This is a genomic window from Gracilibacillus orientalis (assembly GCF_900114645.1).
Lineage (GTDB): Bacteria > Bacillota > Bacilli > Bacillales > Amphibacillaceae > Gracilibacillus > Gracilibacillus orientalis.
The window spans coordinates 230,687-288,357 of record NZ_FOTR01000003.1 but is presented as its reverse complement, the minus strand read 5'-3'; the positions used below and the strand labels follow the sequence as shown (position 1 = coordinate 288,357).

The window sequence follows — 57,671 nt, the reverse complement described above, 5'->3', positions numbered from 1 at the left end:
GTTCTATATGGAAACAATAATATTCTTTGTAATTATTATAGTAGCCTCCATCCTTCAAACAAGTACAGGGTTTGGTTTTTCAATTTTGGCTACCCCCTTTCTTCTTTTGATATTTGAACCTAGGGAAGCAATACAAATAAATCTGTTTTTATCACTAATCATTTCTGGTGCCTTAATAACTAAGATTTTAAAGGATATTGATTTCAAGATCTTACGGAGAGTTTTGCTTGGGAGTGTCATCGGTCTGCCGGTAGGAATCTTTACATTTTTACTAATAGATATAACCAAACTCAAATTAGGGGTTAGCATTATCATCTTGATATTAACTATAATGCTTATACTAAGGTTTCGAGTGAAACAAAATAAAAAACGAGATTTGCTTGTAGGTGGATTATCGGGTTCTCTAACAACAAGTATCGGAATGCCCGGACCGCCATTATTGTTATACTTTTCTGGAATAGGTACTCAAAAGGAAAAGTTACGCGGTACTACACTGGCATTTTATTTATTTATCTATTTAATAAGTTTAATCATCCAAGTCATTTTTGCAGGAACAAGTAAAACGGTCTGGATTTCCAGCGGAGTGGCGTTACCACTAGTACTAATAGGTCTGTACTTGGGACAAATACTTTTTAAATGGATTAATCAAAATGTTTTCCGTATATTTACATATATCATCTTGTTGTTTACAGGAATATACTTACTTATGGAGAGTTTAGGTCAATTGTAATCAAGAAGAAATCGTTAAAAAACGCCATTTTGAAAAAGATTGATCAAAATGGCGTTTTTCATCATGCCAAATTCAATATTTACTTAGAAAACTTTTTAAATGCCAACACTGTATTATGTCCTCCAAATCCAAAACCATTGGAAAGAGCATAGTTTACATTTTTCTTAACAGCATAGTTTGGAACATAATCTAAATCACACTCTTCATCTGAGTATTCATAATTGATCGTGGGAGGTACCACATTATCTTCTATACTTTTTAGGGTGAGTATAGCTTCAACCCCACCAGCTGCGCCAAAAAGATGTCCAGTCATTGATTTAGTAGAACTTACCTTTATATCGTAAGCATGATTACCAAAAACACTTTTAATTGCTTTGGTTTCTGATTTATCTCCTTCAGGGGTACTTGTCCCATGTGCATTTATATAATCTACATCATGTAATTCGATATTCCCCATATCTAAGGCCAAACTCATAGCCTTTGCTGCTCCATTGTAGTCAGGTGAAGTAATATGATATGCATCAGTTGTAGAACCATAACCAACTATTTCTCCTAAAATAGTTGCTCCTCTTTCTATTGCATGTTCATACTCTTCAAGAAATAAAACACCGGCTCCTTCTGACATAACAAAGCCATCCCTCTTGCTATCAAATGGGCGACTTGCCTCTTGGGGTGAATTATTACTAGTTGACATTGCCCTCATCCTAGAGAATCCAGCAAAAGCTAAAGGATTGATCGGAGCCTCTGATCCACCTGCCAATATACCATCAGAATACCCATGTCTAATATTTAAAAATGCTTCTCCAATGGCTTGATTACCTGTTGCACAAGCCGATACTGGTGAAAAACTAGGACCCTTAAAACCAGTTTTCATAGAAATAATGCCAGAAGCCATATTACTAATCATCATAGGGATCATAAATGGAGAAACTCTCTTTGGTCCTTTTTCTATTAATGCCTCATGATTATCTAAGATGGTATCTATTCCTCCGATACCTGACCCAATATAAACCCCAAAGCGATCTTTGTTCACTTCTTGCAAATCTAGGTTGGATTCCTCTAAAGCTTGTTGTGCAGAAGCAATAGCATATTGGACAAATAAGTCATACTTTTTTCTTTCTTTTTTATCAAGGTATTTTTCTGGCTCAAAGTCCGTAATATAACCTGCAATTTGGGTGTTAATGTTTTTATAGTCATCGGATTCAATCTTTTTAATTCCTGATCTGCCTTCTTTAATATTTTCCCAAAAAGTTTGAACCGTATTACCTAACGGTGAGACGGCTCCATATCCTGTTACTACAACTCTTCGTGTCATAAACCATCATCTCCTCGGTTATTATTTTAAAAAATCCGTGAATTGTTCCCATAATTTAGTGAAAAATTCATCTCCTAATATACGTTTGTATTGTAATCCTCCTTTAGTGCTTGCGATGAGAAGAATGGCTAATTCCTCAAGATTGTCGTGATAGCCTTCTAGGTACCCTTCTTTTTTTGCTTCAAAAAGTAATTCAGTTAAAAAGTCTATTTCCATTTGACTTAGTTTCTGAATTTTCTTCTGCATTGATGCAGGTAAATAATTATAGTCTGCCTGCAATGCAGATATAGGACACATATCATTTTTGTTTATATATAATATTCTATTTGAAATAAACGCTAAAGGCTTGTCCAAAGGTTTTATGCTTGCCTGTTTCACTTCAGAAAAAGCCTTTTCAAGACCTTCTTCAATGCTGTTGCAAACAGCAATACCTAAATCTCCTTTCTTTTCAAAATGATAATGAATACTTGCCTTCGTAACACCTAGTTCTTTTGCTAAATCATCATAACTAAAAGATAAGAATCCTTTGTCTTTAATGTTCTTTAGAGTCAATTCAATGATCTGTGACTTTTTATTAATCATACATATGATCTTACTTACTAGTAAGTAAGTTGTCAACTGAGGGTGCATTTATTACTTCAGCGCTCGAACATCAAAGAGATTTGGTTTGCTATATATTCAGAACTAAAATGAATGCCATCTTTAATCCACCACATAATAATGCCCATTAAGGAAGCTGTTCGGATATCAATGGAAACATAGTTTTTGGGTAATTCATTTTGTTTGTCATTTCTTCTCGTTTCTATGAGATTTTTAAAAAGGTTAAATAAGTTAGTTTCAAAGCTTTTGTATTCAAATAAAACACCAAAATATTTTCGGTTTTCATATATATAATCTAAAAATACCGTTAATTGTTCTCGTTCAAGTATGATTTCCCCTTTCATAAGAGGCCTTAACTTTATAGACAATTCGTCAAAGATTTCATCAGTTATTTGTTTTAATAAATCGTAAATATCTTGATAATGCAGATAAAAGGTAGCTCTGTTTAATTCCGCACGATCAGCGATTTTTTGAACAGTTAACTGTGATATAGAGGGTTTTTCTATTAAAAGAGAAAGAACTGCGTTTTTAAACATTTTTTTTGAGCGAATAGCACGTGGATCTTCTTGTTTTTGAATAGACATTTCAAACTCCTTTATCGTTTATATATAGTTTTATCAACATATAGCATGTAAATGTTAAGTAATTGACGTTTTTAAAGAAATTGTATATAGGCAAGGTATTTTCGGTTTGTTAATATATATTTTATCGATACTATGTCGAAGAGGCAATCATAAAGGGGTTTCTAAATGGAAAATGAGAGAAAAGAAGTGAAGAAAGGCATATTATTATTTGTAATGATATCAGGTTGTTTTTTATCAGTATTAAATCAAACGTTATTAAATGTTGCTTTAAGTAATTTAATGGATATATTTAATGTAACAGCTACAACCGTTCAATGGCTATCGACAGGCTTTCTGCTTGTGAACGGCGTATTAATTCCAACAACAGCCTTTCTAATGAAACGTTTTACGACCAGACAATTATTTATTAGTTCGATGCTATTTTTATTATTGGGTACCGTTATTTGTGCAACAGCTCCCTTCTTTGCGGTTCTATTAATCGGACGAATGATTCAAGCCGTGGGAGCAGGGATTATCATTCCTCTTATGATGAGTGTGATTCTGTTTATTTTTCCTGCTGAAAAAAGAGGTAGCGCAATGGGCTTAATTGGGTTTGCGATAATATTTGCACCAGCCATTGCACCTACCTTAGCCGGTTTTATTATAGAGTATGTATCATGGCGTTGGTTATTTATTGGTTTAGCACCTTTTGTATTGATAGTTATTTTATTTGCATCGAAATACTTAGTGAATGTATCTGAAACAGCTAAATCCAAACTAGACTTCTTAAGTATTTTATTATCAACCATTGGTTTTGGGTTTATATTATACGGCTTCAGTAACGCAGGTAATAAAGGTTGGGGTAACTCTATTGTTGTTTTTTCATTAATCATTGGATTGTTGTTTACGGTTTTCTTCTGTATTCGCCAAATAAAATCAAACGATCCAGTATTAAATATATCAGTATTTAAGTACAAGGTATTTACTTTAACTTCATTACTCAATGTGTTAGTAACCATGATCATGTATGCAGATTTGATCTTACTACCTATTTACCTCCAAACGGGTAGAGGTTTTACAGCATTTGAAGCAGGTCTTTTATTATTACCAGGGGCTGTCATCAATGCCGTCTTGTCTCCAGTCACTGGGAAATTATATGACAAAGTTGGTGCAAAGCCGTTATTTATTATTGGTCTTTTATTTATGATTCCTTCGATGTGGGCTGTAACGGATTTAACAGCTTCGACTTCTTTCATGTATTTAATGACACGTACCATCGTTTTACGTATTGGTTTAAGTTTCATTACGATGCCACTCAATACATCTGCATTGAACGCATTACCTAAAAATTTAGGGTCACATGGCTCTGCCGTTGTTAATACTGTACGTCAACTTGCAGGAGCAATCGGAACGGCGGTAGTGGTTACCATTTACACAGCACAAGTAACAAGTCATGCGTCAAAAATCACAAATGAAAAACCAACGGCTTCTCCGGAACAAATTGGAAGTCTTTCTTCTATACTAGGCTCAGGTGATGCCTACTTCTTTATGATGATATTAGCAATTGCTGCACTAATTTTGACGTTATTTATGCCAACGAAAAGTGCTATAAAAGAAGAAACGGATGCATTTGAATCGGCGTAGAATTAGATAATATAGGAAAAGGTAATAGTTATCAATGATTAAACAAGCCTTACATCTGCATGGATGAGGCTTGTTTTGTCGTTATGATCGTATTTGTTGGATGACTTTGAAAATTTTATATAATGGAAACCCTTTTAAATGAAAGTAGTGTAAAAACGGATATTATCCCTAATAATATCGGGGTGCGTTACTTACAACGAAAATAACTATAAGACAATAAAGACAGAGTAAAAGCTTTATAAAGCATATAATAGGTATTCACTTGCTTTAAAGCCAGTGCGAATCCCTTATAGAGCATATACGTTAAGTTAGTGTATGTAAATTTCACAATCATGAATAAGAAGTTCAAAAACCCATTTGGATAAAATTACAGCCCCATTTCGCCAATCAGGGAAATGGGGCTGTCTTAGATTTTTAAATGGATTTAACCGCGTCTTCTACATCTGTATTTCCTGTTATAACCTGAAATCTCTTACCAATCGTAGAATCATTGTTCAAACTAGCAACAATCACTCTTGCAATGTCTTCTCGTGGAACTTGGCCTCTTTCCACTTTTTCAGCTAGTTCTACTTGGTTTTTGCCCGGATCATTGGTTAGTCCACCAGGGTGAATAATTGTATAATCTAAATCAGTTGATGTGAGCCATTCATCCGCATAATGCTTCGCTATTACATATGGTGCAAAACCTTCTGGAGCAGATTGAATTGCTTCACGACTTGTTTCGAATGAACTGATCATAACATATCGTTTCACATTGGCTTGTTTTGCTGCCTCAATTGTTTTAACAGCGCCGTCCAGATCGATCATAATGGTTTTGTCTTTGCCTGTATGTGGTCCAGAACCTGCAGTGAATACAACCGCATCTACTCCTTCTGCAGCCTTAGCGATTGCATCAACGTCATCTTCAAGATCTACCACAGCAACTTCTGCCCCTAAATCTTCAAAATAAGCGGCTTGTTCTTGTTTTCGAATCATTGCTTTTGCATCTAGATTATCTTCATCTTGGATGAATTTGACAAGATGTTTTCCTATCTGGCCATTAGCACCTGCAATTAATACTTTCATTTGTTTCACCCTTTCCAATTTGTTATATATTTCATCTTAAAGGTTAAACGAGGAAAAGTTAAATGATTGATTTGCGATCCGACAGACACCTACTGCTTATGATAATAGTATTAATTGAATTACTTCTTTTTAGTATTAGTTGTTTCAATAGAATTAACCCGATCTATTTTCCTTTGGATCCTTGCGACATTATTCTTACTTTTTTTCCACCCCTAAATAGTTTATAATTGTTAGATGATAGAAGATATTAAATAATTATAAAAGACTATATATGATTGGGAAAGAAGGTTTGTTCCTGGATAATGCCTTACTTTTTGTTATACCAAGCAGGAGAGCCTACTTTTTTTTGCAGATAAGGGACAGGAAAGGAAGGTTTTAATGAGCAACATACAGAAAAAATCAGATGTTATTTTAATTGGTGCTGGAGTGATGAGTGCAACTTTGGGATCACTACTGAAAGAGTTAGCACCAGAATGGGATATTACCGTGTTTGAGAAGCTCGATAAAGCAGGTGAAGAAAGCTCTAACGAGTGGAATAATGCGGGAACCGGTCATGCCGCACTATGCGAGCTTAACTATACAACGGAAAAAGCTGATGGTTCAATCGATACTACTAAAGCTGTGAAAGTTAATGAACAGTTTCAGGTATCAAGACAGTTTTGGTCCTATTTAGTTAACAGCAAGCTGATTGGGAATCCACAAGACTTTATCATGCCAATCCCACATATGAGTTTAGTCCAAGGGGAAGAGAATGTAACCTTTTTGAAAAAACGTTTTGAAGCGTTATCAAATATTCCTCTGTTTCAAGATATGGAATATTCCGATGAACTTGAGAAACTGAAGGAATGGATTCCACTTATTATGGAGGAACGTACACCAGACGAACCGATAGCGGCAACTAAAATCGATTCTGGAACGGATGTGAACTTTGGTGCGTTAACACGCAAATTGTTCGACCATTTAGAGGAGACAGACGTAGAAGTAAATTACAAGCATAGTGTGGAGGATATTAAACAAAAGAGTGATGGTTCATGGGAAGTAAAAGTGCATGATATGGATAATGGCAAAATAGAATATCATACTGCAAAGTTTATCTTTATTGGCGGTGGGGGAGGAAGCTTGCCTTTACTACAGAAAACCGGTATTCCGGAGTCCAAAAATATTGGTGGTTTCCCAGTAAGCGGCTTATTTATGGTATGTAACAATCCTGAAATCATAGAGCAGCATCATGGAAAAGTATACGGTAAAGCTAAAGTTGGTGCTCCACCAATGTCTGTTCCGCATCTTGATACAAGATTTATTGATAACAGAAAATCATTATTATTTGGACCATATGCAGGTTTCTCTCCAAAATTCTTAAAAACAGGTTCCAATTTTGATTTACTTGGTTCGGTCAAACCGAATAATGTTTTAACCATGCTATCGGCAGGGGCAAAAGAAATGGGATTGACGAAATATCTGATTCAGCAAGTGTTGTCATCGAAGGAACAACGTATGGAAGAATTACGTGAATTTATTCCGAATGCAAAAAGTGAAGATTGGGATATAGTCGTAGCTGGTCAACGTGTACAAGTTATTAAAGACACGGAAACTGGTGGTAAAGGAACACTTCAATTTGGTACAGAAGTTGTTAGTGCTGACGATGGCTCGATAGCTGCATTACTAGGTGCTTCTCCAGGTGCTTCTACTGCAGTACCAGTTATGCTGGAAATATTGGAGAAATGTTTCCCAAAACATATAAAAGAATGGGAACCTAAAATCAAAGAAATGGTTCCATCTTATGGTGTGTTGCTAGCGGAAAATCCTGAAATGTTCCGGGAAATTCATACTGCAACAGAGGAGACACTTGGACTAGACGTAAATGGCGCAGTCACTTGTGCGGAATCAAAAAGCAGTTAACTAAAACAGTTTAACTAATAGAGGAATGCCGGTTTATAATAAACCGGCATTCTTTTTTGTTTAATTATTATTGAGCAACTAATGTAACTACCGATTTTGCTGGAACATGAAACGTTTTATGTCCGGGGAATAAGTTTTTTTCTTCCAGGTCATTGTTTTCAGAAGTTACATATGGTTTAAATTGTATGGTTTTCTTGTTTCCAGGTAGATCATCTACATTAATATTTACTGGTTTTGTTTCATCACTATGATTGACAAGTACAATAGCGAGCTGGTCATCGTCTTCTTGATAATAAGCAGAGCCCATAAGACCGTTCTTATCGTTGGCACCCTGAAGATCAACTCTGTAGGCTCCCGGTCTAACGAAACGGCTGTAGTTACCTAAAGCCCATAGTAACTTAGATTCAATGATTGTTTGTTCATCACCCTGTTCGGAGTAATCTGTATAGATCAATCCGTCCTTGTAATCATAAGGTGACATCGCTAACCACCATTGCCATGCGGAAGCTTGTGTTTCCACCATGTCATTATGAATGAGTCGGGCAACATCTAGTGCAGTCTCCATGGAGAGGTCTCTGCCATGCCCGTGATCTCCCAAAATACAGTATTCGGACATCCATATTTTTGCGTCCTTATCATATCGATCTATGTTTTCCCGTACAGATTCTCTTAATGGAATTAGACGGTCTTCACCAGAATAATGATCAGACCAATAGGCGTGTGTACTAACCTTATTACCGACCATTTCTTTTATATCACTATCTCCTAAAAATTCCTTGATATATTCTCGATATTTACCCGGATAAGCACCACTAGCATTGCCACCGCTATATCTGCTATCACTTCCTGTAAATTCAGCATATATATCATCATCAAGAAGTGATGTATATTCTACCGCTTCTGGTGCGTCAATTTCGGTTTCAAGTCCTCGGTTTTCCAGCTCATTATGTAAAGCTGTGATAACCTCTTTCATATCGTCTATATTGTAACGATTTCCTTCTTGTCCTGCATAGTTCCAATCCCATGTAGGCTCATTGATCGGACTAATATAGTTAAAAGGCAACTGCTCTTGTTCGAAATGCTCTAATACATCAGCTAAAAATATTGCAAAATCATCCATATGTTCTTCTTCTAGATTTGTGCTACCAACAGAGGGGTCTGGTTGTCCATGTCCATTCTTCGTCATCCAAACGGGTGGACTATTTACAAATGCAATAAATTCCTCAACTCCGCGTTCTTTTGCTGCTTGAAGAAACCACTGCTGACCAGCTTGTTTAGACCAATCATAATCCTCCTTTTCTCCTGTTTTAAAACTTTCTGCTCTTCTAAAACGATCTGTAATGATTTCCTTGTCTGTCATTTCACTACCTGCACCGATATTAAAGCGCCACATGGATAAACCAATTCCTTTATCCTGTGAGAATAACAAATCAGCAACAAGGTTTTTATTTTCTTCCGACCATTCACTGCCAACTGGATCCATGGACCAAGCACCAGAAGCTCCGAATCCATCAATTTCCTGAAACTTACTTTCTACGTCGATATTAATTTCTTGGGCAGTGCTATTCTGGGGAACTGCTAAGTTATTTTCCTTTGCATAACTAACCGGTGATCCAAGCAATAGAACACTAAGCGATAATGCTAAGGTTAGTTTTAATTTCTTATTCATTGGTATTGTATTCTCCTTTCTTCAATCTGAATTTTTTCTTGAATACGGAGTAGTTTTAATTAATTACCACCACTTTCAAGTGAATAGCCAATCTGTTCTTATCTATGCATAATTAGTTCGGGAAAGAGGGTAACATGAAGGTTATGAATTCGTTTTCATAAATGTTACCAAAATAAGAATGTAATATCAACTATCAATGAAATTGATAGAGAAGAGCACAGAGTTGATAGTAAATCTCAAGTGTAAATAAAAATCACGTTTGATTTACAATGACAGAGACGTAAAAAAGAGACTGACGAAGTGCTATCAGTCTCTTTATTTACGTTACAGCAAGCTAGACTTTTTTCTTTTAATAAGTAGGAGGAAGACAGCACCAATAAGTAGTATCATTAATCCTGCTAGTAAATAATTGAATGTACTTGTTGCTGTATCAGGCAATTTATTTTCTTCATCAACATGATTTACTGGATCTGCCTTGGATTCTTCCACTTTTTCTGTCTCAAATACCGCAAATGTGCTGAAATGGCCAGTTTCGGCTGTAACAACCCCATTTTGGTATTCTCCACCGATGAGTTCCCATGTCTCCGCATCCGGATTCCAGTAGAACAATTTTACATTGTTAGAATCTTTTACTTTATCTTTATCGACTTTAAATGAAAGGGCAACTTTCGAATCAAACTGACGGATTTCTTTGTCACCTTGCATAATGATAAAGTCATAGACAGCACTTAAAGCCCCATCCATATCTTTCATTTTTTGAATTTCAATATCTACCGCTTGATTCCCATTTGAAAATACGGATGCAGGCAATTGAATGCTAACATCTTTCATATTAATCGTGATTGTAGCGTTTTGCTGCTTCAACTGTTTCACTTGATCGCTAGTAAATGAAACGGTGATGGAAGAGTCATGATTTCTTAGATTAATGACTAATTCGTCTTCTTTTTCTAATTTATCGATGTCATCATCTTTCATAGTTGCTTGTTTATTTTTCACTACTGGTTTTGTTACGACTTGTTTTGGTTTTTCAGGTGTTGGTTCTTTGGAATCTGGATCTTCAGGTTGAGGTTCTTCCGGTTCAGGTGTTGAGTCTGCTGAACCTTCAAGTGTTAAAATACCAAATACGGATGTATCCTGATAGCCAGCGCCAGTTGTGTCGTTCCATGTTGCAGCACTTTCACGGGCACCATCTTTTGCATCATTAATTTGTACGTCAAAGCCAATTTCTGTGCCATCTTCTGGAGTAATGGTTTTAAATGGAATCTTCACTTCTACAGTGTAACCATTATCTGAAACATGAGTGGCTGAATCGAATCCATCAGCAATGCTTTCAGGGTTGAAGGACGTTTCATTATTAAAATTCACTCTGTATTGTCCATCATCGTCTTGATAGGAAGCTGTTTTTCCATTATTTTCATCGACAAAGACTTCAATGGAATCCTGTTCCCATGCATTTTCGTTGGTATCGTCAAGATTAGAGTCACTTACCTGAATCAAGACATAAAGGTTTTCGTCATCCCACAGAGCCTTGGCTGTTCCGTCTGCTCCTTGCCAAGCCATCTGATAACGGTTAATCGGTAATGCTGGCACATCGCTCCAAACATTATCTATTGCTCCATCGATTTCCGGAGTCCCGAACGAAGCTGTAGAATGATTTGCTTCTGTCTCCTCAAGTTCGTGTTCTTCTATAAATGTATCAGGGTCGATTACAGCATTGTAAGCCGGTTTCGCTTGCAAGTCTTTATTAAACAATAATGGGCTTTGCTCTGCTCGCCAGCTCGTCGCATCATTCAGACCCCAGAATGTTACACGAGAGATATGGTCAGCATGTTCTTTATAAAGCTGGAACAATTGGGCATATAAATAACCTTGCGCATTTGCTTGCTGCTCCGTAAGTTCATTATCGCTACCAGCTGTAATATCAAGCTCTGTTACACCAACTTCCACACCAAGAGAGATAAACTTCTCCATGGATCGTCTTACATTTTCAGGATTGGTGTTTAAATTATAGTGTCCTTGCATGCCGATACCGTCAACTAACAGTTCACCATCATTATCTGTTGCGTAGTTCTCATTAATTTCTTTTACCATTTGATACATGGCTTCTGCTTTGTTCTGATTATCATCATTGTAATCATTATAATAAAGGCTAATATCCCAGCCGTTTTCATCTATTACCTCTTTTGCTGCACGGAAGGACTGTTCTACGTAATCAGGTCCGATAGCTTGGTACCAGCCTGATTGACGTAAGGATGCTTTCCAATCAGCTGGATTTGGCGGGTTATCAATCATCGCTTCATTGACCACATCCCAGGAAATCACATTTGGCCCGAAATGCTCTATTGTTGTTTTAACATGGTTTCGCAAGTTTTCAAGCGCTTCTTCCCGACTTAAAGGATTACCATTTTCATCAGAATGTAGCCATTCATCTGACTGTTGGTGCCAAACTAGTACGTGGCCATGTAATTGTAACCCTTGCTTTGAAGCTTGTTCGACAAGTGCATCTTCGGCAGTAAAATCAAATTCTCTGTCATCATTATATGCATAACCTGGTTTCATCGCATTCTCCGCTGTCACAAGGTTGTGATGCATGTTAAGAAGCTCCAGTCTGGTACCTTCAAATTCGGCATTGGAGACTGCATTTCCAATTAAAAAATAGTCTGCATACACATCTTTTATTGGAGTCAAATCTTTCTCGATTTCAACTTCTCCCGAATCGGTAGGCTCAAAAGTTACATCATCAATATAGAAAGAAGCCGTACTATTATTTGAACTTTCTACATAAATGGCTAAATATTCGCCACCCACACTACTGTAACGATACGTTCCTTCGAGTTGTACCCAGCCATCTTCCGTACTAATCGTTTTTCCTTGCAGGTTATTGTAATTAGCACTGTCACCTTCACCGACCTGTGTTGATAGCTGAAGCTGTGAACTTTCCGATGAGATCAGCTTAACCCGTGCAGAAATTTTATATTCTTGCCCTTGGTCGACATATTGCTCGACACGCAATGATGGTCCATGCCAATTCTCTGATCTTTCCGCCACTTTTAAAGCATGAGAACCATTTTCTGTATGATTTTCTTCATCGGTTACAGTAAGTGTTTCCGAATCACCTCTAGGTTCAAACCCACCTGTTGTTTGGTCTTCAAATGTAATGGTAGTGAAATCTTCAGCAGGTTGTCTTGGCTCCTCTTGTTCTTCTTCATCATCGTCTTCTGAAGCCCTCTCTTCGATAATGAGAATACCCCCGATATAGAATGGAATAGTTTGCCCGTCATCATTAGATTGGATTCGTAAAGCATTGTCTTCACTTGTATTAACGGTATATTCTCCAGATAAAGTAAAAGATTGCCCCTCCACTAATTCAGCAGCTGCATACAGTCCGTTATAGCTGTCAACATTTTGAAGCAATGCTTGAGACCCTTCTGGAATCGTTACATTGTCATCTACATAACCTGTAATGGTAATTGTATAGGTTTTTCCATCTTCCATGCCGACGTTGCTGAATGGAAGGTTAACCCCATCCCAGTTATTGCTTCTCTCGCTTACATGGATCGCATTTCCATCTTCATTACCTTCAAATACGATTTCAGAAACAGGATCCAATTGTGCGTTCCCTGCTTGTGTTACAACACCTAATCCATCTTCAAAGGTTTCATGATAAACAGTATTCGCCTCTGATTCGTCTTCTGTTTCTGTTTCAGGATCGGGTACTGGACCGCCGATCCATCCTGCAATATCTTCTAGCGTCGTGTCCATTACTACATAATGACGACTCATAGCATATTCGTCTTCGTCAGGTGTTCCAACCTTAAATGCGTATTGGATTCCATTTTCTTTGTTTACCTCTTTTGCCGCATCATTGTAGCTGCCATAAGGATAAGCCATGAGAATGGGGTTTTCACCTGTAATATCACTTAAATACGTATTAGCTTGAGTAATTTCTTCCTCAGCTTGTTCTTTTGTTATTTCACTTCTCTGACTGCCATCATTTCCCCAAGTTTCATCGCTGTGTGTGTTGGAGTGATTTTGCAGACTGACATTTGGATGGTCTGCTAAATTTTTCAGCTGTTCTTCTGACATACTGTAATCAGTACCAATCCAATCGGTGATCACAAATTGAACAGCATGCATGTCATACTTTTCTAAGACAGGGAGCGCATTGGTGATAAAATCAGGAGTAGCATCATCAAAGGTTAATAGAATAGGATTTTCAGGAGCTGTTTCCGTTCCTTCCATGATACTGACATATTGTTCTGCGGATAAAGTGTTATATCCATTGTCATGGAGATACTTCATGGTCTGTTCAAAGTTTTCAATACTGGTGTCTGTCCATTGATTGGAAGGATTTTCAACAACTCGATGATACAGAAGAACTGGCATATCTTCGTTCGTTGCTGCTTCTTTAGCCGGTGTAATCCAGCCTGATGGAATGACCAAAATCGCTATAAGAAATAATGAAATAATTCTTTTAAAATGCCTGTTCATATTTTGTATTCCTCCATAAATAAAATTAGCTCCAAATTATAAAACGCTTACAAATTTGTGATTAACCTCCTTTCCATCTATCATTTTAGCTTGTTACTAGTAAACCTTTAACCACAAAAGTTAAAGGTTTTACTTTAGAAATTAAATATCTTTTCTAGTTAGGTGTTTAACTAGTTAGTAGAATTCTCCCAATATATAATCGAAATATTGGAAAAAAATATATTTCTTATTGTTGTCCTGTGTAAAACCTTTGGTATACTAATATAAAAGTACCACATTTGAAGATAGTTTATATTACCCAAAAGTAACGTTAAGTATATACCCAATTGTTGAGAAAAAAGTATTAACGCGCGGATGAAAGTTTAAGAAAGGGGGAAAGGCGTTGGCTAGCGAAAAAATTTTAATAGTTGATGATGATGCGGATATGCGTACAATACTAGAATTATACTTAAAAGAAAATGGCTATCAAGTTTTGGCGGCAGAAGATGGAGTAGCTGCGTTAACAATGGTAGAGAAGGAATCACCAGATTTAATCATTTTAGATGTAATAATGCCTAGGTTGGACGGCTTCGAGCTTTGTCAGGAAATAAAAAAAATAATAGATATACCTATTATTTTCCTAAGTTCCAAACAAGATGATATGGATAAAATTTTGGGGCTGGGTGTTGGCGGAGATGATTTTATTGAAAAAACGACCAGTTCACCAGTATTAATAGCTAAAATAAAGGCACATTTACGCCGGTATAGGAAGCTGTCCCAACAAAACAAACAAAATGGAATCTCTGAAAAAAAATCTAGTATGATTGAATACCCCGGATTAGTAATTAATCTTGACAGTGCTGTTGTAAAATTAAATAATCAAACATTACATTTATCAGCAAAGGAGTTTCAAATCCTATGTTTGTTAGCGCAGAATCCTGAAAGAATTTTTAGTGTAGAGAAATTGTTTGAGTTAATCTGGGATGAAAATAGTTTAGGAGATTATCGGACAGTTATGGTACATATCAGCAATTTAAGAAAAAAATTAGACACAAATTCTAATCAACCTAAGTATATCGAAACGGTGCGCGGGATTGGTTATAAATTTAATAGAATCGAAGAACAAACGAATGAACAAAGTGATTTTACGAATCACCTTAATCGATAATCTTCTTTTCTTTTAAAAATTTTCTCACTTGTTGAACGGTGATTCCTTTTTGTTTTGCGATGGTCAATAAAATTAACCATTCCTTATCTAATTCCTGTTCTTTACTGTGATTTTGTTTCATGGAGTCTAACATACGTATTTCCCCCTTTTTGATCGTCATGAAAAGTATAAGAAAAGAGTTTAAAAAAGAGTTAAAATTTGGTTAAAATTAACTTAAAATTTTGAAAATTAGGATGATAGATGATGAAAAAATTGTCGAATTATCAACTAACTGAAACGATTATTGCTTCTAACTCATGGGTGTTATATAAAGCCGTTTCGAGCCTCAACCATGAACAAGCTTTGATAAAGACTCTTCATAATAAAGCACATCCTCAATCCAAAGCTGAATTAATTCATGAGTATTATACGTTATGTGACGCAGATCTTTATGGCGTTCTGAAGCCGGTTGCCTTGGAAAAAAGTAAGGAACAACCTTATTTAATGATGGAGTTTTTTGAAGGGCAACCATTAACAAACTGGTTAAGAAGTAATCAGGTATTTGATATCAGCACATTTTTAAAGATCGCCATTAAATTAACATCGATTCTTGCGTCGGTTCATCAAAAAAATATTATTCATAAATCGATTCAACCAGATCATATTTTATATGATCCCAATACGGATCATATAAAATTAACAGGCTTTCAGCAATCAACTATGCTCTCTAAAGAAATGCCACAAGCCGATATAACACCATATCAGATAGAAGAAGTTAGCTATGTATCACCAGAGCAAACGGGTAGAATGAATCGTCCCATTGATTACCGTACCGATTTATATTCATTAGGTATTCTGTTCTATCAAATAGTCACTGGTCGTGTTCCATTTACAATGAGGGACCCAGTTGAAGTTATTCATGCACATCTTGCACAAACAGCAAATCCCCCTCATGAAGTAAATCCATCGATTCCTAAAATAATATCCAATATCATTATGAAGTTACTTTCTAAAATGCCTGAACAAAGGTATCAAAGTACATACGGGTTAAAAAAAGATTTAGAAAAATGTTCTCATGCTTTTTATGCAAATAATGGCACAGAATTATTTTCATTAGGAGAACATGACGCAAGCCCTATGCTTGAAAAGCCAAATAAGCTTTATGGGAGAAACAATGAACTGGAGCAGCTTATTAGTAAGTTTGAGCATATCCAGCATGGTGCACCATCACTTGTGCTTCTTCCTGGCCCGTCAGGCATTGGTAAGACTGCCTTGGTCAATAAGCTCCATAAACCATTACTAAGTAAACAAGGGTATTTTATTACGGGTAAGTTTGTGCAATTTCAGAAGCATATTCCTTACGCACCTATTATTGGAGCCTTTCGATCGTTAATAAGGCAAATCTTAACGGAAGATACAGACAGTATTCAAACCTGGAAAGAGAAATTAAACCTGTCATTGGCAAATAATGCTTGGGTGATCGCTAACTTCATTCCTGAAATTGAATGGTTGATTGGCAAGCAGGTAGAAGGGTCAGAGTTACCTCCACAAGGAGTCCATAACCGTTTCATGTTAGCGGTTAGGAAATTTGTTGAAGTGTTTGCTACAGAGAATCATCCACTTGTATTGTTTATCGATGATTTACAGTGGGCAGATAATGCGACGCTTGATTTAATGCGACATCTCCTTACGAATCCAGACAGAAGAAATTTATTAATCATCGGTGCTTATCGTGATAATGAAGTATCGGTTGGTCATCCGTTTGAATTATTTTTAAACCAACTAAATCATACGGAAGTAGGCGTATCTACTATTCCTATATACCCCTTAGCAAAGAATCATATCGAACAATGGATTGAGGAAGTCCTTGCTCTTGAAGCGGTAGATGCTGAACCATTAGTAGAATTAATTTATCGTATTACCAGAGGGAATCCCTTTTTTATCATTCAATTATTACAATTATTGAATCAGGAAAAAATGATAAGTTTTGATTTAAGTACAGCGACGTGGCAAATCAACCTTACCACACTGAAACAGATTCCAATGACGGATTCCATGCTTGATTTTATTATGAAACAGATTAATAAGTTATCAACAGAAACGGTGAAACTTATACAACTAGCTGCTTGTATTGGCAGTCAGTTTAATCTTAAATTATTGGCAACTATTGCTGGAGAAAGCTATGTAACTACTGCTAATCGATTATGGGACGGGTTAGAAGAAGGGGTTATACTGCCGATGGATGCCCGCTATAAATGGGTCTATCCCAATGAGAATGAACAGCTTTTAAATGAAAACCCCCCAAGCTATCGGTTTTTACATGATAAAATTCAACAGGCATTTTATACGTCGATGTCTATAGAAGAACGAGAACAAAGTCATTTAACGATAGCAGAACAATTAATTAGTCATTATACAACGGATGAAATCGAGGAACAGATATTTTCGATCGTGAACCATTTGAATCTCTGTCAATCTCGACTAACTCCCGTTCAGCAAAAGGATTTAATCAAATGGAATCGCATGGCAGGGGAAAAGGCAAAGCGTGCTGCAGCATTCCAATCTGAATTGACATTTTATAAGAATGCCTTTCAATTATTGCCTCAGGATAAATGGCAAAGCGATTATGACGAGACGTATACTGTTATGGTGGGGTATGGAGAGTCATTATACCTTAACCAACATTTTGAAGAAGCAGAAGACATTTTTGAGGACACATTGACACATGCCAAAACCAAACAAGATATGCTGTATATTTACAATCTGAAAATAACGTTGTACACACATATTCACGAAGTAACGCAAGCAACAAATTCTGGACTCACTGGCTTACGATTATTTGGTATTGAAATGAAAGATAAGCCGAATAAAGCGATGGTGGCCAAGGAATATCTCTTAACGAAAATTGCTTTAGGAAACAAACGCGGTGATGAATTATTAAAACTTCCACCTGTAGCAGATGAAAATCAAAGACTAATTATGCGAACGCTGATTAATTCAAATGCTCCGACCTATCATGTCGATCAAAATTTAGCAACGATTCTGATGCTCAGAGCACTTCGTTTAATATTAAAATTTGGTGATATGGATGTATCTGCTCTCGTTTATAACAACTACGCATTGACACTTAGTGCTGGCTTTGGTGATTATCAAGCAAGCTATCAATTTGGAACACTGGCGATTCAACATGTAAAAAAGTCTGGAGATACTGCATTACAAGCACGCGTTTACTTTGTTTTTGGAGCTTTTGTCAATCATTGGAGCAAGCATATTCGTTATAGTTTAGAATATTTAGAGAAATCCCAGCAGATTTGTATCGAAACAGGCAATTTGCATTTAGCTGGTGCTACTGGTGCATTTATTGGATTGACGCAACATATCAAAGGAGATAACTTGGAACAGGTAAAAGAGGGTATCGATAGACAGTTAACATTTGCTAAAAAAAATGAATATGCCATTTCCGATGATTTCTTAAGCGAGTTGTTAGGGTGGATTGCTGCGCTTTCTTCACCTGATAAACAGCCTACTTGGGAATTTCCCGAGTTCACCGATGATAACTCCGCGGCTATTATGCATAAGACCGTTCGGTTACAGCTGGCGTATTTGTTTAATCATCGTTCCATAGCAATATCACTAATGCAGGAGTTGGAACCACTCGTGGATAACACACTAGTGTTAGTTGTTGCACCGGAATACTTCTTTTACCATTCGTTATGGTTAGTTAAGCTAATGGAAGAGGAAGAGGTAACAAGAAAAAGTGGCTATAGAAAGTTAAAGAATAATTTAAAAAAACTAAAAAAATGGGCTAAACACTCTCCGACTAACTATCTGCATAAGTATTTACTGATTCTTGCTGAGCAACAAAAGCTTACTGGACATGATAACGAGGCGGTCAGCAATTATCATCAAGCAATAGAAAATGCAGAAGAAAATGGTTTTCTTCAAGATTTTGCAATCGCCAATCATTGTGCTGCAACCTATTATTTATCAAAACAGCTTTCTAAAACAGCGAAATCCTATATGACAGAAGCATATAACGGTTATGTAAATTGGGGAGCAGTGCATATCGCAGAACATCTAAAGCAAACGCATCCAGAATTATTGTTGCAAATTAAACAAAGTGCTACAACTGGCTTTAATACGAAAGAAAGTTTAGATACCAAAGCAATTTTTGAGGCAGCTAGAGTCATCTCAAGTGAAGTAATACTAAATAAATTAATTAGCAGATTAATGGAGATATTCTTAACCTATGCCGGTGCAGAGCATGCATCCTTCCTGATACCTAATGAAAACAAGCTTGAATTGGTATCCTATAATCATATTGATGGCAATGTTGAAATATATGAGAAACTGCAACCATTAAAGAAACATTCGCGTCTATCAACAGCGATCGTTCATTATGTAGTGAATAGTAGGGAAGCGGTTGTGTTAGATCACGCAGCAGAACAAGGTCCATTTACCGAAAATCATTATATTCAAGATACACAAGCAAAATCGATCTTGTGTCTGCCGATTGTAAATCAGGATAGACTGGTTGCAATTTTGTATATGGAAAACAATAAGTCCACACACGTTTTTACCCATGAGCGATTAAATTTTTTAACATTAATTACATCTCAGGCAGCAGTATCGATTGCAAATGCCTATCTTTATGCTGATTTGGAAGAAAAGGTTAGTAAACGTACAGCATTATTAAATGAAACGAATCAACAATTAACAGAGGTCAATCAACAGTTGACCAATTCCAAAGAAAAAATGAAACATTTGCTCTCGAATGTATCACATGACCTCCAGTCGCCAGTTGCGGTAGTTCAGGGGTATGTCGGTGCATTATTAGATGGATTAGTGGATGACTCTGTAAAACAAAAGGAATATTTAACTATCATTAAAAAGAGAATGGGCGGTTTGAATAAGCTTATTAAAGATTTATTTGACTTATCCAAATTGGAATCAGGAAACATGCATTTTTCGATGGAAGCGATTCCTGTCGATCAGTTGTATGAGCACTTTTGTAATATGTTTACATTAGAGGTACAGCGGGCTGGTCTCCAATTTCATCAACGATTCGAGACAGATTCAATCAATGAATATCCGTTAGTAGAAGTAGACGTTATCCGTTTGGAACAGGTGATGACGAATTTAGTTTCTAATGCAATCAAACATACAGATAAAGGTACGATTGAATTAGCCTTAACTATTTCTGATTCAAATCAAGTTATCTTCTCTGTTCAAGATGAAGGAAGCGGTATTTCGAAATCAGATATCCCCTATGTATTTGACCGTCATTACACGAAGAGTAAAGTGAAAGGAAATGGACTAGGCCTTGCCATTAGCGAAGAAATTATTCTATGTCATAAGGGTCGCTTATGGGTGGAAAGTAAAGAGCAGAAAGGAACCATCTTTTATTTTTCTTTACCCCTTGTTGCTGATCATGTATATCAGTTACTTAAAAATTAGTAGAACACGTTTGGAAGAAAAGAGAATATATTAATTGAATAGTATGATAGCTTTCTTTTAGATCAATAGTTCACTATATTTGTTCTCTTGAAAAAAGCAATCTGACCACTTCTTGTTTATAAAGTCTTTGCCTTTTACTAAGATGTACATTTTAGATCATCAGTAGATTTCTAAGCAACTGTCAGATAAAAAAGGAAGTAGAGTGTGATAATTACCTCTATTTTCTTTTGTGTAAACATTTCAGTACACAAGTTTACGAAATGTAAACAGAAAGTGTACAAAACCGTTTACTTGTATACAAAAACGTATACAAGTTAATTTAAAAGTATGTGTACAATAAAGCAAACAATGCACACAGTTTTGTGTACATGTTACGAAATATTTCATTTAAGTTACAATTGTATTTTTTTTGGCGTCAGCTATTGATGAAGTCTATCATCTGCAATATCCTTTTTAGAAGAAGAGATTTTAATGACAAAGGATGATAAAAATGAGTCAATCAAGAATTGCAGCAGTTGATGTAGGAAATGATTCAGTGAAGGCGATATTTGGAGAGTTGGATCAGGAGTTCAACATACCGAATATTACTGCCAGAGATATTGAAGATCGCCCGGTCATCGGCATTGAGGAATTAGATCAAAAAGATCCTTTGGAAGGCATACATATTCGCGTGCACTCCCCTGCCCTGCAGGAAAACAATGCGATTTATCGTGTTGGTCACTTAGCATCGAAGTCAACCAATTCGACAGAGCTTGATCCAGGAAGCGGTAAGTCACAGGAAGACCAGACATTAATTATGCTTTTTGCATCGATTGCATTAGATGCGGCTAAAGCAAATAAAACTGGCTCTAACAACGTAATTGACGCGAATTACACATTAGGAACAGGGTTACCCCTTCGTGAAGTGAAAGAAGGAAAAGATGCAGGGTACCGTTCGAAACTTCTCGGATCGGTTCATCAGGTAGAGTTTTTAGTGACACCCAAATATCAAGGGATTAAAGTAAATATTAAATTTGACGAAGTTAAGGTATATCCCGAAGGTTTTGCCGCTTATATTAACTTAGTGATGGACCATGACCTGAAAATTATTAATAAGGATCTAATCGATAAACGGATTCTTATTCAAGATATCGGTGGTTTGTCTACTGATATTGCAGTGATTAAGAACCGTACTGTTGACGATGATAAAGCACAAGGCTTTAATCTTGGAGTGTCCGAGTCGCTTGAAAACATTCGTGAGGAAATCTTTAGTAACCATGGTGTTGAAGTGGACAGTCGTCGTGATGTCGTCGAAATTATTACACGAAATAATGACCGCAATCACATCATGGTAAAAGGGAGTCGGACAAGTGTTCATGACATTACTGATCGGATTTTGATGGAATTAGCGAAAAAACAATATCGTTTGTTAAGAAACGTCTGGCAAAAAAATTCACAAACGGAAATTTGTTATTTCGTTGGTGGAGGTTCCAATGTTTTAAAAGAGTATATCAAAACACTTAACAATAATTTAGATGGCTTCAATATTGAATTTTTTGAAGATGACAAGGAAAGCATTTGGATGATGGCCAACGCTTACTATAAACTGCTATCTGAATTTACCAAAAAGACTGAGAAATTGAAGGAAGAGAAAAAGACAGTGAAAAAGTCATAAGGTGATTATATGAAGAAATCAGCAAACCAAATCAATAGAGGCCAGACAATTTCTTTTCGGATTCCTTCAGACACGCCTGATTACCTTTTAAAGGAAATCCAGCGGCTGAAGGAAACCGAACGACGAAATTTTTCAAGCAGAATGGCTGAATTGGTGTTAAAGGGGATCAATGAAACAAGTTCTAAGGAAAGAGAAACTATTACGATTCCTCTTCCTGGCAGTTTAAACAAAGCGCAACGAAATTGGATTAAACATGAACATTCAGAAGCACTGTTAGGTAGTATCTTATATCAACTTTTAAATGACCCGGTTAGAGCGACTGGTTTATTAGCCTCACTTAATAGTAGTTCTACTGATATTGATGAAGCTCTGTATTTACAGGAAGAATTACCAGAAGAGCCTAAAGAAGCTGGCTTACAGGATGTAAATGAGATAGAAAAGGAACATGACCCATTGGATGATGATTTAGATTCAATTAATTGGGAGGAAGCTGTAAAAGAGAATCGAGAATCTGAGGATGAGGAAGTAGAGTCAGAAGAAGCAGATCTTGATGATATACTTGGAGATTTCTTAAGTAAAATGAACAAATAATTTTGCAAAATCGTCTAGCTCTTATAACACATTGTTATAAGAGCTTTATTTGTTAAGACAAGAAAATATAAAATCTGTGCGTATGTTTACGCAAGCGCCCAAAAACTAGGCAACTTCACGAATCGCCCTTATGCCTTTGGGCGAAAGTCTAAATTGTCCGCTAAAAAAATAAGTGCAAAATATCGGAGCGCAAAATCAAAATAGTACTTAAAAGACAATTAAGGACCAAAACCAGAAAGCAAACGATTAAATATGATACTTAAAGCGGGATTAAGTACCAAAATGAAACCCAATATCTTAATTTTGGAACTAAGAAAGGGATAAGTACCAAAATTTATAATGAACAAACTAAATTGAAATTATTGAGATTATCTTTATTATGAATATTGGATTGAAGTAGCCTGTACGCCTGAGTATACGGGCGCTCTGCGTTTTTTCATAATGTAAGAACCATTGGTAGCACAACATTAGGTATGAAAGGGTTGATTCTCTTCATTCTCTACGTTTCTAAACGGGCGCACTACGATTTTCTTAACGAAGATGCAACATAAAATATATTGTAATTGTTCTATCTTCTTGGTATATTTTTGTAAGCGATATCTTTAAAAGTGATGTAAGGAGGTAAAAATGAAATCAGATTCTTTACTACGTGTCTATTTCTGGACGCTGTCTTTCTTAAAGCCTTATAAATGGAAATTAATCTTACTCATATTGTGTGGATTAGTTATCACCGGATCTCAATTAGTTATCCCTAAACTGATTCAATATTTCATTGATACCATTCTTGAAAGCCAACAGACAAATCCGTTTCTTTGGTTGATCGGCTTAGTCGTTATGCTAGTTGTCCTAATTATTACTTTTTCAGCAATACGAAACATCGCCCAACGTTCTCTACAAGAAAAAGCCTCACGAGATATGCAATTTTCCATCTATTCACACCTAAGAAAACTAGGGTTTGCTTATTTTGAGAAGCATCCAGTGGGAGAAAGCCTAGCTCTCATGAATACAGAGGTTGCCTCCTTACAAAATCTATACAGACAACTGTTGCCATGGATGATTAATAATTTTATTTTTTCTATTATCTCTATCACCTTGATGGTTTCAATTAGTTGGAAATTAAGCTTAATCCTAATACCAAGTTTACTTCTATATTACATATTTGGTCCTTACCTTGAGAAAAAAGCATCTATGTACGGAAAAATAATGGCAGATGATCGTGTCCGTTTTAATCAAAAAGTTTACGAGAGTATTGCTTCCATTAATGACATACGTGCAAATGCAGCTGAGGATTGGGATCTGTCACATATAAAAAGCAGATATAAACAATTGAATAAAATGATGATCAAAACATATTGGTTTGCTTTTTGGAGAGGTACCAATCGTCGGATGTCCTACTATATAGGTGGAGTCGCCATTATTATTGTTGGTTCCCACCTTTCATTAACGGGGGCAATGTCTACAGGAGCTTTTGTGGCGTTTCTTCTCTATTACTTTCAAACCATGCACATCCTTACTTCGGTTGTGACTACGATTACAGAGCAAAGGGTTTTAATGGATCAGGCAGAAAAGCTATACAAATTTATAAACATTCCATCTGTAGTTCAAGAAGAAGAACATACAGCCACCATTGATAAGGTGCCGGGTAATATTGTATTTCAAGATGTGTCATTTCACTATTCAGATGGTCCGAGTGTGCTAAGTAATTTCAGCTTGTCCATTAACACTGGACAAAAAGTCGCTTTAGTCGGAGCAAGCGGTAACGGAAAATCTACGATATTAAAGCTAGTAGGCCGATTCTATGATCCAACAAAAGGAAGGATTCTATTAGATAGTCAACCAATTCACAAACTAAGCTTCCGAGATTTAAGAGAAAACCTCGGCTTTGTTTTCCAAGAAACGTATCTTTTTGGTGCTAGTGTTCGAGATAATATTTTATTTGGAAAGCCTGATGCTTCTGAAGCGGAGGTAGTAGAAGCAGCAAAGGCCGCTTTTGCTCATGATTTTATTCTCGAATTACCAAATGGTTACGATACATTACTTGGAGAACGTGGTGTGAAGTTATCTGGTGGTCAAAAGCAACGAATTTCTATTGCCAGAATGTTTATTAAAAACCCGCCTATTATATTACTAGATGAGGCAACAGCTTCTTTAGATACAATTAGTGAAAAAGAAGTGCAGGCAGCTCTTCAACGACTAATGCATGGTAGAACAACGATTACAGTAGCGCACCGTTTATCGACTATTCAACACTATGACCATATCGTATTAATCGAAAAAGGTAGAGTACTGGAAAGTGGCAACTATGATGAATTAATCGGGCAAAAAGGAGCTTTTTATCACTTATCACTTGGACAAAAGTTAGAGGGTGCTTAAATGAAAAATAATCTACGATGGTTAACAACCTATATACGACCTAACAAAGCATTACTGGTTATGGCAACTATCTTAATGATTGCCGAATCCTATGCAAGTCTAGCAACAATTGGATTGCAACAACTTTTAATTGATGACGTGCTGATAGCAAGTAATTATGATCAGTTATACGATGTGTTAGTGCTGATGATTTTAGCTTTTATTGCTTATTCCTTTTTGTTTACATTTGGACCACATACGATACATAAAACAAAAGCAGCACTCACAGAGCATATTGTGCAAGATTTTATGCGCTATATGTATAAAATTCCTACTGCATCCCTCCAAAAGGAACGTACAGGTTCGTATGTACACTATGTCGTAAATGATATTGATAAAGTAGGAGGGATGGTTGCAAATGATGTGCCTAGAGGATTACAGCAATTAGCAGCAGCTCTAGTGTTATTTGGTATAGTCGGTATGAATAGCCCTGTTATTCTATTATTTAGCCTCCTTTGCTGTGGTGTTTATGTCTGGTTAGGACGTTATTTTTCCCATAAATTAAAGATCGGTGCTAAACAGGTGCAGGAAACTCGATCAGACTTAATTGTTCATATCGAAGAAGGTATTTCATCAACGAGAGAAGTTATTGCTTATCATCGAATGCAGTGGGAAACTCGCATATATGAGAAGTTTTTCGAAAAATATTTTGATGCTGTAATGAAGGAAGGCAAACTCGTCAATCTGCAATTAATAAGCAGTGAACCGATTAGATGGGGAATCACGATATTTATATTGGGTTATGGAGGATATTTGGTGTTACAAGGACAAATGTCGATTGGTTTATTTGTTATTTTGTATCAGTTTAGTAATCAGCTTGTTTCAACATTCCAAAATTTGTTTAATATGGTAATGGAGTTTTCCGGTAAAATGGCAAGTCTTGACCGTGTACGCAGTGTGATGGACGGGCCAACATGGAAAAATGGAACAAAGAGAATTAACGAAAAGATAGAAACACTTCAATTACATAACGTACATTTTAGATATGACAGGGAGAGCAACGATATTCTCCGCAATTTGAGTATGGATATACCAATTGGTAATAAAGTAGCGATAGTAGGTGCTAGTGGCGGTGGCAAGTCTACGATTGCACAACTTCTTATTCGTTTTAATGATTCGTCAACAGGAGATATTATGGTCAATGGTAGCTCCCTTTCTGATATAGATCGTGCAGACTGGGCCAGCCGAGTAGCTATTGTTTTTCAAGAGCCTTATCTTTACCCTGATACAGTGAAGAGCAATATTTTAATGGGGATGGAAAATGTTAGCGATGAAGAAGTATTTCGAGTATGTCAAATTGCTTCTATTAATGACTATATTCTCTCACTTCCTGATGGATATGAGACAGTTATTGGTGAAAGAGGGATCACTTTATCTGGTGGACAAAGACAAAGGATTGCCATAGCTAGAGCTTTAATTAGAGATCCAGAAATGTTGATTCTGGACGAGGCAACATCTGCGCTTGACTTGATAACTGAAAAAGAAATCCAAGACAATCTCGATCAATATCGGAAAGGTAAATCAACGATTATCATTGCACATCGGTTATCCACGATTAAGAATGCCGGTTGTATTTTTGTATTAGATCATGGACAGTTAGTAGAGCGAGGAACACACGCAGAACTGCTGGAAAAAGGAAAAGTATACAAAGGGTTAGTGCAGTCAGAGGAACAGGAAAAGATAAAGGTTTCGGTATAAGGGTGCTGGATTATTTAATAAAAAGACTGGTAGCACCACAAATAACAGTACAATTAACTTATAAAAAACTGCTCTTCCAATTGTTAGATTGTGTCCAACAATTGGGGTGCAGTTCAATACTAAATCCAAGCGTTCTATTAAAATTTACATTAATACAATATGTAACCAACTAATTGTAATCATAATAAAAAGCTCTTCTTCGTTATTGAAGAAACGCCCTTGTTACTTTACGCATATTCTTTCACAAAGTTAGCAAACAAAGCTATCATTTGAATGCGTAGTAGTTTTGATCTATTGTTTTTCGTCTTTCTTACTCAACATTAGCTTAGTTATTGGAACAAAGGCTCTTGAAAATCATTTGCTTTTCAGTACTGTCTTATCCTATTCATTATTATCGTTCTCATCATAATATGTTTTCAATTCTTTATAAATATAGTTAGCTATGCTTTCAGGAAAATAATTAGTAAACTCATGATTGTACTTAGCTAAAAAATAATCATCATCCACAAGATTTAAAAGGTTTCTACTCGCTGGGAATAGGTTATTCATTTCGTTTAGAATTTTTTGTACTTTTTTGCTGCTGGTAGAATCATTATAATGAATAACACTTCTAATCGCTTGAATTAAATACCATACCTCTCTATCCATTTTCTCCTTGTATTCAGGATCATGAAGCAATTTTATTTCTTTCAAGATCTCCTTGTCATCTATAAAATGTTCTTCCAATATTTGAATTTGTGATTTTTCCCTCCTAAATAAATCAAGCATAATAAAAGCAAATTCATTTAATTCTTCCTCAGAAATACCTTCAATGTTGTACAGTCTCTCCATTCTCGTAATTACTTCTAACTTATCATTTAATTCCGCTTGCTTTTTTTCAATTAACTGTTTCTGTACCTGTAACAACTCTCGATTTTTAAACTTTTGATTAGTCAATTGTTCTTTTATTTCTTTTAATGATAAACCAAAATGTTTTAAAATCATTATTTGTTGAAAAAGTTCCCAGTCTAATCGTGTATATACTTTTCGACCACTTTTATTTAATTTTTTGGGGGTAAGTAACTCCATTTTATCGTAGTATCTCAGTGTTCTTACCGTTGAACCTACTAATTTTGCAAACTGACCAATTGTCATTTCCATGTTAACACCTCCTTCCTGAATTATAAACTGTTACGTAAGGTCACAATCAATACATTTGTTAAACGTTTTAATAATATAAATTAACGAATTTAAAACAGGCTATTTTTTAGTAGAAAATGTTTGCTTACGACATTACGTCACAAATTATGATTGGTTCTATAATAAGTTTGAGGGGATGGTTATCTATGGAACAACAATCATTATTTCGGAATCGTACTTTCATATTTCTGTTTATCGGTGGCTTTTTGGCGCTAATAGGGTTTAGTATGTTTTTTATGACAACAACTTGGTTTGTCATCTCTGATTTAAATTCTGCTAGTTCATTGGGCATTATTCTTATTGCCATTACTGTGCCACGTATTCTTATGATGGCATTTGGAGGGGTTATTGCTGATAAATTCAAGAAGACGACAATAATGTTCAGTACGAGTTCAATCCAAGGAGTTCTGCTAGTTATCATATTTTTATTGCACAATGCAAATCAATTAACATTTCTGTACCTGATTATTTTGGGGTCCATTTTTGGAACATTAGATGCATTTTCTGGACCAGCTGGAACATCATTAATCCCGAAAATAGTACAAAAAAACCAAATAAAACAAGCAAATGCTATTATTCAAGGGTTAGGTCAAATTGGCTTTGTTATTGGACCTATTATCTCTGGGAGTGTCATGGAAATCGGTGGCGTAACAGCAGGTTATTTAGTCTCAGCTATAATTGTTCTGTTATCCGCCTTTTTTTTGTTCCCACCTTTCTTAAAAGAAGGTCCAGTAGTCAATACAATAAAACAAACACCATTTAAAGATTTCGTAGAGGGACTTTCCTATGTAAAAGCAAGTAAATTTTTAATTACAGGTATCTTAATTTTAATAACGTTAAACTTTTTTGCCTTCGGAGCAATATCCATTGCAATCCCCATTTTAGTGGAAACTTATGGAGGGACACCCATTAATCTTAGTTACATTGAGGCTGCTTTAGGGGTTGGGATGCTAATAAGCACAGCAATTATCGGTATGATCAAAATGCGCCGTAGGGGATTAACATCGATTGCAGGATTAATTGCGACATTAATAGTAGCTGTAGCTTTTAGTCAAATTCCTAATTTGTATATTTTAACAGCGTTAGCGTTCTTAATTGGATTTACCATGATATTTGTATCCATCCCATTTTTCGCTTCAGCACAAGAAGATACTGATCCCCGCATTATAGGAAGGGTCATGAGTATAGTCTTTTTAGCCATGAACGGGTTTGATCCGCTTGCCTATGCAACTGTAACTCTACTCGTTTCTAGAGGATTTGATATTCAATTAGTCATTCTGTCCTTTTCTATTGTTGGATTAATAATTGCTCTTTTCATTTTATGGAGAGGTCATACATTTAGAAGTTACAAGTCTAACTATTAATTTACTTTCAGGAAAAGGCCACTTTAGATAGAAGTGGTCTTTTTTAGGTTTTATAGATAAAATAAATACACTTGTTGCATAGTAAAAGTCTACTACGAATTACAGACATACGGTATCTTATTCCACATTACTGCTTTGTTAATTTAAATGAATATATTTACAATGATGCAATTCGATTGTAGAGTGACAACAATCAGAATTAATTTTGGCCTTATAAATGTATAACCCCATCCTAAAAATAGGACAGGATTAACATGAAGTTACTGTTGCATTATCTGAATAAGGTTTCCACATGTATCGTCGAAGACAGCTATTGTGACTTCGCCCATTTTTGTCGGTTCCATAGTAAACCTCACGCCTTTATCCATTAATCGTTTGTATTCTGCGTGAATATCTGCAATCCCAAACATTGTAACTGGGATGCCTTCAGCAAATAACTTCTCTTGATACTCTTTAGCGACAGGATGGTTATTCGGTTCAAGTAAAAGCTCGGTACCTTTTTGCTCCTCGGGAGAAACTAGTGTTATCCACCAATTTTACGAGCCCTGCATCTTCCAATGTAGTAAGATGTTTAGCAATTGCCTGTCGCGAAATGGATAGGTCGTGCTTCATAATGAGACGTGCCGTAAGTTCATACAACGTCAGCTCATTGCGTTCGGATAGTTCGTCTAATATAAGGGCGTCGAGTCGCCAGCGCTTTGAATATAGCGTCTTTGTCCCAATTCATATAGCAAGTATAAGCAACCACAAAGTTGCTTGTTAAAGATCGTATTATGCAATCTTAATTCAATATTAAAATAAAAGCGTGGATACAAAACCATGTAAATACACAAAAGGGTCATTTATAAGAACAGAAAATAGGACCTGATCGATAAAAAAAACGTTGCATAAATATACATGAAAATGATATATTATACTTGCTCAAAAAAATAATAGAATCAACAAAGAAAATTGGAGAGAACATCATGAATTCAGAACAAAATAAATTTACAGCAAGTCAATATACAAAATTTTGGTTACCATCTCTGATTGGGGTGCTATTATTCCTTATCCCAATTTCAGTAGATGGTAGGGTGACAATTGGATTAGGTGTGTTAGCGGATGGTCTGCAAGCACTACTAGCAGAATATATTCCGTTAATCATGACAGTTATCATTTGTCTAGCAGCTATTGGTAGTTTAGTCGAAAAAATAATAGACTTACCTTTTATCAAAAATAGTCCCTTTATAGATAGTTTATTAAACATTCCACCATTATGGATCGTAATGCGTTTCTTAGGTGCTATCTTTGCGGTTCTTACGTTAACAGAGATCGGACCTGAATTTATTTGGTCGATGGCAACTGGTGGAACGGTATTATATGATCTAATTCCCGTTTTAATGGTGTGGTTTCTTTTTGCATGTCTCTTTATGCCACTGTTATTACAGTTTGGTTTAATGGATTTTATCGGTACCATCGTACGAAAAATCATGCAGCCTTTATTTAAGCTTCCAGGCCGTTCTTCGATTGATGCCTTAGCATCATGGATGGGAAGCGGAACAGTAGGTGTATTATTAACCACACAACAATATCAATCAGGTTATTATACGAAACGAGAAGCAGCAGTCGTAGCAACCAACTTCTCTATTGCATCGATTGCATTTAGCTTGGTAATTGCTAGATTTTTAAGTATTGATCATATGTTTGTCCAATTTTATATTACCGTAGTTGTTGCTGGGGTTGTTGCGGCCGTTATTGTACCGCGAATCCCGCCTTTATCCTTAAAGAAGGATACCTACTATGAAGCAGCAGGTAAACAAATAAATGAAGCTGTGCCAGAAGGTGTATCTAGTTTTAAATGGGGTGTGCAAAAAGCGGTAGAAAAAGCGGATCAAGTAAAAAGTTATCGTGGTGTTGTCAAAAGTGGCGTACTTAATGTGGTTGATATTTGGTTTGCTTTAATTCCATTAGTCATGGCACTTGGTACCATTTCACTTATTATTGCAGAGAAGACACCTATTTTTGATTATTTATCCTATCCGTTTATCCCATTCTTAGAATTATTGCAGATTCCTGAGGCGCAAGCTGCTGCCCCTGCAATGATTGTTGGTTTTGCGGACATGTTCTTGCCTGCTGTAATCGGTAGTGGTATTGAATCCGAATTAACCCGTTTTGTGATTGGGGTTATGTCGCTAGCACAATTAATTTACATGTCGGAAATTGGTATTCTGTTATTAAAATCAAAAATTCCAATTTCGCTTTTCCAATTATTTATTATCTTTTTACAAAGAACGATTGTAACGTTGCCTGTTGCAGCATTAATGGCACACCTTTTATTCTTTTAAATAATCGGTCATAATATAAATAAGAAGCATTGGTTGCTTACCAATGCTTCTTATTGTCTCAAGGAAAGGTGAATGATCAGCATGAGTATTGAAAATTTTTATTCGGAAAACATAAAGAATGCGTTAAAAAACGACCCACCAGGTGAATGGATGCCGAAGATACCAGAACAGTGTATTCGTCTTAGTTCAGGGTTTCCGGCACCTGACCTCGTACCAGTTGAGCAGGTAAAAGAGGCGGTTGTTCAATTACTGAACGAAGAACAGGATTTACCCCTGCATTATCTTGGTACGCCGAAAATGGATAAACTAAAGGGACAAATTCAGGCTAGGTTATCTGAAAGAGGAATGCACATCTCGGAAAAGGCGATGTTGGTTACAGCAGGTGCATGCCAGGCTATTAATTTGATTGCCCGTGTTTTTGTAGATGAACAAACAGTTGTGGCGGTAGAAGCGCCAACGTATATGGAAGCACTAGAAGTATTCCAGAATTACACGAATCAATTTATTAGTATCCCAATCGATGAACAGGGACTGCAGACAAAGGAATTAGAGAAAGTCTTAGCAAAAAGAGAAGAACAAGGTCTTCCGTTACCAAAAATATTATATACGATCCCAACTTTTCAAAATCCAACAGGAACAACGATGACGGAAGAACGCCGCAAGCATGTGTTGGAGCTTGCTTCCAGGTACGACTTCCTCATTTTAGAGGATGATGCATATGGTGAATTATATTTCGAAAAACAGCCAGTAACTTTAAAGGCAATGGATCATGAAAATCGTGTCTTGCATGTGGGTTCTTTATCTAAGGTGGTAGCCCCTGGTTTACGAATAGGATGGGTAGCTGCGACAGAAGAAATAATTACTTCACTATATTGGTTTAAAAAAGATTTAGATCACCCCTTTGCACAAGCGATTATGGCTACATATCTGGGAAATAATAATTTTGATAATAGACTTAACACATTGCGAATATCTTACCAAGAGAGGTGTTCTGTGTTACTTGCTGCTTTAGAAAAAAACATGCCAAAATCCGTCACTTGGTATGTTCCGGAGGGAGGCTACTTTGTTTGGATGAATGTGGCTGGGGCTGACACCTCGGCATTATTACAACAAGCTCTCGATCAAGGTGTGTCCTTTTTACCAGGGAAATATTTTTTCTTAAATGAACAAGATGGCAAAGAGTGGCTCCGTCTTTCCTTTAGTTATTCTGGCCTGAAGGAAATAAAGAAAGGCGTTGAGATGTTGGGTAAAGTTATTGCAGATTGATTTTAATAAATTGCCCGTTGTGGAGAATCAGTGATCCATAAAAAAATAATGAAAAAAGGTGATCGTATGAAAGAAGCTTATGTAAAAGAAACCCATGCAGTAAAAGTCGGTCATGTATTCCCGCCTGATACGAATAATCATGGTACACTTTTTGGCGGGAAATTAATGAGTTATATTGATGATATTGCATCGATTTCTGCAATGAGGCATTCGAGGAGCCCTGTTGTCACTGCTTCAACAGACTCTGTCGACTTTTTAGCGCCGGTTCGCACTGGTGAGTCTGTTTGTTTAGAATCTTTTGTTACGTGGACAGGTACGAGTTCCATGGAAGTGTTTATCAAAGTTTTGGCAGAAAACCTCCTAACAGGAGAACGCAAAATTGCCGCGACTGCTTTTTTAACTTTTGTTGCCGTAAATGAAGAAGGTAAACCAGTTCCCGTTCCAGGTATTATTCCTGAGACAGAGGAAGAGATTTATTTGCATGAGACAGCAAAAGAACGAGTGGAAGCAAGGAAAAAACGAAGGAACGCTAGCAATGAGTTAGCAACTGTTATTTATAAGGGCAAACCGCGGGGATAATTAGAACCCGACTGAACAAGCCAGAACCTTCCAAATTGGCTAACAATTCATTGTTAGCCATATATCTATTTTTGGTGTTTGGAGATTTGCAGACATGTAATCATGACTATTGGCAACAAATTGTTATAGACTATTCAGAATAAGACAGTGAAATGTTTCCATATCCATCAGTGAAGGGTGGCATGATGTAATCCGCCCTTCAAATCCGTATGGAGAATTACAATTAACCACGGGAACAGTGTGGGTGGCTCATGGTTGCTTCACCCAATACTGACTACCATCCTGTTTTCTATCCAAGAGACCATAGTCGATTAAATATCTTCGAATCAACACATAATCCTTATAATAATGCTCAAGCTTCTGATTCACTTCTTTTTCTGAATATTTATGATTATCGTTTAATTGCTGGGCGATTTCCCTTAGGATGACAAGTCTTTGTTTTTCCTTTGGTGGAAATTTAGCTAACCCGTTTTCCACTCCATCCGGAAAGAACTTTTCCACGATCTTTGCCCGCTCATCATCGGTAATGTTATAGCGGTCATCTACCATCGTTGCGGATTGGTGAACAGGGACAAAGGCAGGTGCATGCTTGTCTTTTTCTTTTAATAGCTCCATCATTGCTAAGAAATTTCTAGCTTGTCTTTCCTTTTCTTTTAAGGCAAAACGATGATGACGGATGGTAGAGGTGCTACCGATATCAAGATCCTTCTGAATTTCTTTGTCACTTTTTCCTTGATAGAAAAGGCGTAACAAACTTTTTTGGTGATCGGTGATGCCAGTAAGTTTACGATCCATGTCAATTAAATAGTCAAAAACAGATTGATGCGTCTTTCCAATGTGAATACGCATATATCTTTCCGCTTCATATAAATTATCTTGAAAGGAATATACCATTCCTTTTTCAATTTCTTTCCCGCAAAGAAGACATATAAAATAGTTTTCCTCTTCGACATAACCTTTCTTTAATTCTTCTATGGAAGCACTCCAGAACATATCTGATAATTCCATAATCAGAACACTCCTTTCGTTAGCAACTAACCAAAACAGATAATGTTTTAGTAACAACCAACATATTAATATAATGTTTGCTATTTGTCAAACGAACTAGCAAACGAAATTATGTGATGTTTGTTTATATTCAATCATAATAATTATTTGTTTGTTTATTTTGTCGAAAAGAATTGGTTTTAAATCAAGCTTCATAGGAAATACAATATACATGAGGGATGAAATGGAATTAATTATGAAACTATTGCTATTTGCTATTTTATACGTGGTGATTGAAACGGCTGTCAGACAGGGAATAAATACATCAGTTATAGGAAAGTATGTAAAACAAGATGTTACAAAAGCTTCTAAACAAGATTTAGATGATTAATTGTTAGATTTTATATCTGTAACGTATACCTAACATAATAAAGGAGGCTATCCTTATGCGTTCCAATATGCATATTATTATCCGTCTGGAAATCGAAAAGGCAAAGGCAAATATCGGTCAAATCGCAACACTTATTCATGAAAATGATGCAGACCTAATGGCAATTGACGTAAAAAAAGAAACACCTGAGGAAACGATCCGAGATATTACGATTAAAGTAAATGATGAGCCAGGGCAATTAAAGGTGATAAAGGCTCTGAATGATAGTGATGGAGTATATGTGAAGCATATTTCCGATCGAACGTTCCTTGTCCATTTAGGCGGGAAGATCGATATAAAACCAAAAATCGATTTAAAAAATAGAGAACAACTCTCTCATGTTTATACACCGGAAGTTGCGAGGGTCTGTAATGCGATCAATGCTAATCCTTTATTAGCCTATAACTTAACCATTAAAAGTAATTCTGTTGCGGTTGTTTCAGACGGTACTGCTGTACTAGGGTTAGGTCAAATTAGTCCAGAAGCAGCTATGCCTGTTATGGAAGGAAAAGCAATGTTGTTTAAACGATTTGCTGATATTAATGCCTATCCCATTTGCCTTGACACAACGGATACTGATGAGATTATTCGAACCATTAAAGCGATCAGTCCAGGGTTCGGCGGAATTAATTTAGAAGACATTGGATCACCGCAGTGCTTTGAAATTGAAGAGACACTGAGGCAGGAATTAGATATCCCGGTTTTTCATGATGATCAGCATGGAACAGCTATTGTTGTATTAGCAGGTATATTAAATGCTTTAAAACTTACGAAAAAAAGATTAAAGGAAAGTAAAATTGTCGTCTGTGGTATCGGTGCAGCGGGTATTGCCATAACTAAAATGCTGCTAGCTGCAGGTGCTGAAAATATAATTGGGGTAGATAAAGAAGGTAGTATCACTCGTGATCATCAGTATGACAATAAAATGTGGGAGTGGTATGCGAATCACACTAATCCAGAGAAAGTGAATGCCTCACTTTCTGAAGCGATGAACAATGCGGACATTTTTATTGGTGTTTCCAGAGGGGATATATTGCAGGAAGAGAATTTGAAGAATATGGCGAAAGATCCAATTGTTTTTGCTTTAGCCAATCCAATCCCGGAGATTTCACCAGACATAGCTCGTGACCATGTCAGAGTAATGGCAACAGGAAGGTCCGATTATCCAAATCAAGTCAATAATCTTCTTTGTTTCCCTGGTATTTTTAGAGGAGCATTGGATGCGAGGGCTTCTTCAATAAATGAGCAGATGAAAGTAGCTGCAGCAGAAGCGATCGCAGCTACCATTGATTCCGATGAACTAAGTGAGGATTACATTATCCCAGGTGTGTTTAATGAAAAGGTAGTAGAACGCGTAAGAGATGCAGTAGTTCAAGCAGCCATCGACAGTGGAGTCTCACGAAAAATATAATCTTGTATTCCAGTCATAGAAAATACTTATCAGGTATGAAACTGATAAGTATTTTTTTTTGGCTTCTTTCACATACTTTGTCATATTACATGCTTGGAAAGTAATACTCACGGCTTTTCTTATGCATTCATAGTCATTGTGTGAAATCTTTTCTTTACAAAACTTAAACTGCTATTAACATCTTCTTCATGGTGCCAAGTTATCTTGGGAGTGTATTATAAAAATCACTTAAGGAGGAATCGAAAATGAACAAAAAGTGGACAAAGGTACTGAAAAGTTTGTCGATATTGATACTTATCAGCATGCTTTCAATATTAGTAGCTTGTAATAACGATGCAAATGCTTCTGGTGATGAGAACGAAAACGATTGGCCAAAAAAGATTAGTTACGGTGTACTTCCAGGAGAAGAAGATGAACTGTCACGTGCGCACAACATTTTTGTAGAGGATATGTCGGAAGCATTAGGAATAGAAGTGGAACTGTTTCAGGGAGAAGATTACAACGCAGTAATCGAAGCAATGCGTTCGAAAAAATTAGACTTAGCAAGCTTTGGACCATTTTCTTATATCATCGCACAGGAAAGAAGCGATGCGATTCCTTTTGCAGTACGAGCTAAAAGTGAAGAAGATGCTACTTATAACAGTTGGGTTGTCGTACCAGATGAATCAGATGTGCAAACCCTAGAAGAATTAGAAGGAAAAAGTTTACTATTCGCCGATCCTGCATCAACTTCCGGTCACTTATTTCCAAGAGCAATGTTTATTGAAGGATTAGGAATAACAAATGATGAAGTGGAAAGCTATTTCTCAAGTGTTTCTTTCTCTGGAAGTCATGATAATTCTATTCTTGCAATTGCAGCGGGAGATGCAGATGCAGCAGGTGTTTGCTCATCTTGTGTTGAACGAGCTATTGAAGGTGGCATGGTTTCTGAATCAGATTTTCGTATTATTGCTAAATCTGACCCAATTCCATCAAGCCCAATTAGTTATAGAGCAGATTTACCTGAAAGCTTAGTAGAAGCTATACAAGATTTTGTTTACAACTATGACAATAAAGAGTTTTTTGAGAAAGCAGGAGATGCAGAATCAAGCTATATTCCTGTCGAGGAAAGTGACTATGATATTATCCGTAATACAGCAGAATCGTTAAATATGAGCCCAGAAGAATTATTAAATTAATCATTTGCTAATTGGAGAAAGGGGAGTAGATCAATGGAACCGGTATTGAAAATTGAACATTTGACGAAGGTATACCCCGATGGCACTGTTGCGCTAAGTAATACTAGTTTTGATGTACATCCAGGTGAATTTGTTGTGGTAATCGGTTCGAGCGGGGCAGGGAAAAGTACATTACTGCGTTGCATCAATCTTCTTGTAGAACCTACTGAGGGAGATGTCATTTTTAAAGGGGAGAAAGTCAACCAATCAAAGTCTAAACAAGTAAAACATATACGACGAGAGATTGGCATGGTATTTCAAAACTTTAATTTAATTGATCGTTTAAGCGTGCTAAATAACGTCTTGCATGGACGTTTGGGATACACCAACACAATCAAAGGATCACTTGGTATTTTTAATAAAAAGGATATTAAAGAAGCAGAGGCGATTCTGGAAAGAGTAGGACTGAAACAACAAAAGTACAAAAGAGCAGATGAGTTGAGTGGAGGACAAATGCAACGTGTTGGTATCTCACGGGCATTAGCGCAAATGCCTCGACTTATTCTGGCAGATGAACCAATTGCTAGCCTTGATCCTGCTTCTTCTAAAAATATCATGGATCATATCTATAATATTTGCCAAGAAGATCAGCTTACAGCGATTGTTAATTTGCATCAAGTAGACGTAGCTCTTAAATATGCTACTAGAATTATTGGTATGCAGCATGGTCAGATTATTTTTGATGGACACCCTTCACAATTGTCAGACAAAGTAATCGATGAAATTTATGATACTAAAAAGCCACCATTGGTAAATGCCCAATAAGGAAAGGTGATCGTGAATGGGAGAAATAAAAGATATAAGAAAAACAAAGCGTCTTCAGACAATAGTAATCCTTGTTTTTGTCTGCGGATTGACAGTATGGTCGGCGATTGGTACTGACTTTTCCTTTTATGAAGTTTTTTCTGGAATTGGGTTAATTAGCAACTTTGTGTTTCTGGATTTGTTACCACCTGATGTATCAGCTTCCAATAGTTTGCTAGATGCTATTTTAGAAACGTTATATATGGGATTTGTTGGTATGGTGATAGGAGCGGGTATTGCACTAGTGTTGTCCTTTCTCGCTGCAAGCACCACAACACCACATCCTGTTATACAGGTAGTAGTAAGAGCATTCACTTCGATTATCCGTAATATTCCGGGCTTGATTTGGGCGTTAATCCTAGTGGCATCATATGGTATTGGTGTGACAGTAGGTACTTTATCATTAATTCTTGGTTCCATCGGGTTTTTAACGAGGGTGTTTGCAGACACGTTAGAAGAAATCGATACAGGAAAAATCGAAGCGCTCCATGCAACTGGTTCTAATTATTTTCAAATATTAGCCCAAGGTGTCTTCCCTCAATTCCTCCCAGGTTTTGTTGCATGGTCGTTATATAACTTAGAGTTAAATATCCGTGCCTCGACCATTATTGGCATGGTAGGTGGCGGTGGTATCGGTTTCGCAATACAGAAAGGTATCAAGCTTTTTCAGTATAAGGAAGTTAGTATGGCGATTATTTTAGTACTGATCCTGATTCTTTCTACTGAGTTTTTAACTAGCAAGATAAGGGAGCGGATCATATGAGCCAGCAAATCGGAAAGGAGAAGCAAAATATTTATCCTCTGGTGTCGAGTGACAAAGAAGATATCGCAAAGCCAAAAGGTGACAGGTTTTTAAAAATAATTGTCATTTGTGGCGTATTACTATTCGTGTTCAGCCTTTATCAGTTGAATATCGATTACACTAACTTGTGGGTAGGTACTATTGAGTTTTTTACAATGCTTGGGGAAATGTTCCCGCCCGATTTTAGTGAATGGCAATATGTCATTCCAGCTGCGATAGAATCATTACAAGTCGCCATTTTAGGAACGGTAATTGCGGTTGTTATTTCTTTAGTATTAGCATTTCTAGCAGCTGAGAATATAACGACGAATAAACTGTTTGCAAGAACGATTAAAGGATTTGCTACATTGATGCGTGTCATTCCAACGATAGTTTGGGCGCTTATTTTTATAGTGGCAGTAGGATTAGGACCTTTACCAGGTGTACTGGCTATTGCTATCCACAGCCTTGGGATGTTAATTAAAGTATTCGCTCAATCTGTAGAGGAAATGGATGGTGGAAAAATAGAGGCATTAAAGGCAGCTGGTGCTAACTGGTTTCAAATCATTGCTCAAGGAGTTATTCCTACTGTATTTACGGCACTGTTATCCTGGACTATTTTACGTTTGGAGATAGATATTGGAGAATCTACTATTCTTGGTTTAGTAGGTGCCGGTGGTATCGGATGGGAATTAACACGTGCGATGAGAACCTATGATTTTAATAGTGCTTTGTTTATTACCATTGTAATATTTGTCATGATTTTTTCTGTTGAGATGATCAGTAATCGTCTGAAGCTTAAAGTTTAATAATGCTAAGGAGAGAAAAAAGGATATGTCTCAGTCCATAAATTCTGATAAGAAAAGATTAACAAAGAATCCTGTTATTCACCACACCGCTAACGTTACGGATACTACACTAGGAGATTGGACAGATGTTGGCCCTCAATCCAAAATAATAGAATCACAGATAGGTGATTACAGTTATACGGCTGGTGATGTCCAAATTATTTATGCAACGATTGGAAAGTTTTGCTCGATTGCTTCACACGTCAGGATTAACCCGGGTAATCATCCTACCTGGAGGGTGACACAACACCATGCTACCTATCGACTGGCACGTTATGGATTTTCTGATGAAGATGATTATGAATTTTTTGATTGGCGTCGTAGTTATCCAGTCCATATTGGACATGATGTTTGGATTGGTCATAATGCTATTATTATGCCTGGCATAACAATCGGCAATGGAGCTGTTGTTGGAGCAGGAGCTATTGTTACGAAGGATGTGGCACCTTATACAATGGTAGCTGGAGTACCGGCGAAATGGATCAAAGACCGTTTTTCAGTTGAAGAAGCTGCCCAATTACAGGAAATAGCATGGTGGGATTGGTCAAGAGAATTGTTGGAAGAAAGGTTTCAGGATTTAAATAATATGGAACGTTTCTTGTCTAAATATGGAACGAAGCGTACCGACGGGAGGTAATGATAATTTCGGTAGATATCGAGTTAAAAATACTAGATGATCTGATGCAGAAAATTATCGCAAAGAAGTTTAAGGTTGGCGAAAAACTTCCTTCAGAAAATGAGTTAGCCGATCAATACCGTGTTCCGAGGACTACCGTTCGCAGGACTTTAGCCAAGCTGGAGGAGCGAGGCTTTATTTATTCCCGGCGAGGTGTTGGCAGATATATTAATAATGAGTCATTCCAGGTGGAGTTGAATCTAAATGGTAAGTCTAGCTTTACGGACAAAATGAAAAAGTCAGGGCACCAGCTTATTACAAAGAATATTTGTTGTGAACGGATTGAATTTGATCAGCAAATTTATGACCAATTAACAGCGAATTCTGAAGATAATATCTATAAAATTAGTAGATTACGCTTTATTCAGGAGGAACCGATTGCTATACATACGTCTTATATTAATCAAACGGTATTTCCGGATATTCAAGAGGATGGCTCCCATATTCAATCGATGTTTGCTTATTACAGACAACTTGGGTACACGGAACTTATTAATCGAAATAGCTTGCTCAGTGCTACTTTTCCAACACTCACGGAACAACAATTGCTTTCATGTAAAAGTATGGAGCCGCTGATTATGATTGAGAGTAATTGTGTGGATGCCTCTTCTGCCAAGATATTAGAGCATACAAAGGTTTTATACCGTAGTAATAAATTTAAATACAATGTTAGCAGAGATTCCTGATCTTTTTACAGAATCTTAACAATTATAGTAAAGACAATAACTTGGCAACAAGATATGCTGAAGGTGTGAGGAGGTTTTAGGAAAATGAAGAGAAAACAACGAACGGAAATATTGATTCAAGATGGTGGCGCACTAGCGAAAGAACTGGCAGAGAGCGTTATGCAAAACTACGAATATCGTGAAATTGAAGAACCTCACTATGGATTGACCATGATTAAAATGAGGGAAACTGCCAAAAAATCTTTATTTTATCTTGGGGAAGTTTTAGTAACTGAAGCCAAGATAGAGGTGAATCAATCGATAGGAATAGGAATCGTTATTGGTATGAAAGAAGAGCTTGCCGAGCATCTGGCTATTATTGATGCAGCTTATCGAGCTGATTTACCTGTGACGGCTACATGGCAAACACAATTAGAAACCGCAGCTGAAAAAATCCATCAACAAAAAGTGAAAGAACAAGCCGAAATATTAAAAACAAAAGTTAATTTCGAAACGATGGAAGTTTAATATACATTGTCTGAGGTGATAGAAATGGTTATTGATCAAATTCATGATCTGCAGCAAGTTTACCGGAAAGTTGTACACAGTATGTCTAGACCCGGAAGTATTTCAAACCTGAACAATATCACAGAAAAATTAGAAGATGACCTCCCATGTAATCATGCCTTCTTTTTATGTGCATTAACCGTTTTAGATGCAGAAGTGACATTTCATGTAGTGGCAAGTGAAGAGAAAAAAGCAAGATTAATAGAAATTCTCTCGTCTTATAACATGTCACGGATAGCACCGGTTGACGAAGCGGATTTTATTTTATTACTTCAGGATGCACCAGAGTACCAAATGAATCAAGCTTTACTAGAATGTAAGACTGGAAATCTCCATGATCCACAACAATCAGCGACATGGATTATTGAAAGTGGCCTATTGTCTAATATCTCTGCACTTTCTTTAAGTGGTCCTGGCATCAATGGTACCCAGCAACTACAGACAGGTATCCAACAGGATTTTTGGCAAAGAAGGAACGATAAGGTGAAAGAGTATCCATTAGGTATTGATTTAGTGTTTGCTGATTTCTCAAGCCAGATTGCCTGTATACCAAGAACAACAGCTGTAACGATAACGGAGGTGGTTTAATGGGATATGTTGCAGTAAAAGGTGGTACAGAAGCGATTGAAGCGTCACTGGACAGATTGAAATATGATCGTTTAAAAGAAGCAGAAGTAGTTGAAATTAATACCGTTTTAGCAACGATGCGTCATTTAGTAGATCAGGTTATGTCAGAAGCGAGCTTATATGCCCCTTTTTTAGCAGCTCTTGCTATCAAACAAGCTAGAGGGAGCATGGAAGAAGCGGTTTTCTTATTGCGTGCTCACCGCTCCACTTTGCCTCGTCATTACTACAGTGAAACGGTAGATACCGAGGATATGTTTGTCGAAAGAAGGGTTTCTGCCAGCTTCAAAGATATTCCGGGAGGTCAACTGCTAGGTTCTACAAATGATTATGCCCACCGGTTACTGGATTTTGATTTAGTGAAAGAAAGCAAAGAAGAAAATCAAAACTGGTTAAGAACATATCATGAACGAATGAAAGCGGACCATCCAGATAAGGATCTTCAGTTTTTTCCGAAAGTAGTCGATTATCTACGTGCAGAAGGATTATTTGAAAGATATCCATTGGATGACACTCCTCCTAATGATATTACGAAGGAAAGCATTCAATTTCCGACTGGACGAAGTGAAAGGTTGCAAGTTTTGACAAGAGGTCAGACTGGTGCTGTTACTTCTTTAGGGTATGCATCTTTACGTGGTTATGGCCAAGTGCATCCAACTATTGGAGAAGTTAGAGTTGGTTCTGTTCCGATTCACGTACAGCATCCATATGAAGAAGATAGTGAGCAAGATGATTCATTTTATATCGGTGATGTGCAATTAACTGAAGTAGAATCTTTTGTACCTGTCACCGTAAAGAACAATAACCAAAAAGAAGAATTGGAATTTGAAATAGGCTATGGCATCAGTTTCGGACAAAATGAAACAAAAGCAATCGCCATGAGTATATTGGATCAATGTTTACAAAAGCCACATGGTGAATTTCCAACTCATGATGAAGAATTTGTGTTGTTACATATAGATTCGGTTGAGTCAACTGGGTTTATTTCTCACTTGAAGCTGCCACATTACGTTACGTTCCAGTCAGAATTGGATAGTGTGCGTCAAGTTAAGAAAGGAGGAGAGTCCAATGATAGCTAAACCGCATTTTGCTTTTTTTGATGAAGGGTCGAAGAAGGAGATACGAAGAGCAACATTAAAGGCGGTGGCGATTCCAGGTTACCAGGTTCCTTTCGCATCGAGAGAAATGCCGATAGCAAGAGGCTGGGGAACTGGTGGTTTACAATTGACGCTTTCCCTTATCGGCAGAAATGATGTATTAAAAGTGATAGATCAGGGTGCAGATGAATCTGTAAATGCTGTTAGTATTAAAAAACTGGTACAGCATACGACAGGTGTTTCGGTTACCGAAAAAACACAAGAAGCTGATATTATCCAATCCCGGCATCGCATTCCAGAGAAAGCATTAAAAGAGGATCAGATTCTCGTATTACAAGTCCCAAATCCAGAGCCACTCCGAAAAGTGGATGCGAGAGAATATATGACGAAAAGAATGCATGCGGAGGATGATTATAGTGGTGCATGGCTACTTTTGTTTGAGCAAATTATGAAATTTGGCAGAATGTCTACTGGAGCCTCACACCCTGTATATGTCAATGGCCGATATGTGATGACTCCAAGTCCGATTCCGAGATTTGATAATCCGAAAATGCATCAATCCAAAGGATTAATTTTATTAGGTGCAGGCAGGGAAAAGAAAATATTTGCTGTTCCCCCATATACGAGCGTCGAATCACTAGCATTTGATGACTACCCTTTTACTGTTGAATCATTTGAAGGAAAAGCATGTAAGCTATGTGGATCAACAGACGTATTCCTTGATGAAATAATTGATCCAGATACAGGAGAGAGAACCCATCAATGCAATGATACCAGCTATTGTATGGAGCAGTTGAATAGTGAAGAGAAGGTAGAGGTGGAGAACAGTTATGTATGAAAAGCCTATCTTACAAGTCAAACATTTACAAAAACAATTTGGTGAAGGCTGTCCTCATTGTTTTGATAAAGAAAGTGTTTATCTCGAAAAAAATTATTGTACCGTGTGTGGTACCGTACACGCTGTTCGGGATGTCTCCTTTGACTTATACCCTGGAGAAGTACTTGGGATCGTTGGAGAGAGTGGCAGTGGTAAGTCAACCATGCTCCAAGGGCTTTATTTTGACAGTAGCATGACATCAGGAGCAGTGTATATTAATCAATCAGAATTAACAGGTCAAAATGTTTTAAGCCTTTCTTCTCAACAAAAAAGGTATATTCGCAATTACATCTACGGAATGGTGTATCAAAATCCTGTAGATGGACTCAAAATGAAATTCTCTTCCATTGGCAACATTGCCGAAAAAATGATCGCAGCAGGAAATCGCAATGTTAGCAATATCGAAAAGCGTAGTAAAGAATTACTGGAAAATGTCCATATTCCCTTAAGAAGAATGAAAGAAGAACCACAATACTTTTCTGGTGGCATGCAACAGCGCGTTCAGATTGCGAAGGCTCTTTCGAATAACCCACCTATTTTGTTTCTAGATGAAGTGACGACAGGTTTGGATTTATCCGTTCAAGCGAGTGTATTGGATTTGATTAAACAAATTCAGCGTGAACTGCATATAAGTATGGTAGTTGTTTCCCACGATCTTGCTGTGATACGCATGCTAGCCGATCGTTCAATTGTAATGTTAAATGGAGAAGTTATTGAAAATGGTTTAACCGATCAAATATTGGAAGATCCGCAACATGAATATACACAGCAACTCGTTTACTCGTTATTATAGGAGGCTGATAACATTGTACATTATTCATAATGGAAAGGTAATAACGGAGAATACCATATTAGAAAATCATGCCGTGGTGGTGAAAGGTGATGTCATTCACGCGATTATCCATGAAGGGGAGATAAGTAGTTATAGAGATGCGAGATTAATCAATGCTAACGGTGGTTATATTTCCCCTGGATTTATTGATATTCATTCAGATTATATTGAGTCGGTGGTATCACCGAGACCTTCATGTGTAATGGATTTTAATCTTAGTTTAAGAGAAGCTGAGAAGATTTTAATCGGTCACGGAATCACAACCATGTTCCATTCGCTTTCTTTTTATCGTAAAGAAAAAATGACCAATAAACATATCCGTCATCTTGAAAATATGCAGCGGATGGTCGATACTATTCACCAGGCACACCATCAGCTGCACATGATTCGTCATAGATTACATGCCCGGTTTGAGTTGGATAATATTCAAGGTATTGACCAACTCATGGATAATATTCATGAAGATAAAGTTCACTTACTATCATTTATGGATCATACACCAGGCCAAGGGCAGTATCGTAATTTAGAAATTTATAGAGAAAATATCAAAATTCATCGCAACCTCTCAGACGATGAAGTAAGTGTATTAATTGCTGAAAGAAAAAGTACCGAATTATTAACAATGGAAAAAATAACAGAGGTAGCAGAATTAGCTCAAGCTAAAGGAATTGCGATTGCCTCTCATGATGATGATCATGTTCAAAAGCTAGAGTTAGTGAAATCATACGGAACGACGATAAGTGAGTTCCCGATCACGCTTGATGTTGCTAGAGAAGCAAAACAACAAGGACTTCAGACTATTATTGGTGCACCAAATATATTATTAGGTGGTTCTCATTCTGGCAACCTTTCTGCTACGGAAGCGATAGAGTATGGCTATGCCGATATTTTATGTAGTGATTATTATCCAGCTGCATTACTTCATGCCATTTTTCAATTACATGATAAAGGCGAGGATTTACACAAGATGTTTATGATGGTGACATTGAATCCGGCCGAGGCTGTATCAATGGATGCCGAGATTGGTTCGATTAAACCAGGAAAGAAAGCAGATCTGCTCATGATTGAACGCATGGAGGATGGGTATCCGGTGCTTACCAAAACCATGGTAAATGGCGAGTTAATGACAACGATGAATTACCGTATGAATGAGAAGGGGGTATAAGCATGACAATAGTAGAACTTAATGGATTCGGCAAGGCTTTTACCATTCATCACTTGAATAAAACGATTCCTGCCGTTAATAATATCCAATTTTCGATGGACGCTGGGGAGTTTATTGGAATCATTGGAAAAAGCGGTAGCGGGAAGTCCACCATTTTAAAAAGTATTTACCGAACCTATCTGCCGGATGCTGGTGAGATTATTTACCAATCGAAGCAACTTGGCCGAATTGATTTAGCTCAGGCAACAGAACGAGAAATGATTTTCTTGCGTAAAAATGAAATTGGTTATGTATCTCAATTCTTAAATGTAATGCCGAGAACGACCTGTCGTGAGCTTGTTCAGAATGCGCTGTTGGAAATGGGTGAAACAAGAGAAACGGCTCGTACAGAAGCGGAAAATGCATTAACCCATTTCGAAATGGATCCGGCATTGTGGGATAGTTATCCGAATACCTTTTCCGGTGGTGAAAAATTAAGATTAAATATAGCAATGGCCACTGTTAAGAAGCCACGATTGTTACTGCTCGATGAACCAACTGCCAGCTTGGATCAACATTCCAAAATAAAGGTGCGGGAAATGATTGAAAAACTAAAGCAACAAGGTACTACATTAGTCGGAATCTTTCACGATATTGAATTTATGGAGGGATTGTGTGATAAGGTATTCGATATGAAAACCAATCAAATGTCGCTAGCGTTTGAAGGTGTTCTGCATGAAGGCTGACTTACATGTACATAGTTATTATTCTGACGGTTCTAATTCTGTGGAAGAATTGATGAAACAAGCTGTAAAAGAAGGAGTTACGCATATGAGTATTGTAGATCACGATACGGTTGCGCGATGGACGGAAATTCAAGCATTAGGGAAAAAGTATGGAGTGGATGTTATCCCAGGAATTGAGATCTCTGCCTATGACTATAAACGCGATAGAAAGGTTCATGTGTTAGGCTATCACTACCGAACAGATGCACCACACATTCACGAATTATGTGCCCCGTTATTAAAACGCAGACATGAGAATTCACTCTGGCAAATCGAGCAAATTCGTTCATTAGATTATGGTATTGATCAAGATGAAATTGCGCAGACAGCCAAACCATCCCAAGCGATCTATAAGCAACATATTATGGACCATATTACAACTGAACCTTACACTTCAGAGGATTATAAAAAAGTATATCGAGCACTATTTAAGGGAGATGGTGTCGCGAACAGAGATATTGCCTATGTTGACGTATTTGATGCCGTAAAAGCAATTGTCTTAGATGGCGGCATTGCAGTCGTTGCACATCCAGGTCAGTTAAATTCTTATGATCTTATCCCTGAACTAGTCGATATAGGTTTAGGAGGCATTGAGTTAGCGCATCCTGATCACACTAAAGCAGATCATCAGAGGGTAATAGAACTAGCTAATCAATATAACCTTCTCAAAACAGGCGGAACAGATTATCACGGAGAATATGGTATAGAAATTGGAATAGGAGATTTAACAACCCCGGAAATTCCTGCTGATCATTTTGTTCGATCCAAGTAGTCAAATTTATTTTTATTACTGGTGCTAAATGTCCGTAAAACCTTCACTGATAGAAGTATCACTACAAATAAACAACAAATCTAAACAGTCCTATCAAAGATTTGTTGTTTATAATCATTTTATTATAATGAGTTTGGAAAAGAAGAAGCATAGGCGGTTGTTTCCGATTAAGGGGAACGCCATAGGATCACGGGAGGCTTATTTAAAAGCCTCTGGAATCATAGTAAACCCGTCAATCACAGTATCCTCTTCTACTTCAATCATCAGGTAACGTCTGCCGTCTAATGTCACCTGTCTGACGTGACGTAACTCCTCAGGGCTGACCGCAATATTAGCAACTTTGGTATTGATTTTAATTGATTTGGATGAATACTTCGGCACGATATTACGCGCTTTTAACTCATAGTTCGTATCATCGATCACATTTTTAAAAGCAGTTTCCATTTTTTCCGTATCAACATCTTCTACACCACTGGATGTTAGCACTTGTTCTACATCTTTATAATCCAATGTGGGTGTTTCTTCATCATCATTATCTTCTGTCATGCGATGAATTTCTTCATAGACGTTTGCGAGTGTTGATGTATCGATTTGATGGCCTACTGCATCACGAACGACCTCTTCAAAGACAATTTTATCTTCCTTTGCTGTCATCGTTTCTTCTGCATTTAATACGTCTTCCACGAATGCTTCATCAGGTTCGTTTGCCTTACCTGCTGCATAAAGAATGTGATTCACATCAGCAGCATTGTCGGTAAAACAAGGAAATAAAAACCCTCCAATAGGTGCGTTTAAATTAATAACCGGGTCTACAACGACATTGTACTTAAATTCTTTTTCCACATAATCAAAATGTAATTCTTTCTTTGGGTCCTGGGTTTTATTAATACTGCAAAGAATAAAAGAATGGGAATAAACCGAATCTCGATCACTTTCTTCTGTTTCCTCATTACTGCGTTTCATCGGTTTTAAATATTCACCGCGAATAAAGGTCATGACAGTATCCATCTCATATTGTCTGTCTTGAAGCATTTTCTCTACTATTTGTAACATTTGGTCTTTCCAGTCTTCACTTTCTGCTGTTAATAATCCTTTATGCAGAATAAGCTGCGTTGGATTATCAACATCAGTCTGAAATTTTAGTTCAAAGAGTTTTTCATCCAGTTGGCCGGTTAATACTTTTTTAAAGTTTGTCATAAATAACTCTTTTTCATCTTCGTCAAGCATGTCGAAAACTTGACTCTGTTGATGGTAGATTTCACTCGATTCTTTCATGATATAAACATTAAAAATTTCATGAATTTTCATTAAGTCATTCTCTATTTTGAACTGTTTACGAATATTTGCGATGTCTTTTTTGTTCATTTATGTATCTCCCTTACATCTAGTCTTCTCTATACATCACTATATCACGTTTGACTTTTTGTTGACACTATCTAATAATCTTTAGCTATATTTCATTTTCTGAAAGTTTAGTAGAAGAATTTAATATATAAACCACATTGAAACCGCTTTATAATCTTAAGTGTGGAATTAATAAAAATAATTTATAAAGAAGGAGGAAGTTCATTTGTTTAAAAAAGCAGGAATAGTATGTTTAGCCTTGTTGCTAATTGTTAGTGCATTTCCGTTTATTGGGAATATAGACGTGAAAGCAGCATCGCAAGAGAATTTATTAACAAATGGCAGTTTTGAAAGTGATTTATTTGAAGATGGATCTTGGACTGTTGATGAAATGGATTGGGATGGCGTTTCACTGGATTCAGCTCATACTGATGCATATGAAGGAAATTATTCGTTTAATTATTGGGTAGAAGAGACAGGAAGTGAGGAACAGTCTTTCAAGATATCTCAATCCATTTCGGATCTTCCGGCGGGCAAGTATGCCTTATCTGTTCAGTCTATGGGGGGAACTGATGCGGAGGCAGGAACAGTAGAATTATTTGCGGGTGATCATACTTCCGAAGCTGTTGCAACTACCGGTTGGGACAGTTGGAAGGAAGTCAGTTTGCAATTTGAGATTGGAGAAAATGCTGCTGATTTTCAATTAGGAGCTACTATAGCTGGTGAACCATCTGCATGGGGATACTTAGATAATGTTCGTTTAGTATCCATAGATAGTGGTGAAGAAGTTCCGGAACCAGTTGAGGCAGATATATTTGTAGAGAAAGTCGATGGTCTGGATGAAGATTTTATAAAAGGTGTCGATGTATCTAGTATTCTTGCTTTAGAAGATAGTGGAGTCACATTCTATAACGAAGCTGAACAAGAACAAGATATATTTAAAACGCTTGCTGATGCTGGCGTGAATTATGTGCGTGTGCGAGTTTGGAATGATCCGTATGATGCGGAAGGGAATGGCTATGGTGGTGGCAATAATGATGTGGCCAAAGCTGTAGAAATCGGAAAAAGGGCAACAGAAAATGGGATGAAGCTATTAGTCGACTTTCATTATTCTGACTTCTGGGCAGACCCAGCGAAACAGCAAACACCCAAAGCTTGGGAAGGATTAAGCTTTGAAGAGAAGAAATCAGCATTATATAACTATACAAAAGATAGTGTGCAAGAAATGTTAGATGCCGGTGTCGATGTAGGTATGGTACAAATCGGTAATGAAACAAATAATGCTATGGCTGGAGAAACGGACTGGACAAATATTTCTCAGTTGTTTAATGAAGGGAGTAAGGCAGTTCGTGACATTGATCCTGAGATTCTAGTAGCATTACACTTCACCAATCCAGAATCAGCTGGACGATATGATAATCTGGCTTCAACTCTGGAAGAAAATGAAGTAGATTATGATGTTTTTGCCAGCTCATATTACCCTTTCTGGCACGGAACATTGGAAAATTTAACAGCTGAACTGACAAACGTTGCTGAGAATTATGATAAACAGGTTATGGTCGCAGAAACATCTTATACGTATACAAGCGAAGATGGGGATGGCCATAGTAATACAGCTCCAAAAGATACCGGACAAACGATCAATTATCCAGTATCTGTTCAAGGACAAGCTACAGCCGTGCGTGATGTGTTTGAAGCGGTAGCAAATGTTGGTGATGCAGGAATTGGTGTGTTTTATTGGGAGCCGGCCTGGATTCCAGTAGGTGACCCGGATAATATGGATAGTGAACATAATTTGGAGTTGTGGGAAGAGTATGGTTCAGGCTGGGCAACCAGTTATGCGGCAGAATATGATCCGGAAGATGCTGGTGAATGGTATGGCGGAAGTGCGGTAGATAATCAAGCATTATTTGATTTTCATGGTCATCCCTTATCATCGTTAAATGTATTCAATTATGTAGATACAGGTGCTGTAGCACCATTAGAAATTGATCAGGTAAATGACGTATCCGTAACGGCAACCATCGGAGAAGAAGTAGAACTACCTGAAAGTGTAACGGCTGTTTATAATGATGGAAGTGAAGAGCCCGTTGCAGTCACTTGGAATCAGGAACAAATAGATCAAGCTGCCGCAAGCGGTGAAGGTTCTTACACAATCGTTGGTGAAGTAAATGGAGAAAATACGGTGCAAGCAAATCTTACCATTGAAGCTGAAAATTTCGTGTTTAATCCAAGTTTTGAGGAAAGTGACACAAGTGTGTGGGAGATCAATTTCCCTGAGGGAGTAGAACCCCACGCATCTGTAAAAGAAAATCGCTCGAACTCGAGAACAGGTGACTATTCCCTTGATTTCTGGTCAGATGCTCCAGTAGATTTTGAAGTAAAACAAACCATTACGGATTTAGAAACAGGATATTATAATTTATCCATGTTTATTCAAGGTGGAGACGCTCCTGAATCGGTTATGCAGCTATTTGTGAACTCTTCAGAGGAACAATACCAGACAGAAACGGATGTAGATGGCTGGGGAAGCTGGGTTCAATCAGAAATTGACGATATTTTAGTCACTGACGGCACCATCACAATTGGAGCTAGTATTAAAGCTAGTGCTGGAGCATGGGGTACGTTGGATGATTTCTATCTAAAGCGAGTTGGAGATTATCAGGAACCACAACCAGACCCGGAACCCGATACAGAATCAAACCCTGAACCAAAACCGGAGGACCCTGAACCAACTCCAGAACCGCAGCCAGAGCCAGATGAACAAGTAGAGTCAGATTTGGATGATGGATCAGAACTATCTGATGATAATAATCCTGACGGTGAAAATGATCAGAATGGCGATAACCCTCCTGTTAGTGAATCTGCTGGTGGAAAATTACCAGATACAGCAACAAATATGTCTAATTGGCTGGTAATAGGTCTCGCATTTATTTTGGTAGGACTCAGCACCATTCTTTTTATACGAAAAAGAAGCTCATATTAAAAAATACCCTTTAGTCTCAATTTGGCTAAAGGTTATTTTTAGTTCAATTTTATTAGTTTTTGTGATATAAAGATAAAATTCCCAAAATAAATGATCCGAAACAAAAAAGAGTAAGAAATAGTTATATTTTCTAACTATATTTGTTTTCGGGTAACATTAGCAACCTGTTATAGATTTATTAATCGCAATCTGTAGAGGTTACATGAATTCTACATCCATCCCTAAAGGAGTGGGCTTTTCGTTTGTAAAATCTGTAATATCTATCCTATTTGTTGGTGTTTTGTGGTAATATGATAATGAAAATGACCGATATAAATCCAATTAAAAAAGGAGAAGTAATAGGACATATTTTTTAAACTTTACTTTATCTTATTTTTTAGGCAGTAAATTAATCACGAATGATATAGCTATCTGGCAATCTATTGTCATCGGCTTTTCAGTAGTTTCGTTAGGTGCACTTACAGAAACTTTAGGCGCACCAATATGGTTCATTGTATTAGTACCATTCCCAGTTGGTATGTTGCTACTGTATCTGTTTTTAAACCAACCACTCCATATTTGGCTTCTCACATACATAACAGTTTTAGCACTGTACACAATTACCCACGTCATCATGAGTTCCATTTTCGAATTCCATTCTTTAATTCCAGCATGGAAATTATCATAATAAGAACTAAACAACTAAATAATTAAAGATTTTACTTTATAGATTGGGGGAGAAGGGGTGAAGGTTGCATTCTTTGACAGGGACGGCACAATCATTGAAGATTATCCAGACCATGAACGGAGTAACGTAGAGTATCCAGTATTGATTGAGGGAGCAATGAATACTCTCAAAGAAGTCACAAGGAAGGGAGTTTACTTATTTGTATCATGCTAACGTTATTTATTCCAAGTGAATTTGCTAGTAAGAGTGATTGGCGGGGCAGTTATCATTTTGGTTTTCCATTTGATTATATAACTATTTATCAACATAACCCATACAGTGGCTGGTTGTTTGCTAACTTATTCAATGGAAACAGCGGCATGCATATTAACATGATAATCTTTTATTTGATACTTCGATTTATGGTGAATAAATTCAAAGATAAAGATAGTATTGTTAGTAACAAACCTTTAGACTATGAATAAAAATTCCTTATGCCAAATTCAAAAAGTGACTGGAGGTCCATTTAAAATGGAAATAGCCAAAGAATCGTTCAATAAGTCAAGTGAATGGATAAAAAGAAATGCTAGACCATTAGAGGCTGCACGGTGGGGGTATCTGTTTGAAGATGCACCAAGTCACAACGTTATTCATTATTTATCTGCTTTTCAGAATGAAGACGGAGGATTTGGTCATGGTATTGAACCAGATTTCTGGACACCAGATTCGTCTCCAATGGCTACATGGACAGCAGGGCAAGTTTTAATGGAAATTGGAGCAGGATCTGACGAAAAGATTGTACAATCCATGCTTTCGTATTTAACAAAAACCTGCAATGAAAGTACGTGCATGTGGCCATCTGTGTTGCCTGAAAATAATCAACATCCCCACGCGCCATGGTGGCATTGGAAAGAGGGAGTTCAAGATAACTGGATGTTCAATCCTAGTGCTGAGTTAGCAGGCTTCTTGGTCCATTGGTCCACTGATAACAGTGAAAAAGCACAGTTAGGCTGGACGGTGATACAAAAGGCTATTGATCACTTGATGAATAGTCATGAAATGGACAGTCATGAGATCAATAATTACCAGCAATTATTGAAAATGATCACTGTGCATGCCGATAAAAATTTACAAAGAGATGTCTCAGATAAAATAAATACACTAATCGAAAAATGTGTAGATAGGGATGTTTCAGCATGGTCAACCGGCTATAAACCCCTCCCACTTGATTTTATTGATGGTCCTGATCATCCTCTTTGCGAAAAATTAGGTGATTTAGTGGAGCAGAATTTGGATTTTTATATAGAGCAACTGTCTGAGGAAGGTACTTGGGGCATTCCCTGGGAGTGGGGAAGCTATCCTGAAGCATTTGCTGTTGCTAGAAGGAATTGGATAGGCATCCTGCTAATAGATAGGTATAAAATTTTTAAAACATTCGGATTGTTAGATGATATAGAAAAATTATAAGGCGGGAGGGAAATTTAGATGAGAAGAACTGATCAAGAAACAAAATTAGATTTAAATAGAATAATATTTATCGGCAGAATCTATCAAGAATATCTGAATATGTTTTCGCTTTCAGAATCTGAACTAAAAGGAAAGAAAATACTTGATTGTCCAGCAGGTGCATGTTCGTTTACTGCAGTTGGTAACAAATCAGGGTTGGATATAACAGCTTGTGATATTGCATATGATCATTCGGTCGAAAGTTTAAAACAAAAAGGTCTGCAGGATATTGAACACGCAATGGAGCATATGGAAAAAGCCAAAAGTAATTATAAGTGGGATTATTTTAGTGATATAGCAGGCCTGAAAAAAAATCGTTTAAGCGCATTGCACGATTGTACGAATGATATGAAAAAATCAACTGAAAAATACATTGCTGTTAATCTTCCTTCCTTACCGTTTAAGGATGGTGAATTTGATATTTTACTATCTGCACATTTTCTGTTTATGTATGGGGATAGGTTAGATTATCCCTTTCATATAGAAACGTTAAATGAGTTATTAAGGGTGACGAAAGAGGAAATTCGTATTTTTCCAATAGTTGATTTAGCCGGAAAACGATATGAGCACTTAGATAAAATAATAACTTATCTTATTGATCAGAGTTGTATAGTAGAGGTGGTAAACGTTCCATATGAATTTCAAGCAAATGCTAACTCGATGTTGAAAATTAAGGTGCAAAGGTGAGTGATTGAGATGTTAGGTGTTAATAAGGGTGATGTAAAGTTAGTGACTCATTCGGCTAATTGGAAAAACTTATTTTCAGAAGAGAAAGAACTATTACAATCAATCATTGGAGAAAAGATTAAAGATATTCAACATATCGGAAGCACCGCTATAGAAGGCATTAAAGCTAAACCTATTATTGATATACTAGTTGGTGTTGATGTTTTAGAAGACGTTAGGAAATTTGATAAAGATAGATTAAAAGCAACTGGATATTACCATTTATCGAAAGTCCGTCTCGATGAAAAAGTAGTTTTTGCTAAGTTTACGGACCTAGAAAGCCTAACCAAAACACATATTATGCATGTGGTTGAATACAATGGCAACTGGTGGAAAGAACATACATATTTTAGAGATTATCTGCATGCCAATCCAGAAAAAGCGAAGGAATATGATACATTAAAGCAATCCTTAGTATTGAAGTACCCAAAAGATGAACAATCATATACAGCTGAAAAGAAGAGGTTTATAGATGAAATTTCAAAGTTAAGTGGTATAGAAAATATATTAAGAGAAGACCAATGAGAATTGATTATTAAATATGTAAATTGGGATAAAGAGAAGATCTTTTTAACAGTGTTTAGGTTTGTGAGGTGAACCATAATAAAACGTTTTTTAACAGCAATACTATCAACTCTATTATTTGCGGTACTTTATGCTTGGATAACTTATACTCCTGTTTCTGAACGTAGCCCTAATGTTTATTATTTTAGCTTTTTAGAAACATTTATGTTTGTTATATATTATGCAGGCCCAATATACCTTCTAGGTGGAATACTTGTTTCAATTAGAATGGATAAGTTATTAGAGAAGTTTAAAAATAAGTCAAAACGGATTCGCTATCTTATTCGATTAGTTCTTTACTCGTTGGGTGGCGTCGTAGTTAGTTTAATATACCTGGTCTTCACTTTTCATGATATCTTATCAACAAACTTATTAATGGCTCTCACACTGGGCTTAGCAGCAGCAAACTTATACTTTCATCTATCATTGTTATTATCGTATACGGAAGAAAAAATGCATTTAATATATAAGGTTAAATGAATGAGAAAAGTAGCAATTATGCGTATTATGAGCATGGTGTTTTTCTTTTTTATTTTCCCCTAATATTACCATTATTGTTTGGTTTAGTGACAAGTCAAAAAAATTAAAAGTAAGGTGATGAAGCAATGGAAGGACTTTTAAGTTTTAATCAAACCGATTATCCATTTCAGTTGTTTTCTTTATCCCATATTTGTATGGTGCTCCTTACATTGGGATTATTAATATGTATGTATATTTTTAGAGGAAGCATAAGGGGAACAAACAAGAGACTTTTCAAGTATGCTTTGATTGCATTCCTTATACTAGGAGAGGTTTCCTTTCATGTATGGTATTTATTAAATGATAGATGGGATGTGTTGATCAATTTACCTTTCCAATTATGTTCCATCTCCTTATATTTATGTACGATCATGTTACTTACAAGGAATTATAAAGTGTTTGAAGTTTCTTTTTTTGTGAGTATGATAGGAGCGTTTGTAGCCCTCGTCACTCCAGAGCTTTTTTTCGGTTTCCCACATATGCGTTTCATTCAATTTTTTATTGCCCATATCACTATCATATTATCATGCTTTTATATGGTATGGATCGAAGAATATAAACCCACTTTAGGGTCTGTAATGAGAGCTTTTATCGTACTTAATATAATGGCAGGATTTGTATTTATCGTTAATAAATTAATAGGGTCTAATTATATGTTTTTAGCTGAAAAGCCTATCAATGCGAGTATAATTGATTATTTAGGACCTTATCCATGGTATATTATCCCCCTTGAAGTTATGGCACTCACGTTATTTATGCTTTTATACTTCGCTGTAATTAAATTGCAAAAAGGAAACTAGATAATAGAATTGGATTTTAGATTTTGCTGTTACTTCTTTTCATTTTAAATTCAACTCTTTCAACAAAACGAATCCCTCAATAGGTTACCTCTTTAAATGAATGGAAGATGGGCTAATGCTATATCATCAATGTCTTCTTTCATTGATACCCTTTCCTCGTCTAATCTCTAAGACGCTATTTGTAACTAATATCCGGGTTTCCCTATGGTATACTAAAAAGAAAATAGTGTGATAAAGTATAGGATTTAAAAAAGACTATATTTCAAACTAAAATACGGTATAATAAGAAATTAATGTTCTGAAATTTTATAAAATTCAAGGAGGAGTTATGAAATGACTTCAATTGGAACCTTATCCTCTATCAAAGATGCAACAAAAATATTGGAAGCTATTGGAGAAAATATTATCGTTGCTAATGTGGATTATAATATAGTTTG

45 protein-coding genes and 3 pseudogenes (1 of these 48 cut by a window edge) are annotated in these 57,671 nt (G+C 36.7%); 35 read left to right on the top strand and 13 right to left on the bottom strand.

Features of this window, described 5'->3' with window-relative positions:
* The first annotated feature begins 7 nt into the window (after positions 1–7).
* On the top strand, positions 8–730 hold the full coding sequence (locus BM121_RS07355) for a sulfite exporter TauE/SafE family protein (protein ID WP_091482854.1): 723 nt from the start codon (positions 8–10) through the stop codon (positions 728–730).
* A gap of 79 nt (positions 731–809) precedes the next feature.
* Here BM121_RS07355 and fabF read toward each other — a convergent pair whose 3' ends face one another.
* Genes fabF through BM121_RS07340 form a run of 3 tightly spaced genes read right to left on the bottom strand, consistent with a single transcriptional unit; the run spans position 810 to position 3,229 of the window.
* Positions 810–2,045, bottom strand: a complete 1,236-nt coding sequence (gene fabF, locus BM121_RS07350) for a beta-ketoacyl-ACP synthase II (protein ID WP_091482852.1) — start codon at positions 2,043–2,045, stop codon at positions 810–812.
* Positions 2,046–2,066: 21 nt separating this feature from the next.
* Entirely contained in the window at positions 2,067–2,627 is a 561-nt protein-coding gene (locus tag BM121_RS07345; protein ID WP_091482851.1) for a TetR/AcrR family transcriptional regulator, read from the bottom strand.
* 56 nt (positions 2,628–2,683) lie between these two features.
* Positions 2,684–3,229, bottom strand: coding sequence for a TetR/AcrR family transcriptional regulator (locus tag BM121_RS07340; protein WP_091482849.1), 546 nt, complete (start codon positions 3,227–3,229; stop codon positions 2,684–2,686).
* Positions 3,230–3,394: 165 nt separating this feature from the next.
* Between BM121_RS07340 and BM121_RS07335 the strand changes: the two genes are divergently transcribed.
* Entirely contained in the window at positions 3,395–4,852 is a 1,458-nt protein-coding gene (locus tag BM121_RS07335; RefSeq protein WP_091482847.1) for a DHA2 family efflux MFS transporter permease subunit, read from the top strand.
* Positions 4,853–5,266: 414 nt separating this feature from the next.
* Here the strand turns inward: BM121_RS07335 and BM121_RS07330 are convergent, their stop codons facing one another.
* Positions 5,267–5,917: an SDR family oxidoreductase gene (locus BM121_RS07330; protein ID WP_091482845.1), complete on the bottom strand. Its 651-nt coding sequence runs from the start codon at positions 5,915–5,917 to the stop codon at positions 5,267–5,269.
* 366 nt (positions 5,918–6,283) lie between these two features.
* On the opposite strand from BM121_RS07330, the pseudogene BM121_RS07325 reads away from it, so the two are divergent.
* Positions 6,284–7,816: pseudogene (locus tag BM121_RS07325) on the top strand (malate:quinone oxidoreductase); the annotation flags it as partial.
* Positions 7,817–7,883: 67 nt separating this feature from the next.
* On the opposite strand, the gene BM121_RS07320 reads toward BM121_RS07325, so the two are convergent.
* A complete protein-coding gene (locus tag BM121_RS07320; protein ID WP_091482840.1) occupies positions 7,884–9,485 on the bottom strand; it encodes a glycoside hydrolase in 1,602 nt (533 codons plus the stop codon).
* Between the two features lie 324 nt (positions 9,486–9,809).
* Positions 9,810–13,976 carry an endo-1,4-beta-xylanase gene (locus BM121_RS07315; protein WP_091482838.1) on the bottom strand — a complete coding sequence of 1,389 codons (4,167 nt, stop codon included), beginning with the start codon at positions 13,974–13,976 and terminating at the stop codon, positions 9,810–9,812.
* Between the two features lie 382 nt (positions 13,977–14,358).
* Between BM121_RS07315 and BM121_RS07310 the strand changes: the two genes are divergently transcribed.
* Positions 14,359–15,123 carry a response regulator transcription factor gene (locus BM121_RS07310; RefSeq protein WP_091482837.1) on the top strand — a complete coding sequence of 255 codons (765 nt, stop codon included), beginning with the start codon at positions 14,359–14,361 and terminating at the stop codon, positions 15,121–15,123.
* On the opposite strand, the gene sinI is transcribed toward BM121_RS07310, so the two are convergent.
* On the bottom strand, positions 15,113–15,256 hold the full coding sequence (sinI, locus tag BM121_RS21775) for a DNA-binding anti-repressor SinI (protein ID WP_139220253.1): 144 nt from the start codon (positions 15,254–15,256) through the stop codon (positions 15,113–15,115). The genes BM121_RS07310 and sinI overlap by 11 nt on opposite strands.
* A 110-nt stretch (positions 15,257–15,366) precedes the next feature.
* Here sinI and BM121_RS07305 point away from each other — a divergent pair, with 110 nt between their 5' ends.
* The 5 genes from BM121_RS07305 to BM121_RS07285 all read left to right on the top strand — a co-directional run bounded on the left by BM121_RS07305 (position 15,367) and on the right by BM121_RS07285 (position 26,914).
* Entirely contained in the window at positions 15,367–20,559 is a 5,193-nt protein-coding gene (locus BM121_RS07305) for an ATP-binding sensor histidine kinase (protein WP_175495358.1), read from the top strand.
* Positions 20,560–21,049: 490 nt separating this feature from the next.
* Positions 21,050–22,213, top strand: a complete 1,164-nt coding sequence (locus tag BM121_RS07300) for a ParM/StbA family protein (protein WP_091482833.1) — start codon at positions 21,050–21,052, stop codon at positions 22,211–22,213.
* A gap of 9 nt (positions 22,214–22,222) precedes the next feature.
* Entirely contained in the window at positions 22,223–22,804 is a 582-nt protein-coding gene (locus tag BM121_RS07295; protein WP_091482831.1) for a hypothetical protein, read from the top strand.
* 627 nt (positions 22,805–23,431) lie between these two features.
* Positions 23,432–25,177 (top strand): ABC transporter ATP-binding protein, encoded by a 1,746-nt coding sequence (locus BM121_RS07290; protein WP_091482829.1) that lies wholly within the window; start codon positions 23,432–23,434, stop codon positions 25,175–25,177.
* Complete coding sequence (locus tag BM121_RS07285) at positions 25,178–26,914, top strand: ABC transporter ATP-binding protein (RefSeq protein WP_091482827.1); 1,737 nt, start codon at positions 25,178–25,180, stop codon at positions 26,912–26,914. It abuts the gene before it with no gap.
* 381 nt (positions 26,915–27,295) lie between these two features.
* Here the strand turns inward: BM121_RS07285 and BM121_RS07280 are convergent, their stop codons facing one another.
* The gene (locus tag BM121_RS07280; RefSeq protein ID WP_091482825.1) at positions 27,296–28,054 is read right to left on the bottom strand and encodes a MerR family transcriptional regulator; all 759 of its coding nucleotides are present in this window, start codon (positions 28,052–28,054) and stop codon (positions 27,296–27,298) included.
* Between the two features lie 185 nt (positions 28,055–28,239).
* On the opposite strand from BM121_RS07280, the gene BM121_RS07275 reads away from it, so the two are divergent.
* On the top strand, positions 28,240–29,457 hold the full coding sequence (locus tag BM121_RS07275; protein WP_091482823.1) for an MFS transporter: 1,218 nt from the start codon (positions 28,240–28,242) through the stop codon (positions 29,455–29,457).
* A 260-nt stretch (positions 29,458–29,717) separates the two neighbouring features.
* On the opposite strand, the pseudogene BM121_RS21770 reads toward BM121_RS07275, so the two are convergent.
* Positions 29,718–29,987, bottom strand: a pseudogene (locus tag BM121_RS21770) (VOC family protein); the annotation flags it as partial.
* Positions 29,935–30,184 (bottom strand): annotated as a pseudogene (locus BM121_RS21765) (ArsR/SmtB family transcription factor). The pseudogenes BM121_RS21770 and BM121_RS21765, both read right to left, overlap by 53 nt.
* Before the next feature lie 238 nt (positions 30,185–30,422).
* On the opposite strand from BM121_RS21765, the gene BM121_RS07265 reads away from it, so the two are divergent.
* The 3 genes from BM121_RS07265 to BM121_RS07255 all read left to right on the top strand — a co-directional run bounded on the left by BM121_RS07265 (position 30,423) and on the right by BM121_RS07255 (position 33,626).
* Positions 30,423–31,781 carry a YjiH family protein gene (locus BM121_RS07265; protein ID WP_091482821.1) on the top strand — a complete coding sequence of 453 codons (1,359 nt, stop codon included), beginning with the start codon at positions 30,423–30,425 and terminating at the stop codon, positions 31,779–31,781.
* An 81-nt stretch (positions 31,782–31,862) separates the two neighbouring features.
* Positions 31,863–33,047, top strand: coding sequence for an aminotransferase-like domain-containing protein (locus BM121_RS07260; RefSeq protein WP_091482819.1), 1,185 nt, complete (start codon positions 31,863–31,865; stop codon positions 33,045–33,047).
* A 66-nt stretch (positions 33,048–33,113) separates the two neighbouring features.
* Positions 33,114–33,626, top strand: a complete 513-nt coding sequence (locus tag BM121_RS07255) for an acyl-CoA thioesterase (RefSeq protein WP_091483167.1) — start codon at positions 33,114–33,116, stop codon at positions 33,624–33,626.
* Between the two features lie 249 nt (positions 33,627–33,875).
* Here BM121_RS07255 and BM121_RS07250 read toward each other — a convergent pair whose 3' ends face one another.
* Positions 33,876–34,634: a DUF2087 domain-containing protein gene (locus BM121_RS07250; RefSeq protein ID WP_091482817.1), complete on the bottom strand. Its 759-nt coding sequence runs from the start codon at positions 34,632–34,634 to the stop codon at positions 33,876–33,878.
* A gap of 211 nt (positions 34,635–34,845) precedes the next feature.
* On the opposite strand from BM121_RS07250, the gene BM121_RS22005 reads away from it, so the two are divergent.
* The 16 genes from BM121_RS22005 (at position 34,846) to BM121_RS07175 (ending at position 48,143) form a co-directional block, all read left to right on the top strand.
* On the top strand, positions 34,846–35,004 hold the full coding sequence (locus BM121_RS22005) for a hypothetical protein (RefSeq protein ID WP_217649312.1): 159 nt from the start codon (positions 34,846–34,848) through the stop codon (positions 35,002–35,004).
* A 55-nt stretch (positions 35,005–35,059) separates the two neighbouring features.
* Positions 35,060–36,454, top strand: coding sequence for an NAD-dependent malic enzyme (locus tag BM121_RS07245; protein WP_091482815.1), 1,395 nt, complete (start codon positions 35,060–35,062; stop codon positions 36,452–36,454).
* Positions 36,455–36,699: 245 nt separating this feature from the next.
* A complete protein-coding gene (locus tag BM121_RS07240; RefSeq protein ID WP_091482814.1) occupies positions 36,700–37,632 on the top strand; it encodes a phosphate/phosphite/phosphonate ABC transporter substrate-binding protein in 933 nt (310 codons plus the stop codon).
* A gap of 33 nt (positions 37,633–37,665) precedes the next feature.
* Positions 37,666–38,436 (top strand): phosphonate ABC transporter ATP-binding protein, encoded by a 771-nt coding sequence (phnC, locus tag BM121_RS07235; protein WP_091482812.1) that lies wholly within the window; start codon positions 37,666–37,668, stop codon positions 38,434–38,436.
* 16 nt (positions 38,437–38,452) lie between these two features.
* Positions 38,453–39,238, top strand: a complete 786-nt coding sequence (gene phnE, locus BM121_RS07230) for a phosphonate ABC transporter, permease protein PhnE (RefSeq protein WP_091482810.1) — start codon at positions 38,453–38,455, stop codon at positions 39,236–39,238.
* Positions 39,235–40,065, top strand: a complete 831-nt coding sequence (gene phnE, locus BM121_RS07225) for a phosphonate ABC transporter, permease protein PhnE (protein WP_091482809.1) — start codon at positions 39,235–39,237, stop codon at positions 40,063–40,065. The genes phnE (BM121_RS07230) and phnE (BM121_RS07225) overlap by 4 nt, the downstream gene beginning before the upstream one ends.
* A 25-nt stretch (positions 40,066–40,090) precedes the next feature.
* Entirely contained in the window at positions 40,091–40,741 is a 651-nt protein-coding gene (locus tag BM121_RS07220; RefSeq protein ID WP_091482807.1) for a DapH/DapD/GlmU-related protein, read from the top strand.
* Positions 40,741–41,466 carry a GntR family transcriptional regulator gene (locus BM121_RS07215; protein WP_245780758.1) on the top strand — a complete coding sequence of 242 codons (726 nt, stop codon included), beginning with the start codon at positions 40,741–40,743 and terminating at the stop codon, positions 41,464–41,466. Before BM121_RS07220 ends, BM121_RS07215 begins: the two co-directional genes overlap by 1 nt.
* Before the next feature lie 84 nt (positions 41,467–41,550).
* A complete protein-coding gene (phnG, locus tag BM121_RS07210) occupies positions 41,551–41,973 on the top strand; it encodes a phosphonate C-P lyase system protein PhnG (RefSeq protein WP_091482805.1) in 423 nt (140 codons plus the stop codon).
* A gap of 24 nt (positions 41,974–41,997) precedes the next feature.
* The gene (phnH, locus tag BM121_RS07205; protein WP_091482803.1) at positions 41,998–42,600 is read left to right on the top strand and encodes a phosphonate C-P lyase system protein PhnH; all 603 of its coding nucleotides are present in this window, start codon (positions 41,998–42,000) and stop codon (positions 42,598–42,600) included.
* Entirely contained in the window at positions 42,600–43,715 is a 1,116-nt protein-coding gene (locus tag BM121_RS07200; protein WP_091482801.1) for a carbon-phosphorus lyase complex subunit PhnI, read from the top strand. The genes phnH and BM121_RS07200 overlap by 1 nt, the downstream gene beginning before the upstream one ends.
* Positions 43,705–44,571, top strand: coding sequence for an alpha-D-ribose 1-methylphosphonate 5-phosphate C-P-lyase PhnJ (locus tag BM121_RS07195; protein WP_091482799.1), 867 nt, complete (start codon positions 43,705–43,707; stop codon positions 44,569–44,571). The genes BM121_RS07200 and BM121_RS07195 overlap by 11 nt, the downstream gene beginning before the upstream one ends.
* A complete protein-coding gene (locus BM121_RS07190; RefSeq protein WP_091482798.1) occupies positions 44,564–45,403 on the top strand; it encodes an ATP-binding cassette domain-containing protein in 840 nt (279 codons plus the stop codon). Before BM121_RS07195 ends, BM121_RS07190 begins: the two co-directional genes overlap by 8 nt.
* A 13-nt stretch (positions 45,404–45,416) precedes the next feature.
* Positions 45,417–46,607, top strand: coding sequence for a phosphonate metabolism protein PhnM (phnM, locus tag BM121_RS07185; RefSeq protein WP_091482796.1), 1,191 nt, complete (start codon positions 45,417–45,419; stop codon positions 46,605–46,607).
* A 2-nt stretch (positions 46,608–46,609) separates the two neighbouring features.
* Positions 46,610–47,332, top strand: coding sequence for a phosphonate C-P lyase system protein PhnL (gene phnL, locus BM121_RS07180; RefSeq protein ID WP_091482794.1), 723 nt, complete (start codon positions 46,610–46,612; stop codon positions 47,330–47,332).
* Positions 47,322–48,143, top strand: a complete 822-nt coding sequence (locus BM121_RS07175) for a PHP domain-containing protein (protein WP_091482792.1) — start codon at positions 47,322–47,324, stop codon at positions 48,141–48,143. The genes phnL and BM121_RS07175 overlap by 11 nt, the downstream gene beginning before the upstream one ends.
* A gap of 198 nt (positions 48,144–48,341) precedes the next feature.
* Here the strand turns inward: BM121_RS07175 and BM121_RS07170 are convergent, their stop codons facing one another.
* Positions 48,342–49,508: a DUF4317 domain-containing protein gene (locus BM121_RS07170; RefSeq protein ID WP_091482790.1), complete on the bottom strand. Its 1,167-nt coding sequence runs from the start codon at positions 49,506–49,508 to the stop codon at positions 48,342–48,344.
* Between the two features lie 205 nt (positions 49,509–49,713).
* Between BM121_RS07170 and BM121_RS07165 the strand changes: the two genes are divergently transcribed.
* Positions 49,714–52,473: a glycosyl hydrolase 53 family protein gene (locus BM121_RS07165; RefSeq protein ID WP_091482788.1), complete on the top strand. Its 2,760-nt coding sequence runs from the start codon at positions 49,714–49,716 to the stop codon at positions 52,471–52,473.
* 369 nt (positions 52,474–52,842) lie between these two features.
* Here BM121_RS07165 and BM121_RS22000 read toward each other — a convergent pair whose 3' ends face one another.
* Positions 52,843–53,097, bottom strand: a complete 255-nt coding sequence (locus BM121_RS22000; protein ID WP_175495356.1) for a hypothetical protein — start codon at positions 53,095–53,097, stop codon at positions 52,843–52,845.
* Between the two features lie 553 nt (positions 53,098–53,650).
* Here BM121_RS22000 and BM121_RS07145 point away from each other — a divergent pair.
* The 5 genes from BM121_RS07145 to BM121_RS07125 all read left to right on the top strand — a co-directional run.
* A complete protein-coding gene (locus tag BM121_RS07145) occupies positions 53,651–54,586 on the top strand; it encodes a hypothetical protein (protein ID WP_091482784.1) in 936 nt (311 codons plus the stop codon).
* An 18-nt stretch (positions 54,587–54,604) separates the two neighbouring features.
* Positions 54,605–55,312, top strand: a complete 708-nt coding sequence (locus BM121_RS07140) for an SAM-dependent methyltransferase (RefSeq protein ID WP_091482782.1) — start codon at positions 54,605–54,607, stop codon at positions 55,310–55,312.
* A gap of 9 nt (positions 55,313–55,321) precedes the next feature.
* Positions 55,322–55,876 (top strand): GrpB family protein, encoded by a 555-nt coding sequence (locus BM121_RS07135; RefSeq protein ID WP_091483165.1) that lies wholly within the window; start codon positions 55,322–55,324, stop codon positions 55,874–55,876.
* A gap of 644 nt (positions 55,877–56,520) precedes the next feature.
* On the top strand, positions 56,521–57,234 hold the full coding sequence (locus BM121_RS07130) for a YwaF family protein (protein WP_091482780.1): 714 nt from the start codon (positions 56,521–56,523) through the stop codon (positions 57,232–57,234).
* Positions 57,235–57,567: 333 nt separating this feature from the next.
* Positions 57,568–57,671: the beginning of an STAS domain-containing protein gene (locus BM121_RS07125; RefSeq protein ID WP_091482778.1), read on the top strand. Its footprint extends 652 nt past the window's final position; the window shows 104 of its 756 coding nt (coding positions 1–104); its start codon is at positions 57,568–57,570; its stop codon lies off the right edge, out of view.

Bases quoted from the DNA above. Each gene is read 5' to 3' on its own strand.
- BM121_RS22005 (WP_217649312.1), top strand. From the start codon at position 34,846: ATGAGGGATGAAATGGAATTAATTATGAAACTATTGCTATTTGCTATT.
- BM121_RS07200 (WP_091482801.1), top strand. From the start codon at position 42,600: ATGGGATATGTTGCAGTAAAAGGTGGTACAGAAGCGATTGAAGCGTCA.
- BM121_RS07220 (WP_091482807.1), top strand. From the start codon at position 40,091: ATGTCTCAGTCCATAAATTCTGATAAGAAAAGATTAACAAAGAATCCT.
- BM121_RS07175 (WP_091482792.1), top strand. From the start codon at position 47,322: ATGAAGGCTGACTTACATGTACATAGTTATTATTCTGACGGTTCTAAT.
- BM121_RS07300 (WP_091482833.1), top strand. From the start codon at position 21,050: ATGAGTCAATCAAGAATTGCAGCAGTTGATGTAGGAAATGATTCAGTG.
- fabF (WP_091482852.1), bottom strand. From the start codon at position 2,045: ATGACACGAAGAGTTGTAGTAACAGGATATGGAGCCGTCTCACCGTTA.
- BM121_RS07265 (WP_091482821.1), top strand. From the start codon at position 30,423: ATGAATTCAGAACAAAATAAATTTACAGCAAGTCAATATACAAAATTT.
- phnE (WP_091482810.1), top strand. From the start codon at position 38,453: ATGGGAGAAATAAAAGATATAAGAAAAACAAAGCGTCTTCAGACAATA.
- BM121_RS07145 (WP_091482784.1), top strand. From the start codon at position 53,651: ATGGAAATAGCCAAAGAATCGTTCAATAAGTCAAGTGAATGGATAAAA.
- BM121_RS07140 (WP_091482782.1), top strand. From the start codon at position 54,605: ATGAGAAGAACTGATCAAGAAACAAAATTAGATTTAAATAGAATAATA.
- phnH (WP_091482803.1), top strand. From the start codon at position 41,998: ATGGTTATTGATCAAATTCATGATCTGCAGCAAGTTTACCGGAAAGTT.
- phnL (WP_091482794.1), top strand. From the start codon at position 46,610: ATGACAATAGTAGAACTTAATGGATTCGGCAAGGCTTTTACCATTCAT.
- sinI (WP_139220253.1), bottom strand. From the start codon at position 15,256: ATGTTAGACTCCATGAAACAAAATCACAGTAAAGAACAGGAATTAGAT.
- BM121_RS07130 (WP_091482780.1), top strand. From the start codon at position 56,521: ATGGAAGGACTTTTAAGTTTTAATCAAACCGATTATCCATTTCAGTTG.
- BM121_RS07215 (WP_245780758.1), top strand. From the start codon at position 40,741: ATGATAATTTCGGTAGATATCGAGTTAAAAATACTAGATGATCTGATG.
- BM121_RS07250 (WP_091482817.1), bottom strand. From the start codon at position 34,634: ATGGAATTATCAGATATGTTCTGGAGTGCTTCCATAGAAGAATTAAAG.
- phnC (WP_091482812.1), top strand. From the start codon at position 37,666: ATGGAACCGGTATTGAAAATTGAACATTTGACGAAGGTATACCCCGAT.
- BM121_RS07290 (WP_091482829.1), top strand. From the start codon at position 23,432: ATGAAATCAGATTCTTTACTACGTGTCTATTTCTGGACGCTGTCTTTC.
- BM121_RS07285 (WP_091482827.1), top strand. From the start codon at position 25,178: ATGAAAAATAATCTACGATGGTTAACAACCTATATACGACCTAACAAA.
- BM121_RS07170 (WP_091482790.1), bottom strand. From the start codon at position 49,508: ATGAACAAAAAAGACATCGCAAATATTCGTAAACAGTTCAAAATAGAG.
- BM121_RS07295 (WP_091482831.1), top strand. From the start codon at position 22,223: ATGAAGAAATCAGCAAACCAAATCAATAGAGGCCAGACAATTTCTTTT.
- phnG (WP_091482805.1), top strand. From the start codon at position 41,551: ATGAAGAGAAAACAACGAACGGAAATATTGATTCAAGATGGTGGCGCA.
- BM121_RS22000 (WP_175495356.1), bottom strand. From the start codon at position 53,097: ATGGAACTCATGATGACGTGGGTAATTGTGTACAGTGCTAAAACTGTT.
- BM121_RS07335 (WP_091482847.1), top strand. From the start codon at position 3,395: ATGGAAAATGAGAGAAAAGAAGTGAAGAAAGGCATATTATTATTTGTA.
- BM121_RS07190 (WP_091482798.1), top strand. From the start codon at position 44,564: ATGTATGAAAAGCCTATCTTACAAGTCAAACATTTACAAAAACAATTT.
- BM121_RS07280 (WP_091482825.1), bottom strand. From the start codon at position 28,054: ATGGAAATGACAATTGGTCAGTTTGCAAAATTAGTAGGTTCAACGGTA.
- BM121_RS07275 (WP_091482823.1), top strand. From the start codon at position 28,240: ATGGAACAACAATCATTATTTCGGAATCGTACTTTCATATTTCTGTTT.
- BM121_RS07240 (WP_091482814.1), top strand. From the start codon at position 36,700: ATGAACAAAAAGTGGACAAAGGTACTGAAAAGTTTGTCGATATTGATA.
- BM121_RS07245 (WP_091482815.1), top strand. From the start codon at position 35,060: ATGCGTTCCAATATGCATATTATTATCCGTCTGGAAATCGAAAAGGCA.
- BM121_RS07195 (WP_091482799.1), top strand. From the start codon at position 43,705: ATGATAGCTAAACCGCATTTTGCTTTTTTTGATGAAGGGTCGAAGAAG.
- BM121_RS07305 (WP_175495358.1), top strand. From the start codon at position 15,367: ATGAAAAAATTGTCGAATTATCAACTAACTGAAACGATTATTGCTTCT.
- BM121_RS07255 (WP_091483167.1), top strand. From the start codon at position 33,114: ATGAAAGAAGCTTATGTAAAAGAAACCCATGCAGTAAAAGTCGGTCAT.
- BM121_RS07330 (WP_091482845.1), bottom strand. From the start codon at position 5,917: ATGAAAGTATTAATTGCAGGTGCTAATGGCCAGATAGGAAAACATCTT.
- BM121_RS07135 (WP_091483165.1), top strand. From the start codon at position 55,322: ATGTTAGGTGTTAATAAGGGTGATGTAAAGTTAGTGACTCATTCGGCT.
- BM121_RS07340 (WP_091482849.1), bottom strand. From the start codon at position 3,229: ATGTCTATTCAAAAACAAGAAGATCCACGTGCTATTCGCTCAAAAAAA.
- BM121_RS07320 (WP_091482840.1), bottom strand. From the start codon at position 9,485: ATGAATAAGAAATTAAAACTAACCTTAGCATTATCGCTTAGTGTTCTA.
- BM121_RS07355 (WP_091482854.1), top strand. From the start codon at position 8: ATGGAAACAATAATATTCTTTGTAATTATTATAGTAGCCTCCATCCTT.
- BM121_RS07345 (WP_091482851.1), bottom strand. From the start codon at position 2,627: ATGATTAATAAAAAGTCACAGATCATTGAATTGACTCTAAAGAACATT.
- phnE (WP_091482809.1), top strand. From the start codon at position 39,235: ATGAGCCAGCAAATCGGAAAGGAGAAGCAAAATATTTATCCTCTGGTG.
- BM121_RS07315 (WP_091482838.1), bottom strand. From the start codon at position 13,976: ATGAACAGGCATTTTAAAAGAATTATTTCATTATTTCTTATAGCGATT.
- BM121_RS07260 (WP_091482819.1), top strand. From the start codon at position 31,863: ATGAGTATTGAAAATTTTTATTCGGAAAACATAAAGAATGCGTTAAAA.